General features: G+C 71.2%; 50 protein-coding genes and 3 pseudogenes (1 of these 53 only partly in view). 25 read left to right on the top strand and 28 right to left on the bottom strand.

Going from position 1 to position 56439, the window contains the following annotated elements; genetic code table 11:
• Nucleotides 1–281: the start of a hypothetical protein gene (locus ABFX46_RS39735; protein ID WP_346049173.1), read on the bottom strand. 655 nt of this gene lie to the left of the window's left edge; the window shows 281 of its 936 coding nt (coding positions 1–281); the start codon lies at nucleotides 279–281; its stop codon lies beyond the left edge, outside the window.
• 317 nt (nucleotides 282–598) lie between these two features.
• Between ABFX46_RS39735 and ABFX46_RS39730 the strand changes: the two genes are divergently transcribed.
• Nucleotides 599–2650: a SpoIIE family protein phosphatase gene (locus ABFX46_RS39730; protein WP_346049171.1), complete on the top strand. Its 2052-nt coding sequence runs from the start codon at nucleotides 599–601 to the stop codon at nucleotides 2648–2650.
• A gap of 239 nt (nucleotides 2651–2889) precedes the next feature.
• Complete coding sequence (locus ABFX46_RS39725) at nucleotides 2890–3402, top strand: hypothetical protein (protein ID WP_346049169.1); 513 nt, start codon at nucleotides 2890–2892, stop codon at nucleotides 3400–3402.
• A gap of 60 nt (nucleotides 3403–3462) precedes the next feature.
• On the opposite strand, the gene ABFX46_RS39720 is transcribed toward ABFX46_RS39725, so the two are convergent.
• Nucleotides 3463–4770: a diacylglycerol/lipid kinase family protein gene (locus ABFX46_RS39720; RefSeq protein ID WP_346049168.1), complete on the bottom strand. Its 1308-nt coding sequence runs from the start codon at nucleotides 4768–4770 to the stop codon at nucleotides 3463–3465.
• A gap of 272 nt (nucleotides 4771–5042) precedes the next feature.
• On the opposite strand from ABFX46_RS39720, the gene ABFX46_RS39715 reads away from it, so the two are divergent.
• Complete coding sequence (locus tag ABFX46_RS39715; RefSeq protein WP_346049167.1) at nucleotides 5043–7697, top strand: winged helix-turn-helix domain-containing protein; 2655 nt, start codon at nucleotides 5043–5045, stop codon at nucleotides 7695–7697.
• A gap of 22 nt (nucleotides 7698–7719) precedes the next feature.
• Here the strand turns inward: ABFX46_RS39715 and ABFX46_RS39710 are convergent, their stop codons facing one another.
• Nucleotides 7720–7974, bottom strand: a complete 255-nt coding sequence (locus tag ABFX46_RS39710) for a hypothetical protein (RefSeq protein WP_346049166.1) — start codon at nucleotides 7972–7974, stop codon at nucleotides 7720–7722.
• Nucleotides 7975–8039: 65 nt separating this feature from the next.
• Nucleotides 8040–8651, bottom strand: coding sequence for an HdeD family acid-resistance protein (locus ABFX46_RS39705; protein ID WP_346049165.1), 612 nt, complete (start codon nucleotides 8649–8651; stop codon nucleotides 8040–8042).
• Between the two features lie 214 nt (nucleotides 8652–8865).
• Between ABFX46_RS39705 and ABFX46_RS39700 the strand changes: the two genes are divergently transcribed.
• Complete coding sequence (locus ABFX46_RS39700) at nucleotides 8866–9318, top strand: DUF7144 family membrane protein (protein ID WP_346049164.1); 453 nt, start codon at nucleotides 8866–8868, stop codon at nucleotides 9316–9318.
• Nucleotides 9319–9458: 140 nt separating this feature from the next.
• A complete protein-coding gene (locus ABFX46_RS39695) occupies nucleotides 9459–10328 on the top strand; it encodes a hypothetical protein (RefSeq protein ID WP_346049163.1) in 870 nt (289 codons plus the stop codon).
• A 109-nt stretch (nucleotides 10329–10437) separates the two neighbouring features.
• Here ABFX46_RS39695 and ABFX46_RS39690 read toward each other — a convergent pair whose 3' ends face one another.
• Both ABFX46_RS39690 and ABFX46_RS39685 read right to left on the bottom strand, forming a co-directional pair.
• Complete coding sequence (locus tag ABFX46_RS39690) at nucleotides 10438–12129, bottom strand: MFS transporter (protein ID WP_346049162.1); 1692 nt, start codon at nucleotides 12127–12129, stop codon at nucleotides 10438–10440.
• Entirely contained in the window at nucleotides 12126–13526 is a 1401-nt protein-coding gene (locus ABFX46_RS39685; protein ID WP_346049161.1) for a DUF2252 domain-containing protein, read from the bottom strand. Before ABFX46_RS39685 ends, ABFX46_RS39690 begins: the two co-directional genes overlap by 4 nt.
• A 116-nt stretch (nucleotides 13527–13642) precedes the next feature.
• Here ABFX46_RS39685 and ABFX46_RS43675 point away from each other — a divergent pair.
• Nucleotides 13643–13858 (top strand): annotated as a pseudogene (locus tag ABFX46_RS43675) (hypothetical protein); the annotation flags it as partial.
• On the opposite strand, the gene ABFX46_RS39680 reads toward ABFX46_RS43675, so the two are convergent.
• Nucleotides 13795–14313 (bottom strand): hypothetical protein, encoded by a 519-nt coding sequence (locus ABFX46_RS39680; RefSeq protein ID WP_346049160.1) that lies wholly within the window; start codon nucleotides 14311–14313, stop codon nucleotides 13795–13797. The pseudogene ABFX46_RS43675 and the gene ABFX46_RS39680 overlap by 64 nt on opposite strands.
• Nucleotides 14314–14411: 98 nt before the next feature.
• On the bottom strand, nucleotides 14412–14990 hold the full coding sequence (locus ABFX46_RS39675; RefSeq protein ID WP_346049159.1) for a TetR/AcrR family transcriptional regulator: 579 nt from the start codon (nucleotides 14988–14990) through the stop codon (nucleotides 14412–14414).
• Between the two features lie 83 nt (nucleotides 14991–15073).
• Here ABFX46_RS39675 and ABFX46_RS39670 point away from each other — a divergent pair, with 83 nt between their 5' ends.
• Complete coding sequence (locus ABFX46_RS39670) at nucleotides 15074–15859, top strand: alpha/beta fold hydrolase (RefSeq protein ID WP_346049158.1); 786 nt, start codon at nucleotides 15074–15076, stop codon at nucleotides 15857–15859.
• Between the two features lie 120 nt (nucleotides 15860–15979).
• On the opposite strand, the gene nhaA is transcribed toward ABFX46_RS39670, so the two are convergent.
• Entirely contained in the window at nucleotides 15980–17215 is a 1236-nt protein-coding gene (nhaA, locus tag ABFX46_RS39665; protein ID WP_346049157.1) for a Na+/H+ antiporter NhaA, read from the bottom strand.
• A 304-nt stretch (nucleotides 17216–17519) separates the two neighbouring features.
• On the opposite strand from nhaA, the gene ABFX46_RS39660 reads away from it, so the two are divergent.
• The 3 genes from ABFX46_RS39660 (at nucleotide 17520) to ABFX46_RS39650 (ending at nucleotide 20862) form a co-directional block, all read left to right on the top strand.
• The gene (locus ABFX46_RS39660) at nucleotides 17520–18194 is read left to right on the top strand and encodes a TetR/AcrR family transcriptional regulator (RefSeq protein ID WP_346049156.1); all 675 of its coding nucleotides are present in this window, start codon (nucleotides 17520–17522) and stop codon (nucleotides 18192–18194) included.
• 89 nt (nucleotides 18195–18283) lie between these two features.
• Nucleotides 18284–19213: an ABC transporter ATP-binding protein gene (locus ABFX46_RS39655; protein WP_346049155.1), complete on the top strand. Its 930-nt coding sequence runs from the start codon at nucleotides 18284–18286 to the stop codon at nucleotides 19211–19213.
• Nucleotides 19210–20862: an ABC transporter permease gene (locus ABFX46_RS39650; protein WP_346049154.1), complete on the top strand. Its 1653-nt coding sequence runs from the start codon at nucleotides 19210–19212 to the stop codon at nucleotides 20860–20862. The genes ABFX46_RS39655 and ABFX46_RS39650 overlap by 4 nt, the downstream gene beginning before the upstream one ends.
• 97 nt (nucleotides 20863–20959) lie before the next feature.
• Here ABFX46_RS39650 and ABFX46_RS39645 read toward each other — a convergent pair whose 3' ends face one another.
• The 4 genes from ABFX46_RS39645 to ABFX46_RS39630 form a co-directional block, all read right to left on the bottom strand.
• A complete protein-coding gene (locus ABFX46_RS39645; RefSeq protein ID WP_346049153.1) occupies nucleotides 20960–22246 on the bottom strand; it encodes a cation:proton antiporter in 1287 nt (428 codons plus the stop codon).
• Between the two features lie 65 nt (nucleotides 22247–22311).
• Entirely contained in the window at nucleotides 22312–22458 is a 147-nt protein-coding gene (locus ABFX46_RS39640; protein ID WP_346049152.1) for a hypothetical protein, read from the bottom strand.
• A 66-nt stretch (nucleotides 22459–22524) separates the two neighbouring features.
• Nucleotides 22525–22809, bottom strand: a complete 285-nt coding sequence (locus tag ABFX46_RS39635) for a MerR family transcriptional regulator (RefSeq protein ID WP_346049185.1) — start codon at nucleotides 22807–22809, stop codon at nucleotides 22525–22527.
• A gap of 815 nt (nucleotides 22810–23624) precedes the next feature.
• On the bottom strand, nucleotides 23625–24194 hold the full coding sequence (locus ABFX46_RS39630) for a TetR/AcrR family transcriptional regulator (RefSeq protein WP_346049151.1): 570 nt from the start codon (nucleotides 24192–24194) through the stop codon (nucleotides 23625–23627).
• Nucleotides 24195–24285: 91 nt separating this feature from the next.
• Here ABFX46_RS39630 and ABFX46_RS39625 point away from each other — a divergent pair, with 91 nt between their 5' ends.
• A complete protein-coding gene (locus ABFX46_RS39625; RefSeq protein WP_346049150.1) occupies nucleotides 24286–25776 on the top strand; it encodes an MDR family MFS transporter in 1491 nt (496 codons plus the stop codon).
• 224 nt (nucleotides 25777–26000) lie between these two features.
• Here the strand turns inward: ABFX46_RS39625 and ABFX46_RS39620 are convergent, their stop codons facing one another.
• Nucleotides 26001–26411 (bottom strand): hypothetical protein, encoded by a 411-nt coding sequence (locus ABFX46_RS39620; protein WP_346049149.1) that lies wholly within the window; start codon nucleotides 26409–26411, stop codon nucleotides 26001–26003.
• A gap of 493 nt (nucleotides 26412–26904) precedes the next feature.
• On the opposite strand from ABFX46_RS39620, the gene ABFX46_RS39615 reads away from it, so the two are divergent.
• Nucleotides 26905–28443, top strand: coding sequence for a Re/Si-specific NAD(P)(+) transhydrogenase subunit alpha (locus tag ABFX46_RS39615; protein ID WP_346049148.1), 1539 nt, complete (start codon nucleotides 26905–26907; stop codon nucleotides 28441–28443).
• 3 nt (nucleotides 28444–28446) lie between these two features.
• Complete coding sequence (gene pntB / locus ABFX46_RS39610; protein WP_346049147.1) at nucleotides 28447–29886, top strand: Re/Si-specific NAD(P)(+) transhydrogenase subunit beta; 1440 nt, start codon at nucleotides 28447–28449, stop codon at nucleotides 29884–29886.
• Between the two features lie 153 nt (nucleotides 29887–30039).
• Here the strand turns inward: pntB and ABFX46_RS39605 are convergent, their stop codons facing one another.
• Nucleotides 30040–30381: a DoxX family protein gene (locus ABFX46_RS39605; RefSeq protein WP_346049146.1), complete on the bottom strand. Its 342-nt coding sequence runs from the start codon at nucleotides 30379–30381 to the stop codon at nucleotides 30040–30042.
• Between the two features lie 138 nt (nucleotides 30382–30519).
• On the opposite strand from ABFX46_RS39605, the gene ABFX46_RS39600 reads away from it, so the two are divergent.
• Together ABFX46_RS39600 and ABFX46_RS39595 are read left to right on the top strand one after the other, a co-directional pair.
• Nucleotides 30520–31461 (top strand): LysR family transcriptional regulator, encoded by a 942-nt coding sequence (locus ABFX46_RS39600; RefSeq protein ID WP_346049145.1) that lies wholly within the window; start codon nucleotides 30520–30522, stop codon nucleotides 31459–31461.
• 257 nt (nucleotides 31462–31718) lie between these two features.
• Nucleotides 31719–32375, top strand: coding sequence for a maleylpyruvate isomerase family mycothiol-dependent enzyme (locus ABFX46_RS39595; RefSeq protein WP_346049144.1), 657 nt, complete (start codon nucleotides 31719–31721; stop codon nucleotides 32373–32375).
• Nucleotides 32376–32513: 138 nt separating this feature from the next.
• Here the strand turns inward: ABFX46_RS39595 and ABFX46_RS39590 are convergent, their stop codons facing one another.
• Together ABFX46_RS39590 and ABFX46_RS39585 are read right to left on the bottom strand one after the other, a co-directional pair.
• Nucleotides 32514–34856, bottom strand: coding sequence for an ATP-binding protein (locus ABFX46_RS39590; RefSeq protein ID WP_346049143.1), 2343 nt, complete (start codon nucleotides 34854–34856; stop codon nucleotides 32514–32516).
• 603 nt (nucleotides 34857–35459) lie between these two features.
• Nucleotides 35460–36116, bottom strand: a complete 657-nt coding sequence (locus ABFX46_RS39585) for a trimeric intracellular cation channel family protein (protein WP_346049142.1) — start codon at nucleotides 36114–36116, stop codon at nucleotides 35460–35462.
• Between ABFX46_RS39585 and ABFX46_RS43670 the strand changes: the two genes are divergently transcribed.
• The 3 genes and pseudogenes from ABFX46_RS43670 to ABFX46_RS39575 all read left to right on the top strand — a co-directional run bounded on the left by ABFX46_RS43670 (nucleotide 36049) and on the right by ABFX46_RS39575 (nucleotide 36982).
• Nucleotides 36049–36372: a hypothetical protein gene (locus ABFX46_RS43670; protein WP_428831366.1), complete on the top strand. Its 324-nt coding sequence runs from the start codon at nucleotides 36049–36051 to the stop codon at nucleotides 36370–36372. The two genes, ABFX46_RS39585 and ABFX46_RS43670, sit on opposite strands and share 68 nt — an antisense overlap.
• Nucleotides 36261–36746, top strand: a pseudogene (locus tag ABFX46_RS39580) (amidohydrolase family protein); the annotation flags it as partial. The gene ABFX46_RS43670 and the pseudogene ABFX46_RS39580, both read left to right, overlap by 112 nt.
• Complete coding sequence (locus ABFX46_RS39575) at nucleotides 36641–36982, top strand: amidohydrolase family protein (RefSeq protein ID WP_346049183.1); 342 nt, start codon at nucleotides 36641–36643, stop codon at nucleotides 36980–36982. The pseudogene ABFX46_RS39580 and the gene ABFX46_RS39575, both read left to right, overlap by 106 nt.
• Here ABFX46_RS39575 and ABFX46_RS39570 read toward each other — a convergent pair.
• Entirely contained in the window at nucleotides 36921–37562 is a 642-nt protein-coding gene (locus tag ABFX46_RS39570; RefSeq protein ID WP_346049140.1) for a TetR/AcrR family transcriptional regulator, read from the bottom strand. The two genes, ABFX46_RS39575 and ABFX46_RS39570, sit on opposite strands and share 62 nt — an antisense overlap.
• Nucleotides 37563–37628: 66 nt before the next feature.
• On the opposite strand from ABFX46_RS39570, the gene ABFX46_RS39565 reads away from it, so the two are divergent.
• From ABFX46_RS39565 to ABFX46_RS39555, 3 genes and pseudogenes are all read left to right on the top strand, one after another.
• The gene (locus ABFX46_RS39565) at nucleotides 37629–38108 is read left to right on the top strand and encodes a hypothetical protein (RefSeq protein ID WP_346049139.1); all 480 of its coding nucleotides are present in this window, start codon (nucleotides 37629–37631) and stop codon (nucleotides 38106–38108) included.
• A 15-nt stretch (nucleotides 38109–38123) separates the two neighbouring features.
• Nucleotides 38124–38657, top strand: a pseudogene (locus ABFX46_RS39560) (alpha/beta fold hydrolase); the annotation flags it as partial.
• 170 nt (nucleotides 38658–38827) lie between these two features.
• Nucleotides 38828–39388 carry a hypothetical protein gene (locus ABFX46_RS39555; protein WP_346049138.1) on the top strand — a complete coding sequence of 187 codons (561 nt, stop codon included), beginning with the start codon at nucleotides 38828–38830 and terminating at the stop codon, nucleotides 39386–39388.
• Nucleotides 39389–39478: 90 nt separating this feature from the next.
• Here the strand turns inward: ABFX46_RS39555 and ABFX46_RS39550 are convergent, their stop codons facing one another.
• Nucleotides 39479–40048 (bottom strand): TIGR03086 family metal-binding protein, encoded by a 570-nt coding sequence (locus ABFX46_RS39550; protein WP_346049137.1) that lies wholly within the window; start codon nucleotides 40046–40048, stop codon nucleotides 39479–39481.
• A 64-nt stretch (nucleotides 40049–40112) separates the two neighbouring features.
• Between ABFX46_RS39550 and ABFX46_RS39545 the strand changes: the two genes are divergently transcribed.
• Nucleotides 40113–40856 carry a DUF6597 domain-containing transcriptional factor gene (locus ABFX46_RS39545; RefSeq protein WP_346049136.1) on the top strand — a complete coding sequence of 248 codons (744 nt, stop codon included), beginning with the start codon at nucleotides 40113–40115 and terminating at the stop codon, nucleotides 40854–40856.
• Between the two features lie 106 nt (nucleotides 40857–40962).
• Here the strand turns inward: ABFX46_RS39545 and ABFX46_RS39540 are convergent, their stop codons facing one another.
• Nucleotides 40963–41487, bottom strand: a complete 525-nt coding sequence (locus tag ABFX46_RS39540; protein WP_346049135.1) for a MarR family winged helix-turn-helix transcriptional regulator — start codon at nucleotides 41485–41487, stop codon at nucleotides 40963–40965.
• Between the two features lie 243 nt (nucleotides 41488–41730).
• Here ABFX46_RS39540 and ABFX46_RS39535 point away from each other — a divergent pair, with 243 nt between their 5' ends.
• Complete coding sequence (locus ABFX46_RS39535; protein ID WP_346049134.1) at nucleotides 41731–42999, top strand: extracellular catalytic domain type 1 short-chain-length polyhydroxyalkanoate depolymerase; 1269 nt, start codon at nucleotides 41731–41733, stop codon at nucleotides 42997–42999.
• Nucleotides 43000–43104: 105 nt separating this feature from the next.
• Here ABFX46_RS39535 and ABFX46_RS39530 read toward each other — a convergent pair whose 3' ends face one another.
• From ABFX46_RS39530 to ABFX46_RS39500, 7 genes are all read right to left on the bottom strand, one after another.
• On the bottom strand, nucleotides 43105–44370 hold the full coding sequence (locus ABFX46_RS39530) for an extracellular catalytic domain type 1 short-chain-length polyhydroxyalkanoate depolymerase (RefSeq protein WP_346049133.1): 1266 nt from the start codon (nucleotides 44368–44370) through the stop codon (nucleotides 43105–43107).
• A gap of 103 nt (nucleotides 44371–44473) precedes the next feature.
• Complete coding sequence (locus tag ABFX46_RS39525) at nucleotides 44474–45856, bottom strand: glycoside hydrolase family 43 protein (RefSeq protein ID WP_346049132.1); 1383 nt, start codon at nucleotides 45854–45856, stop codon at nucleotides 44474–44476.
• Nucleotides 45857–46816: 960 nt separating this feature from the next.
• Nucleotides 46817–48274, bottom strand: a complete 1458-nt coding sequence (locus tag ABFX46_RS39520) for an arabinofuranosidase catalytic domain-containing protein (RefSeq protein ID WP_346049131.1) — start codon at nucleotides 48272–48274, stop codon at nucleotides 46817–46819.
• A gap of 246 nt (nucleotides 48275–48520) precedes the next feature.
• Nucleotides 48521–48841, bottom strand: coding sequence for a DNA glycosylase AlkZ-like family protein (locus ABFX46_RS39515; protein WP_346049130.1), 321 nt, complete (start codon nucleotides 48839–48841; stop codon nucleotides 48521–48523).
• Nucleotides 48842–48959: 118 nt separating this feature from the next.
• Nucleotides 48960–49883, bottom strand: coding sequence for an aminoglycoside phosphotransferase family protein (locus tag ABFX46_RS39510; RefSeq protein WP_346049129.1), 924 nt, complete (start codon nucleotides 49881–49883; stop codon nucleotides 48960–48962).
• Nucleotides 49884–50217: 334 nt separating this feature from the next.
• On the bottom strand, nucleotides 50218–51045 hold the full coding sequence (locus tag ABFX46_RS39505; protein WP_346049128.1) for a hypothetical protein: 828 nt from the start codon (nucleotides 51043–51045) through the stop codon (nucleotides 50218–50220).
• 2 nt (nucleotides 51046–51047) lie between these two features.
• On the bottom strand, nucleotides 51048–52352 hold the full coding sequence (locus ABFX46_RS39500) for a VWA domain-containing protein (protein WP_346049127.1): 1305 nt from the start codon (nucleotides 52350–52352) through the stop codon (nucleotides 51048–51050).
• A 330-nt stretch (nucleotides 52353–52682) separates the two neighbouring features.
• Here ABFX46_RS39500 and ABFX46_RS39495 point away from each other — a divergent pair, with 330 nt between their 5' ends.
• Entirely contained in the window at nucleotides 52683–54713 is a 2031-nt protein-coding gene (locus ABFX46_RS39495; RefSeq protein ID WP_346049126.1) for a SpoIIE family protein phosphatase, read from the top strand.
• A 338-nt stretch (nucleotides 54714–55051) separates the two neighbouring features.
• On the opposite strand, the gene ABFX46_RS39490 is transcribed toward ABFX46_RS39495, so the two are convergent.
• Nucleotides 55052–55522, bottom strand: a complete 471-nt coding sequence (locus tag ABFX46_RS39490) for a MarR family winged helix-turn-helix transcriptional regulator (RefSeq protein ID WP_346049125.1) — start codon at nucleotides 55520–55522, stop codon at nucleotides 55052–55054.
• Between the two features lie 65 nt (nucleotides 55523–55587).
• On the opposite strand from ABFX46_RS39490, the gene ABFX46_RS39485 reads away from it, so the two are divergent.
• On the top strand, nucleotides 55588–56262 hold the full coding sequence (locus tag ABFX46_RS39485; protein ID WP_346049124.1) for a class I SAM-dependent methyltransferase: 675 nt from the start codon (nucleotides 55588–55590) through the stop codon (nucleotides 56260–56262).
• Nucleotides 56263–56439: the final 177 nt, after the last annotated feature.

The raw sequence follows: 56439 nt of genomic DNA, 5'->3' as shown, positions 1-56439 counted from the left end.
GGCGCGGCGGTGAGCAGGTACCGCCACACCTGCCCGGCGGCCTCGGTGTCCTCCTCCTCGGCGCCGGCCTCGGTGCCGGCGATCAGGATCAGGGTCGAGGCCTGGCCGCGGTCGGTCGGCGGTACCGGCAGGCATTCCCATCCGTGCGCGTCCTGGAAGGCGTGCTCCAGTTCGGGCGGCGGGTTCCACAGCCGCCGCACGGCCAACTCGCTGCGCAGTTGGGCGTTCTCCCTGGTGAGCCTTTCGATTTGCTTGTGCAGGTCTTCAGTGTGGGGGTCCACGTCGTCTCCCCTTCTGCCACCGGCACGCCCCCGGTGCACACGCGTATCCCCCAGTCGCACGAAGGTATGCCCTTGCGGCCATGTCCGGCCGGTGGTGAATGGCGCCCGGAATATCGAACCCGTGAACGGGGCGGTTGCTCATCAAACTATGTGTCCGCTTGAGGTAGTGCCACGGAGGCCGGGAACGAGGCACTCGGTAGAGGCCCGCGACGCCGTGCCGCGATCGAGCGAGATGCCGGCGCGGGCGCGCGCGGGACGGGGACCGGGAAGACGGGACGACGGGGGGCTCGAGGATGGGTGGTGCGGGCGTACACGGCATGGGGTGGCTTGCGCTGGAGGCCTTCGATCCGGCGCCGGTCGCGGTGGCGCTGACGATCGGGCCGGATCACCGTCTGGTGTACACCAATCTCGCCTACCGGGCGTTCGTCGGCGACCGTCCGCTCGGGGAGCCGATCGGGGAGGCGTTCGGCGCCGCCGCCAAGCAGGACTACGGCGAACTGTTCGACCGCGTGCTGTCCACCGGTGAACCGGTGACCCTGGTGGAGGCGCCGGTGAAGCCGGCCGGCGCGGACGTCGAGGCCGAGGAGCGGTACTTCTCCTTCAGCCTCTCGCGGTTCACCCACGAGCGGCCCGGGGTGCTGGTGGTCGCGGTCGATGTCACCGAACAGGTCGCCGCGGTCGGACGGGCGGACCGGGCGACCGAGGAGCAGCGGCGGTCGCGGCGCCGGCTGGAGAGCCTGGTGTGGATGAACGCGCAGGTCGTGTGGATGACGGACGCGGACGGCAAGGTGATCGAATCGACCGGCGGGTGGGAGCACATCACCGGCCAGAGCCGGGAGGAGTTCCTCGGCGACGGCTGGATGGAGGCGCTGCACCCCGACGACCGCGAGCCGACGACGCGGTCGTGGGACGAGACGCGCCGGCACGTCCGCCCCTGGCATTACTTCTACCGGGTCCGCACGCGCGAGGGCGAGTACCGGCATTTCGAGGTGCGGTCCGCGCCGGTGATCGAGGACGGTGCCGTCGTCGAATGGATCGGCACCTGCTTCGACGTGGAGGAGGAGTGGCGGGACGGGCAGCGCCGCGACCTGCTCGCCCGCGCCGCCGCTGCCGCGGCCGAGCAGACCGAACTGACCGAGATGTTCGCCGCGCTCGTCGACGTGCTGGTTCCCGAACTCGCCGACGGGTGCGGCGTCCACCTGCTCCCCGACCTGGGCGACCGTCCCGCGGGCGCTCCGATCACCGTGCAGCGCGTCGCCACCGCCGCGCGCCGCGACCTGCGGCAGCAGCCGCCCGCAGGTGAGGAGCGGTTCGCCCCCGACAGCGGGTTCGCCCGCGCGCTGGAGCGGCGGCGCCCGCTGCAGCGCACCTTCCCGCCGGGACGGCCGCCGGCCGACCTGCTGCCCCGCAGCACCGCCGCGTGGCTGACCGAGTCCGGCGCCACCAGCGTCGTGCTGATGCCGGTCGCCGTCGACGGGGCCGTGGCCGCGGTGGTCACCGCCGCCAGGCGCGGTGACCGGGGCCCGATGAGCGCCGACGACATCGCCCTCCTGGAGCAGATCTTCGAACACGCCCACGACGCGCTGAGCGGCGCGGTCAAGTTCCACCGGACCCAGCAGGTCGCCCTGGCCCTGCAGCACAGCCTCCTCGCCGAGCCTCCGGAGCACGCCGACCTGCACATCGTCGCCAGATACACGGCCAGCCCCGCGGGGGCCGAGGTGGGAGGCGACTGGTACGACTCGTTCGTCCTTCCGGACGGCGCGACCGTGATGGCGATCGGTGACGTGGCGGGACACGACCTGGCCGCCGCCGTCGACATGAGCCGGCTGCGCAACATGCTCCGCGTGCTGACCGCCGACCGGCTCGCCCCGCCCGGCGAGATCCTGCGCCGCCTGAACAGTGCGATGGAGACCGTGGCGCCCGAGGCGACGGCGACCTGCGTCCTGGGCCGCGTCGAGGAGCCCGAACCGGGCCGGTGGCAGTTCAACTACGCCGTGGCCGGGCACCCGCCGCCGCTGCTGGTCACCGGCGACGGCGGCGGCCGCTTCCTCGAGGAGGCGGTCAACCCGCTGCTGGGCATGCCCTTCGGGACCTACCACAGCGCGACCGAACCGCTGCCGCCCGGCTCCACCCTGTTGCTGTACACCGACGGCCTGGTGGAGCATCCCGGCGAACACCTGGACAGGGGCCTGGACCGGCTTCGCCGCCACGCCTGCACACTCGCCCACCAGCCCCTGGAGCAGATGTGCGACGCGCTCGTGGCCGACCTGCCCGTCACCGGCACCGACGACATCGCCGTGATCGCCGTCCGGACTCCCGACACCGCCGCCTCCTCGACGGCCCCGGCGACGATTGAGCAGGACCCGTGATCTGCGTCATATTGATCGACCCACCATGAACGGCCCCGCCGCCTCGCGCGGCCCCTGCATCAGCGTGGCCCGCGACGCCGACGCCCACAGCCGCGTCCCGACCCGCACCCGCCGCCGGCACGCAGTTGATCTTCTTGCGTCCGTTCCCCTACAGTCTGGCGGGTGTCGCCTTCCGAGAGGGCGGCATTTTTGGCGGTGGGGACGCGCCAGCGGTGAGACTTCGTCACAGAGAGGCCGACATGCGACGCAATCTTCTCCCTGTCGCTGTGGTGGCCGGGGCCCTGTTCGTCCTTACCGGCTGCGGGAGTTCCGGTGACTCCGGAGCCGAGGACACATCTCCGTCGGCGTCGGCGCCGGCGGCAAGCGCGACGCCGCAGATCACGATCACCCCGGCGATGGCCTGCGAGGCGGTGGACGGCGTCTACACCACCCTGAGCTCGAACAGCCGAGCCGTGATCGCCAAGGGCGTCAGGGCCGAGGCCACCGGTGACGCCGCGACAGTGCGCGCGGCCTTGGCGGAGTTGAACCCGCTCTTCGTGAGCACCGGCAACACCTTCACCGACACGGCCTCGAAGGTGGCGGACCCGGACATGAAGGCGGCGTTGACCCAGCTCGCGGAGTCGGCCGAAAAGCAGGCCTCCTTCACCTCCTTCGCTCAATTCCGGTCGCTGGAGGCGATGACCGCCGCGCCCGAGAGCGTGCTCAAAGAGAAGTGCGCTCAAGCAGGCCGCCCACTCACGAACATGGAGTAGCCCCCGGAACACCGCGATCACCTCTGCGGTCTCACCTCGTCGTCTGCGGGCGGTGGACGGTCAGTCGCTGGAGGCGGTTCGTCTCGCGAAGGCCAGGTGGGAGAGCCTTCGCCAGTCCAGCGGGGTTCTGGGCGGTGGTGTCCTGCGGTGGTCGCGGGGCACCCGGACGCGAAGCGCGCCCGCTTGGATGCCGCAGACGACGGGCGTCGGCAAGATGAGCGCTTCGCCGTCGACACCGACCGGTATCTCGCCGCTCTCGGAGTCGATGACGACTTCGCTCGCCGTCAGCATGGCAAGGCCGCGGCCGCGCCGGCCGCGGAGCAGGCCGGCGGCCTGCGCGGCGCCGTCCACGGTGACGGCCAGGACGCCGAGGACGCCCGTGTCCAGCCGCTCGCGGCGGCCGAACCCGGAAGGGTCGCCGCCCTGGTAGGGGTTGTTGCTGACGAGGACGGCCTGCGGGGCCTCGATGAGCACGTCGCCGGCGCGGACGCTCAGGCGCGGTCCCCGGTGGTGGGTCAGCAGTTCGGGAAGTAGCCGGAGGCTGGTGCGGACCTTGCCGTCGCGGTACGCAGGGCTCTGCACGATCGCCGCGTAGGCCCCGAAGGAGGCATTGTTCACGAAGGCGCGGCCCGCGATGCGGCCGAGGTCGACGTGCAGCTCGACGCCGTCGGTGAGAGCGTCCAGGCAGGTCGAGGGATCGGCCCGGTCGAGGCCGAGGTCGAGGGCGAAGTGGTTGCGGGTTCCGGCTGAGACGACCATGAACGGCACGTCGCGGCGGGCTGCGACGGCGGCGACGAGTGCCTGCGTGCCGTCCCCTCCGGCGACGCCGAGGAGGTCGGCGCCGGCGGCCACGGCCTCGGTGGCGAGGGCGGCGACGTCCGTGGGGTGCGCGGGGTCGAGCAGGACGACGTCGGCGCCCAGTTCGCGTGCCTTCCCGGCCAGATGGAACCGCTCGACTTTGCCTCCGCCGGATCGTGGGTTCATGAGGACCACCGGGTGCCGCGCGGGCGGCGCGGGTGCGGGGACGGTCGCCGGGTTGCCGGCCGAGAGCGCGGCCCGTCCGGTCAGCACGGCGAGGGCCCAGAGGGCGGCGGAGAGCAGGACGGCCCACAGCAGCCCCAGCGCGATGTAGTACATCGCGGCGGCGATGGGTGCGGCGACGGCCAGGATGCCGGACAGGTACCGGATCGGGCCGCGATGTGCCAGGGCCCACCAGAGCGCGACCACGGTCACGGCCACGGCCAGCACCCCCGCCGCGAGCAGCGTGATGCTTCTGAGGCCGGCGGCGAGCAGCAGCGTCAGAACGGCCGAGGCCCCGGACGACAGGGACAGGCCGGCCGTCCACCTCCGGCCGGGACGGTGATTCACGAGCCCATGTCATCCTGCCGCCCGCCGCGGCGGCATCACCTCATCCGGGTGATGCCGCAGCGGCGACGGGAAGGGCCGCCGGGCCGTCCGGAGACCGTGTCCCCGGGGTGGGACGTCTCCGAGGGATCCGCGGCGATGCCCCGACCGCCTTTCCATATCTATGGGTTTGTCGTAGATAAGCGCAAAGATTCCGCTAGGTACCGTTATGTGCAAATTTGTTGCTTTTCCGTTCTTTTGTGAGGGCCCTTCGACGAGCAGAGGAGAGAGGCATCGTGAACGAAGCCCTGCCGCAGGATCCGGCGCCCGATCGCGAGCGTCCCAGGTCACCGTCGCCGGTCTCGGCGGCGAAGGTGCGGGTTCCCGGCCGCCGCAGCTGGTTCATCACCCGGCAACGCCTGACGGAGCGCATGGAGGAGGGCGCGCGGGGCCCGCTCACGGTCGTGACGGGGCCTCCAGGTGCGGGCAAGTCGGTCGCGGCGGCCTCCTGGGCGACGACGGGACGCCGGCCCGGGCCGGTCGCCTGGGTCTCCCTGGACGAGGCGGACCACCGTCCGGCCGCGTTCTGGAGTCTCGCAGCCGCGGCGCTGGAACACGTGGGAGTCGCCGATGTCCCCCGTCCCCCCGAGGACGGGCTCGACATCTTCTGCGCGCGGCTCACCTTCGCCTTGGCCGGCCGCGCGGCCCCGGTCGTCCTCGTGCTGGACGATTTCCATCCGCCGGCCGGCTCCGATCTCGCGCGCGACGTGGCCCGCGTCCTCAAAGGGGCCGGTCCGGTGCTGCGGCTGGTGCTGATCTCCCGGACCGACCCGCCCCTTCCCCTGCACCGCTACCGGCTGACCGGCGAACTCGTCGAGATCCGGAGCGCGGACCTGGCCTTCGACGACGCCGAGATCCGCACACTGCTCGCCCACCACGGGGTGTCGGCGACCTCGGCGTCGGTCAGCGCCCTGCGCGAGCGGACCGAGGGGTGGGCGGCCGGTCTGCGGCTGGCCGCCATGACGATGGAGGGCCATCCGGACCCCGACGGCTTCGCCGCCGCGTTCGCCGGGGACGACCACGCCGTCGTCGACTACCTCGTCGCGGAGGTGTTGAACGTGCAGCCTCCCGCGGTCCGCCGGCTGCTGCTCAGGCTCGGCGTCGTCGAGCGGTTCGACGCGGAACTGGCGGCGGAGCTCGCCGGACCGGACACGAATGAGCTGTTCGCGGACCTGGTGCGCGAGAACGCCTTCGTCCTGCCGGTGGCCCACGGGTGGTACCGCTTCCACTCGGTGCTCGGTGCGGCCCTGCACCTGACGCTGCGCCAAGAGCATCCGGCGGACGCGGCCAGGCTGCATCGGCGTGCGGCGGAGTGGTTCAGCCGCGCCGGGGCGCTCGAGGAGGCCGTCCAGCACGCGGTGCTGGCCGGAGACCCGGCCTACGCCTCCCGGCTCATCGTCGACGGCCTGGCGATCGGCCGCGTGCTCGGCCTGTCGGACCGCCGGGCGCTCCTTCCGCTCTTCGGCGGTCTCCCGGACGGTGCCCTTGCCGGAGCCGCCGGACCCGAACCGCACCTCGTGGCCGCCGCGGTCGCGCTGGACCGGGGAGACGACGCGGGCCGCGCGGCGCACCTGGCCCGGGCGGAGCGCCTTCTGGCCGGACTGCCCGGCGACCGGGCGATCCCGGCGCGGCTGGCGGCCGGGCTGGTCAGGCTCGTCGCCGACTGCCCGGAGCGGCGGGCGGAGCTTCGCGACCTCGTCCACGGCCTGGACCGGTCGCTGGACGCCCTCCCGCCCGGCTCGCGGCACGACCTTCCGGAGCTGGACGCACTGGTCGGCTACGCGCACGGCCTCCTGGAACTGCGCGCCGGCCGGCCCGGGCGGGCCGAGCGGCGGTTCGAGCGCGCCCTGCCCGCCGCGGAGACCGGTGGCGATCTCCAGCATCGCCGGTGCCTGGGCGGGCTGGCGCTGGCGGGGGCGCTCCAGGGCGGCTTCCGCCGAGCGGCCCGGCTGATGTCGGCGGCCGCGCGGTTGCCCGAGATCTCCACTGGTCCCGCCGGGCGGCGGGTCGCGGCGGTTCATCTGGCCTGCGCTTGGGTCGCACTGGAGGAGGCCCGCCTGGACGAGGCGCGGGACGAACTGGACAAGAGCCGGATGGCGATCGCCGACTCTCCCGACGCCCTCTTCTCCGCCTTGCACGGCCTGCTCACCGCGCGCCTGGACGTGGCCGCCGGCCGGCCCGACCGGGCGCTGGCCGTGCTGGACGCCATCGGCGGGGACGCCGCCGGCATGCCGTGGTTCCGGCGCAGGGTGCGGCTGGCCGAGGCCGAGGCGCACCTCGCGGACGACGCGCCGGCGGAGGCGCGGGACGCCGCCCGCGACGCCGGCGGCGCCGAGGGCGCGGTCGCGCTCGCCCGCGTCCATCTGCACGAGCGGCACCCGGCGGCGGCGTCCCGGGCGGTCCGTCCCGTGCTGATGGAGCCCTCCGCGCCGGCCGCCGTCCGGGTGGACGCCTGGCTGCTGGACGCCTGCCTGGCCTACCGGGAGGAGGACCGATCCCGGGGCCGCCGCTCGCTGGAGCGCGCGCTGCGGCTGGGCGAACGCGAGAAGATCGGGCTGCCTTTCGCCAGGGCGCGGCGCTGGCTGCTCCCCGTGCTGCACCGGGATCCGGAACTTCTGCAGCCGCACCGGCGGTTCCTCGGACAGCTCGGCCTGGGAGGGGTTCCCGCCCGCACGGACGCCGCCGCCCCCGCCGTCGTGGGGCCGCTGAGCGAGCGGGAACTGGAGGTGCTGGCCCTGCTCTCCAAGATGCTGACGACGGACGAGATAGCCACCGAGATGTACCTCTCGGTCAACACCGTCAAGACCCATCTGAGGAACATCTACCGCAAGCTCGCGGTGACGCGGCGGGGTGAGGCGGTCCGCCGCGCACGCCGGTACCGGCTGCTGTGACCCCGTCCTGGAGCGTGCCCGGTCAGGGCGGGGCGGGCGGCAGCCGACGGACCCCGACCAGCTCGAACCCCAGTGCCTGGACCCGGTCGAGGATTCCGTACAGGGCCGCCTGGTCGAGTTCCCGGCCGCACAGCACCGTCTCGCCGGGGTTGAGCGTGACGCTGAGCTCCTCGAAGGCGAGCCGGAGCGATTCACCGACCCGCCCCTTGATCCGTATCTCGTAGTCGCACGCCGCACGCGGTGGGCCGTGGCCCGATGTCGGCATGTCCGTCGGCACGTCGCCTCCTCTCGGCTCCGCCGGTCGCGGTCCCGCAGCTCGCAGCATCGCGGGGTCACCCGTGGTCATCCTGCGGACGCGGCCTGCCGGTCGGCGTGGCGGATCCACAGGGTGACGAGGACGCTGATGATCCCCCAGGTGATCAACCAGAGGCCGAGCAGCCAGGTCAGGGCGACCAGGGTGGCCTCGGGATAGGCCAGGACGGCGATCCCGGCGAGCATTGAGAGGCAGGCCGTGACCAGTTCGGGACCGCGTCCTCTCCGGTCCCTGTCCGAGAGCACGGCGACGGCTTCGATGATGCCGCCGAGCAACCAGAACATGCCGAAGAGCACGGCCAGTACGGCAACGGTCTGGAACAGGTGGCGCATGGCGAGGACGCCGATCGAGAGCGAGAGCACCCCGAGCACGGCCATGAGGGTGCGGGCGCCGGCGGTGAGGCCGCCGGTGACCGACTGCGCGATCCGGACGACCCCGTTGATGATGAGCTGGAGCCCGATGAGCACGGCCAGTACCCCGACGGTGATTCCGGGCCAGGCCACCACGACGACGCCCAGCAGGAACGAGATGCCGCCGAGAGTCAGGGCCATCGCCTGGTGCTCGGTCACCATGTGCGTGAGCGTCGTGCCCTGCCTGTGATCAGGGACGGTTCCACCCGTCCTCGGAGATGTCGTCGACATCGTCGCTCCTCCCGTGTCCCCGTACGACGTCTTCGGCCCCTGGACGGCTCGTCCGTCCTGGCTGGGCCGCTACAGGGATGACACCGTTCCCGCGGACCGCGCCGCATCCTCCGCGGCGGGTGAGCGAGGCGCTACCGGATCACCCGCGGAGGGTGAGCCCGCGGCACCGCCGCCGCGCGATTCTGCGAGTGATCGATGGAATGAGGAGGTTCACATGTCACAGCGGATTTCCACCCGGCCGGGCCCCGGGGTGGACACCGAGCCCGCCGGCGGCTGGGTCACCGGCTTCGCGGTCTTCGCCGGCGTGATGATGGTGCTGATCGGGTCGTTCCAGGCCCTGCAGGGGCTGGCCGCGATCCTGCGGGACCAGTTCTACGTCGTCACGCCCCGCTACGTGTACGACTTCGACGTGTCCGCATGGGGATGGACGCACCTGGCGCTCGGCATCCTCGTCGCCGTCGCGGGCCTCTTCGTCTTCACCGGCCATGTGTGGGCCCGGGCGATCGGAGTCGCCTTCGCCGTGGTCAACGCGATCTCCCAGTTCCTGTTCCTGCCCTACTACCCGGTGTGGTCGGTCGTCATGATCGCCTTGGACGTCACCGTGATCTGGGCGCTGTGCGCGTACGGCCGGCGCTCCGCCGGCCATGCGGGCCTCCCGCGACGGTGACGCTCCGCGGAGGACCGTCCGCCGCGCGGCCCGCGGCCCCCGGCCCGGAGCGCTGGCTCGCCTGCGATGGACCGGTGGTGCCGCTCTCCGGCTCCGGCCGGCTCCGGTGGCGGGGGAGCCGCGGGCCGCGGCGGCGGACGATGACGGTGACCTGGCTGGACGCCCGCGGTCCGGTGGACCTCGGCTCCTTCCGGGACGCGGTGGAGCGGGCCGAGCGGCGTGCGCGACCGGGCACGCGGGTCGAGCACGCGCTGTGGACGACCGGCGCCCGGCTGGATGACGCGTGGTGCCGGTTCCTCGCCGCGCGGGACTTCCTGGTCGGTCTCTCCGCGGACGGCACCGCCGCCGGCCGCCTGCTGCCCGAGACCGCCCGGCGGTTGCGCCTGCACGGCGTGGACTGCAATGTCCTCTACCGAGTGCACGCGGGCAACGCCGATGCTCCGGTCGACGTCTACCGATACTGCCGGGACGAGCTCGGGGTGCGGCACGTCCAGTTCATCCCGGTCGTGGAGCGGGCCGGCGAGAACCGCCGGGCCGCCGGGCGCGGGCGGGCGGGCGGTTCCGCCGTCTCGGCGCGGACCGTCCGTCCGGAGCAGTGGGCGGCCTTCCTCGTGGCGGTGTTCGACGAATGGGTGCGCCGGGACGTCGGACGCCAGCACGTCCAGGTATTCGAGGAGGCGCTGACCGCGTGGACGGCCGCCGCACGGCGGCCCCGCGCGTCCCGCGCCGGGTGGGAGCGCCTGCCGCTGTACTGCCGCTGCTGCCCGGTCCTGTTCGCGTGCGGGGGCGGACGCCCCGGCCACCGCTTCGTCGAGTCCCCCGACGGCGAGTCCGGCCTCGACTACCTGTGTGCGGGATACCGGGAGTTCTTCGACCACATCGACCAGCCGATGCAGGTCATGGCGGCCCTTCTCCGCAGCGGCCGCGACATCGCCGAGGTCATGGCCGTCATCGCGCGATACGAGCACGAGCGGCAAGCCGCCTCGGACGCTCGACGGCCTTCATCGTGACGGGGGCGCCCGTGGGCGGACGGCGAGTTGACGAGCGGCGAACGACGGCGGGGCTCGGCGACCGGGAGCGCGCGGACTACGCGGGGGCCGTTGTCACTGATGGCGCCGGTCACCGCCGCCGGCGGCGGTCGGCGGATCCGCCGCCGGGTGCCGCCGGCGTGCGCGGGAGATCGCGGGTGAACGCCAGCGAGCCCAGCACGAGCAGCGCGGTGGCCAGCAGCCCCGCCTTCAGCGACACGAGCTGCGCCTCCTCGTAGTCGTCGACGAGCGCGTCCGCGGTGGCGGTGCCGAGGCCCGCCTTCCGCGCGGCCGCCTGGATCTGGCCGGTGGCGACGAAGTCGACGCCGGTCCCGGCGGCCACGCCGACCTGCTCGGCGACCTGGGCGCTGACGCGCTGGTCCTGCTCGACCTTCGACACGAACGCGCCGGTCAGGCCGGCCAGGACGATCGCTCCGATGAGCGCGATGCCGAGCGAGGACCCGAGCTGCTGGCCGGTGTACTGCAGGCCGCCCGCCTCCGCCCGGCCGGACGTCCCGACGGAGGACTGCACCAGGTTCCCGAGCTGGGAGACCATCAGCCCCATGCCGGTGCCGAGCACCCCCATCGACAGCGCGAAGGCGGGGCCGGCCAGGTCCGGCCGCACGGCCGCCATCAGGGCCAGGACCGCCGCGCCGGTGAGCACCAGGCCGGTCCGGACGATCGCTCGCACCGACAGCCGGGACGACAGCCGGGATCCGGCCGCGGAGGCGACGAACATCATCACGGAGACGGGCAGCATCCTGACGCCCGTCTCCAGCGCGTTGAGGCCGAGGACGAGCTGCAGGTACAGCGGCATGACGAAGAAGACGCCCATGAGGATGAGGTTCTGGGCGAACAGGCCGATCAGCCCGGCCCGGAGCGGCGGCGACTTCAGCAGGCCGAGGTGCAGCAGGGGATCGCCGGCCGCGTGCTCGCGGTGCCGCTGCCAGGCCGTGAAGGCCCAGAGCAGCGTCCCGCCGAGCGCGATGACGAACGGCGTCGGCGAGAGGCCGAACGGCTCGACCGGAGCGTCCTTCGGCCGGACCCAGCCCCAGGTGCTGGACTGCAGGGTGCCGAGCACGACCGTCCCTACTCCGCAGGCCGACAGCGCGGTGCCGACGAGGTCGAGGCGGGGAGCCGGACGGCCGCGGGCGGACTCCGCCAGCAGCCGCGCCGCCAGGAGGACGAGCACGACCAGGACCACCTCGCCGACGAAGATCACCCGCCAGGTCAGCTCGGTCGTCGCCCAGCCGCCGAGGATCGGCCCCACCGCGATCCCGGCGCCCGCGACCCCGCCGATCGCGGCGTAGGCGGCCGTGCGCTCGTGCCCCGTGAAGTTGTCGGCGACCAGCGCGACCAGCGCGGGCAGGACCAGCGCGGCGCCGATGCCCTCCAGTACCGACCAGCCGAGCGCGAGAACGGCCAGGGTCGGGGCCGCCGCGGTCAGCGCCGATCCGCAGGCGTAGACGACCAGCCCGGTGACGAAGGCGCGGCGCCGGCCGATGATGTCGCCGATCTTGGCGCCGGTCAGCATGAACATCGCCATCACCAGGCAGTACAGGGTGATGACCGCCTGGATCGCGGGGACCGTCGTGTCGAAGTCGTCCACCAGCGTGCTGATCGAGACGTTCATGACCGACTGGTCGAGGACCATGACGAACTGCGCGGTCGCCAGTGCGAGCAGCGGCCCCCATCGCCGCGTCGCTGCGCCTCCGATACGCCGTGTTCCCGTCCCCGCCCGCTCGCGTTGCGCTCCCGGGCCTCCCCGCTGACGGCCCGTCATGCGGCTTCCGCGGGGACCCGGCCGGCGCGCACGGCCTCGGCGAGGGCCTCGCGGTCGCGTTCGTTCTGGTCGGCGTAGGCCTCGGCGAACACGGCGAGCGCCCGGTCGAAGGCGTCGCCGCGGCCGAGGTAGGCCCCGATGGCGATCGGGTCCCCGGAGCGGGCGTGCGCGCGTGCCAGCGAGGCGCCGCAGACCCGGCCGAAGGCCGTCATGATCTCGGGCGTCATGGTCTCCGGCCGGGCGATGCCCTTCCAGTCGCGCAGTTGGCGGACGTAGAAGTCGCGGCGCCGGCCGTCGATCCCCCGGACGGTCTCCCAGCCGAGGAAGATGTCGCTCGCGGCCTGCATCAGCCGCTGCCCGGTGACGACGCGCTCCCCCTGGCCGGCGTGGCCGGCCGCGCCGGTGTACGGGGCCAGGACCGATGCGCCGGCCTCCTTGGCCTGGAGCAGCAGCGGATCATCGTCGTCCCGCCCCAGCAGGAGGACGATCCAGCAGCGGGTGCCCACACTGCCGACGCCGACGACCTTGCGCGCCATGTCGGCCACGCGGTAGCGCCCGAGCAGAGCCCGGCGCTCGGCGGAGAGGCTGCGGCCGTAGTCCTCGATCAGCCGGTGCAGCATCTCCACCGTCCCGGCGCCCCCCTCCCCGGGAAGCAGGTCCCGGATCGGAGTGACCAGCGGCGGGTCGGGGACGATCCGCCGCACGCCCCCCTCCAGCCGGGTCAGCTTCGCGAAGGCCTGCAGGTTCGTGCGCGTGCGGGCCCGGTCGGCCGCCGCGGAGAACCGCCGGCGGGCGTCGCCGCTCAGCCGGTCCGCCCGGATCGAGCCGAGATCGTCGGCGCTGTCCTGCGCGTACCAGATGTCGAGGGTGCGCATGCGGGCGAACTCGCGCATCCGCTCCCGGTAGCTCCGCACGCACGCGCGCACGGCGGCGGCGCGCCGCCGGGCGGAGAACCCGTTGGCGCGGCCGGCGATGGCCAGGCTCGCGGCGAGCCGCTTGACGTCCCACTCCCAGGGGCCGGGGAGCGTCTCGTCGAAGTCGTTGATGTCGAAGATCAGGTGCCGCTCGGGGGAGGCGAGCAGCCGGAAGTTCAGCATGTGGGCGTCACCGCACAGCTGCACCGTGACCCCCGTGTGGGGCGAGGCGCCGAGATCCGAGGCCATGACCGCCGCGGCGCCCCGGTAGAAGCGGAACGGCGACTCCAGCATGCGGCCGTAGCGGAGGGGCACCAGTTCCGGGAGCCGCGACGCGGACTGCGCCTCCAGGATGCCGACCGGATCGCGCCGCTCGCCGCGCTCGAACCGCCCGTGGCTCGAACGGGGCACCCCGGCACGCGCCCGCTTCCCGTAGGCCGCCCGCTCGGCCGGAGTCCGGACGGCGGCACCGATGCTGGTCATGGACGCAACCCCTCTCGTCAGACGCACGAACGGCATCGTCGGCGATGCCGCGGGCGGGGCGCTTCACCCGCACGGGGTGAGTCACGTCCGAGACGGCCTGCGGCTGGGGCAAGGCCGGATGGTCGGTCTTCGTGATCGTGCTGCCGTTCCTCGGTGCCTTCGTGTACCTGGTCGCGCGCGGCCGGGACATGGGCGAACGCGACCTGCGAGCGATCCGGAAGCGCGATGAACAGTGCCCGCGGCCGGCGGGTCTTTCGCCGCGAGCCGCTCAACCTGTACCGAGGCTCGAATGCCGGTGCCGCTCCGCGAGCGACTTCAGGTTCAGCAGCTGACGCCGGGCCATGATCAGATCGCCGACGGACAGCCCGAGGGCCGCCCAGCGGTTGGTCTGCATGACGACCTTGAGCAGCAGGCGTGTCGTTCCATCGGCCTGCGGCACGAGGACGTAGGACATGAAGGCGCCCATGATGGCGCCCGTCATCTGCCTCCCCGGGTCGACCGAGACGATCCGACCCAGCCTGCGCCCGCCCGCGCAGGTGAACCTCTCTCCGACCCGAGGCGCGGGAAGGCCCACCAGTTCGCGTGGTGAGCGACGGCCGAGGTTGTCGATCCAGTCGTAGGCGTACGGCGCAAGCCGCACTTGCGCCACCCATGGCCACACCGCTCCGGCAGGCGCGGCGACAGTCACGCCCCGCCAGGCCCGCAGCGCGGGCGAGGCGACGAAATCGTCGCAAGGGTAGGAGCGCACGACCTCGTCCTCTCTGACGCCCCATCGGTCACCGATCATGCGTCCATCCCCCTTCAATGCTCCGCCGTCCATTGTCGGAGGGACCGATGGGCCGAGCACGGGCAGGCCCGTCCGCGGCGGGATGTGGGGCGGCCGGGTCAGGTGGGCCAGGCCGCCATCGCCAGGTCGACGATCCGGTCGAGTTCCTCCCGGGACGCCCCGTCGGATGCCTGGACGGACATGCCCTGCAGCGTGGCGGCGTAGAACGCGGCCATGGCCGCCGGGTCCGCGGTGGTCGGCAGCGCTCCGGCCCGCCGGTCCGCGGCGATCCGGTCGCGGAAGGCCCGCTTGCTCGCCTCCCGCCGGTCCCGGAGGTCCCGTTTCACCTCCGTGGACGAGCAGTTGGTCGCGGCACTGATGATCATGCAGCCGGGCGGCCGGGCGGGGTCGGTGTACTCCCGCGCGGCCTCGCGCAGCAGCCGCTCGATGCTCGCCCGCGCGGTCGGCTCCTCGGCCAGGGCCCGGGTGCCGAAGGAGCCGTAGGTCTCGGCATAGCGCCCGACCGCCTCGGTGAACACCCGGTGCTTGTCGCCGAAGGCCCCGTAGAGGCTGGGCGGGTTGATGCCCATCGCCTTGGTCAGCATCGAGATCGACGTCGCCTCGTACCCGTGGCGCCAGAACGTCATCAGCGCCTGCTCCAGGGCGGCGTCGTGGTCGAACGATCGCGGTCGGCTCACGCCTCCATTTTATATCGATCGCTAAGAAACCTGCTATGGTCGTCGCCGGTTGTAGCGATCACTACAAAACTCGGAGGTCGACCATGCCCAGCGCCGCCTACGCCCGCACCGTGCGCGGCCACGGCCCCGGCCTGCTCTTGGCGCACGGCGCGGGGGGCGGGGTCGCCGCCAACTTCGGCCCGATCCTGGACGACCTGGCCGCCACCCGCACCGTCGTCGCGATCGACTACCCCGGCTCCGGGGACACCCCGAAGGCGACCGCGCCGCTCTCCCTCGACGATCTGGCCGACCAGCTCGTCGCCGCCGGGCTCGCCGAGGGCCTGGACACCTTCGCCATCGCCGGCTACTCGCTCGGCACCGCGGTCGCCGCCCGCGCCGCCGCCCGCCACCCCGACCGGGTCACCGCCCTGGTGCTGACCGCCCCGTTCGCGCACCCCGACGCGTCGTTCCGCGCCGTCGCCGAGCGCTGGCGCGACCTCTACCTCGCCGGCGACCACGACGGCGTCGCCCGCCACATCGTCCCCCTCGCGCTCGGCCCCGGCGCCGTCGCCTCCGTCCCCGATCTCGAGGCCGTCATCGCCGACACCGCCCGGACCCTCCCGCCCGGCTCCGCCGACCACGCCGACCTCGTCGCCCGCGTCGACGTCCGCGCCGACCTGGCCGCGCTCACCGTCCCCACCCTGGTCATCTCCACCACCGATGACCGACTCGTCCCTCCGCACCTCCACCGCGAGGTCGCCGCCCTCTCCGGCGCCGAGCTCGCCGCACTCGGCACCGGGCACCTCCCCTTCGCCCAGCGCCCCGAGGAGTGGCGGAACCTCATCACCTCCTTCCTGTCCCAGGCCGCGCCGGTGGCCGCCGAGTCATGACGGCGGGCGAGCGGACCAGGTCCCCCGGCCGGGTGGCCGACACGCTGACCGCCGCGGGCGCGAGAGTGGCAAGGGCCGAGGCCAAGGAGCACGACCGCCGGGCCCCGCGGTCAAGGGTGCTCAGTCGCCGGCGGTGAGGGGCGGGGACGAGCGGTGGACGCGGCCGCGGCGGCGCAGCAGGATGATCGCGATCACCGAGGCCAGCAGGGAGGCGGCCAGGACGGCGGTCGAGGCGATCTGGGCGGTGGCGGCGTCGGGGGTGGCGAGCTGGGAGACCAGGAGGCTGACGGTGTAGCCGATGGCGCCCAGCACCGCGATCGGGACGACGTCGCCCCAGCCGACGCCGCTCGGGAGGGTGCCGATGCGCAGCCGGACGGCCAGCCAGGTGCCGCCGAAGATGCCGAGGAACTTGCCGGCGAGCAGGCCGAAGAAGACGCCGTGGGCGAGCGGGTCGGTCAGGGCGTCGCTGATCGCGCCGAGCGAGATGCCCGCGGCCGCGAGCGCGAAGAGCGGGACGATGAGCCCGGCCGAGAGCGGGTGGAGCCGGTGCTCCAGCCGTGAGCCGGCGCTCTCCTTCTCGTCGCCGATCGGGGCGACGGGGGTGAGCAGTCCGAGGGCGATGCCGGCGACGGTGGCGTGGACGCCGGTGCCGTGGACGCAGATCCACACCGCGGCGGCCAGCGGCACCATGACCCACGGTGTGGTGATGCGGCGCCGGTGCAGCCACCAGTACAGGGCGCAGAGCAGCACCGCGAGGACGAGGTAGGCCAGGTTGACGCCGGAGGTGAACAGGAGCGCGATGAGCGCGATGGCGCCCAGGTCGTCGATGACGGCCATCGACAGCAGCAGGACGCGCACGCCGGCGGGGAGGCCGGCGCCCGCGAGGGCGAGGACGCCGAGGGCGAACGCGATGTCGGTGGCGACGGGGATGGCCCAGGCGCCGCTGTCGGCGGCGGCTCCGCGCGACACGGCCAGCGCGACGGCGGCGGGCACGAGCATCCCGCCGCCGGCCGCGAACAGCGGCAGCGCCGCCGCCCGCCACCCGGCGAGCTCCCCGACCGTCAGCTCGCGCTTGACCTCGACCCCGGCGACGAAGAAGAAGATCGCCAGCAGGGCGTCCGACGCCCAGCCGGCCAGCGTCAGGTGCAGGTGCAGCCAGTCCGGGCCGAGCCCGACCTCCGCGCCCCAGACGTGCGCGTAGGCGCCGGGGGCCGCGTTCGCCCAGATCAGGGCCACCGCCGTGGCCAGGAGGAGGAGCCGTCCTCCGGTCGTCTCCTGGCGGAGGAAGTCGCCGAGGGTGGCGGCCGCGCCGCGGTCGTCGGTACGGCGGGACAGGCCGGGGGAGGTCGGGTGCACGGGTCTCCACTCTGCGGGGTCGTCGAACGGACCGCCGACCAGACTTCCCGGCACACCTGAAACACCAGACTATCTGCTCGCTGGTCCGCTTCTCGTCGCGGGGCCCCTCCCGAACCGGGCACCCGGGCGCCCCCGGGATGCGGCGATCACGGGCACCGGGCGCCCCCAGGGGCCGGTCGCCGAGGCTTTGCGAGAGTCATTGCGGGAGGTACCGAGCCGAGGGTGAAAACTTTCCGAGTTTTCTAGTGACCTGTTTTCCGTGGACCTCTTGCTGATCATTGAACGAGCGTTTAATGTGGCCCTCGTGCGAACGCGTGACATGCCTTCGGCGGACGGCGACCCCGGCGCGTCGGCCCGGATCCGGGACGCCGCGATCGACCGGTTCGGGAGGGACGGCTTCAGCGCCGGGCTGCGGTCCATCGCGGAAGACGCGGCGGTCTCCCCGGGCCTGGTCGTGCACTACTTCGGGTCCAAGCAGGGCCTGCGGCGCGCGTGCGACGCGCACGTGCGCGAGGTGATCGCGACGGAGAAGCGGGCCGCGACGACCGGCGGCAGCGCCGCACAGCTCCTTGCGCGGCTGGCCGACGTCGAGCGGTTCGCCCCCGTCGTCCTGTACGTGGTGCGATCGCTGCGCGAGGGCGGTGACCTGGCCGCCGAGCTGTTCGAGGACATGATCGAGGACTCGACGCACTACCTGGAGGCGGGCGTGGCGGCCGGGGTGATCCGGCCGAGCCGCGACCCGGCCGCGCGGGCGCGGGTGCTGGTCTACCAGGCGATGGGCTCCATGCTGATGTGGCTCACGCTGCACCCCGAGCACGCCGAGCCGGCGTCCTTCGGCAAGGCCCTGCGCGCCTACTTCGAGGAGGTGACCTTCCCCGTGCTGGAGATGTTCACCGAGGGGCTCTACACCGACCGGGCGCTCTTGGAGGAGTACCTCCTGTACGTCCCCGACCCGCCGCGCGACGGTTCGCAGGACTGACGCGCCACGCCATTTCCACCACCCCACCGGGTGGTCTGTCGACCCTGTTCGACGCTCCCTTTCCTCATGCTTTCAGCGAGGGCTGAACAATGACCCCTGCCATCGAGATCGACGACCTGCGCAAGTCCTTCGGGAACGTGACGGCGCTGGACGGGCTCGACCTGTCCGTCGAGGCCGGCCACGTCCACGGGTTCCTCGGGCCGAACGGCGCCGGAAAATCCACCACGATCCGGATCCTGCTCGGCGTGCTCCGCGCCGACGCCGGACGGGCCCGGCTCCTGGGCGGCGACCCCTGGAACGACGCCGTCGCGCTGCACCGCCGCCTGGCCTACGTCCCGGGGGACGTGGAGCTGTGGCCCAACCTGACCGGCGGCGAGGCCATCGACCTGTTCGCCCGGCTTCGCGGCGGCACCGACCCGGCCCGCCGCGACGAGCTGTGCGAGCGGTTCGACCTGGACCCCACCAAGAAGGGCCGCACCTACTCCAAGGGCAACCGGCAGAAGGTCGCGCTGGTGTCCGCGCTGGCCGGCGACGTCGACCTGCTGCTGCTCGACGAGCCGACCGCCGGACTCGACCCGCTCATGGAGGCCGTCTTCCAGGAGTGCATCCGCGAGGCCCGCGAGGCCGGGCGGACGGTCCTGCTGTCGAGCCACATCCTCGCCCAGGTGGAGGCCCTCGCCGACCGCGTCTCCATCATCCGCAGCGGCCGGATCGTGGAGACCGGCACGCTGACGGAGCTGCGGCACCTGACCCGCACCACCGTCACCGCGACCACCGACCGGGACACCGGTGCCCTCGCGGGCCTGCCCGGCGTCCACGACCTCCGCACCGAGAACGGGCAGATCCGCTTCGACGTCGACGGCGACCACCTGGCGGCCGCCGTCGCCCGCCTCGGCGAGCTGGACGTCCAGGCACTCACCGCGCACCCGCCGACGCTGGAGCAGCTGCTGCTGCGCCACTACGGCGCCGAGCTCGCCCGCACCGGCAACGGCGCGGCCGCCGCCGGGAGGACGTCATGACCGCGACGACCCTTCCCGCGCCCGCCCGGACCGCGTCCCGTGGAGCGCTGGCGGGAACGGGCACGCTGCTGCGGTTCATGCTGCGCCGAGACCGCGTCCGGTTCCCCGCCTGGACGCTCGGTGTGGCGCTGCTGATGGGCTACTTCACCAGCGCGCTGAAGTCCGTCTACACCACGACCGAGCAGCTGGAGTCGGTCAGCGCGTTCTCCACCAGCCCCGCCGGGGCGATATTCGGCGGCCCCGGCTACGGCTACGACGCGATCACCGTCGAACGGTTCCTGTCGGGCCAGTACGGGCTGTACATCATGCTCGGCGCCGCGCTGATGGCGCTGCTGACGGTCACCCGGCACACCCGCGCCGAGGAGCGCTCGGGGCGCGCCGAACTCGTCCGCGCGAACGTCGTCGGACGGTCCGCCCAGCTCACGGCCGCGCTGGTCCTCACCGCGCTGATGTGCGCCACCGTCGCCGTCCTGGTGACCGCGATCATGCTCGCCGCCGGGTACGCCGCCGCGGGGTCGGCCCTGTTCGGGGCGTCCGTCGGTGCCGTCGGCCTGGTGTTCGGCGGTATCGCCGCGACCGCCGTGCAGGTCTTCGCCTACCCCCGCGGCGCCTCCGGACTCACGGGAGCGGTCCTCGGCGCCGCGTTCGTCGTCCGGGGCATCGGTGACATGGCGGCCGTCCAGGGCGGCGGCGCCTCCTGGCTGTCGTGGCTGTCCCCGATCGGCTGGTCGCAGCAGACCGCGCCCTACGTGCTGGACCGGTGGTGGCCGCTGGTCCTGTCACTGATCTGCGCCGCCGCGACCGCCGCCGCCGGATACCGCCTGTCCGGCCGCCGTGACCTGGACGCGGGTCTCGTCCCGCCGCGCCCGGGCCCGCCCCGTGCCGCCGCCTGGCTCCACAGCGCGCCGGCCTTGGCCTTCCGCCTCCAGCGGGCCGCGATCACCGGCTGGAGCGTCGCGCTCCTGGTCGCCGGCGTGGCCTACGGCGCGTTCGCCCAGCCCATGGCCGACGGGCTGGACGACGCCCCGGACGACCTGATCGCCGTCATGGGCGGAGGCGGTGACCTGGTCGCCGGCTACCTCGGCGTCATGGGCCTGACCATGGCGTTCACGGTCGCCGTGTTCGCGATCCTGGCCGTGCAGTCGGTACGGGCCGAGGAGTCGGCCGGACGCACCGAGCCCGTCCTGGCCACCGCCGTCAGCCGTACCGGCTGGCTCGGCGGCAACCTCGCCGCCACCGCCCTCGCCGTCCCGTGGCTGCTGTTCCTCGCGGGCCTCGGCACCGGCGCGGCCGCCGCCATCGGCACCGGCGACGCCTCTCTCCTGTGGAAGACGATCCTGGGGCATATCGCCCACACGCCGGCCGTGTGGCTGCTCCTCGCCGCCGCCGGGCTGCTCTACGGCGCGCTGCCGCGCGCGGTGCCGGCCGTCTGGGCCGTCCTCGGCTACGGCGTCGTCGCCGGGTTCTTCGCGCCGATCCTCGACATCCCCGGCGGCGCGGTCGACGTCTCGCCGTTCGCGCACGTCGGCGAGTATCCGCGCGAAGACGTGAGCGTCGCGGCGGTCGGGGTTCTGGTGCTTCTGGCCGCCGTCCTCGCCGTGCTCGCGCTGCGCACCTTCGATCGCCGGGACCTCACGTCCAAGGCGTGACACCGCGCCCGTCCGCCCGGCCAGGGCGGACGGGCGCCGGGCGGTCACACCGGGATCGCTCCATGGGGGAGAGGCCCGCGGCCGAGGCGGCCCCTGCTCATTCCGGACGTTCCGCGCCATCGTCGCCGGAGCCGGCCGGTGGGTCGGCCGTGTCCGGCTCCGGCGCGGGGCGGCGGGTCTTCTGCAGGCGTGCCCGGGCCCGCCCGTGCCATGCCGGCACTTCGCGTTCGTCGTCGAAGCTGCGTGCGACGACGATGTCGGTGGAGGAGTGCGCGAGGATCGACAGCGCGATGGTGGCGCCGACCAGGTGGAAGATGTGGTCGCCGGCCGCGATCCCCGACTCCAGCACCAGCAGCCCGTAGACGACCGAGGCGAAGCCCTTGGGCCCGAACCACATCACCGCGGCTTGCTCCCGCATGGTCAGCCGCGACCGCAGGAACGACACCCAGATCGCGACCGGCCGGGCGACGACGAGCGCGAGGACGGCGAACGCCCAGCCCGTCCAGCCGACGTCGCCGAGGAACGCCGGGGACAGCAGCGCGCCGAACACCAGCAGCGCGGCGAGCTTGAGCAGTTCGGCGACCAGTTCGCCGAACTCCTCGAACGCCTCCCGGTGCTCGTGCCCGACGGTGGCGACGGTCACGCCGGCGGCGAACGCGGCCAGGAACAGGTTGCCGTGCGTGGCCTGCGCCGTCGCCAGCACCAGCAGGCCGATCGCGACGGCGTTCAGCGGCTCGTACTTGGGCGCGATCGCGAACCACCGGGTCCGCACCAGCATGATCGCGGCCCACGGGATCGCGACCCCGATGGCCAGCCCGCCGGCCAGTTCGCCCGCCAGCTCGCCGAAGTGCAGGTCCTCCTCGCCCTGCGCGATCGCCAGGAAGACCACCACGAAGGGCAGGACGAGCCCGTCGTTGACCCCCGACTCGACGTTCAGCAGATGGCGCAGCCTCGGCGGCACCTTCTCGTTGCCGACCAGCGCGGCGGCGAAAACCGGGTCGGTCGGGGTGAGAACCGCCGCGATGAGCAGCGACTCCACCCACCCCAGCCCCACGAGGCAGTGCGCGAAGAGCGCCGTGATCCCCAGGGTGAGGGGGAGGCCCCAGCCCAGGGCGCGTCCGGGCAGCCGCCAGGCGCTGCGCAGATCCTGCCAGCCCGCGTGCATGCCGTCGGTGAAGAGCACGGCGAACAGCGCCAGTTCGGCGAGCCGGGAGACGATCTCGTCCCCGGGCCGGAGGGAGACCAGGCCGGTGACACCGTCGCCGAGCAGGAACCCGCCGACCAGGAACAGCGCCGCCGTCGACAGCACGGTCCGGTGCGCGAGGTTCGACACCAGCACCGCGAGCAGCAGCATGGCGGCGAAGGCGAGCAGCAGATTCGTCATGTGGGTCTTTCCGGGATCGGCGACGGCACTGCCGACCAGACTTCCCGGCTCACCAGGTCACGACCCTAACGGGACCCGGCGCCGCTCGCTCGTCCCCGTCGTCCGGCGAAGCGCTCGGCCTTGGCGATGGTCCCGGCCACAAGGATCACATCGCCGTACTGCATGACCGGGTCGACGGTCGCGTAGGTGAACTGCTCACCGACCGAGTTCACACACCACCAGGAGGGTCTCTCCCAACGGAACCCAGAAGCGACACAGTGCTCAAGATTCGGTGGGCTCTACGCCGTGTCGCGGGGCTGTTGCTGGTCCGTGTGGTCCTTTCGGAGTTGGGCGTTGATGCGTTGGGCTTCGGCGAGCTGGTCTTCCAGGATGATGATGCGGCAGGCGGCTTCCAGCGGTGTTCCCTGGTCGATCAGGTCGCGGGCGCGTTGCGCCAGACGCAGTTGGTAGCGGGAGTAGCGGCGGTGTCCGCCGGGTGAGCGCTGCGGGACGATCAGGCGGGCGGTGTCCAGGCTGCGCAGGAACGCCGGGGTGACGTCCAGCATTTCGGCGGCGCGGCCCATGCTGTAGGCGGGATAGTCCTCGTCGTCGAATTTGCCCTCGAGCCCGCCGGGTTCCGCCGGGGGCCGCGCGTGATGCCGGTCTGGCTGGTTGCCGGCCTGGGCCGGCTGGGATGCTTTCACTAAACCTTCCGTACTGCCTTGGGTGGGCAGTGACGACGACAGGGGCCCCGGCGCCGTACTGCGGCGCCGGGGCCCAGAGGAACAACACCATCTACCGGCTCTGACGGGCCGGTCTTCCGCGTCGGCCGCCCGGATGCGGGCGGGGATGCGGGGATCGCGTATGCGTGACCGTAGACCACCGTCCAATCTGTGGAGCTGCGGTACCCGCGCGGCGTGACTGGAGCCTGCGACGGGCGATCCCGATGGCGTCGAACCCTCCTTTCTTCGACATCACTACCGGTACTGCGTGTTCTTCTGCGTACTGCGTTGTGCTGTGCACTGCTCCCGGCGACCCGTTGGCCGCCGGGCCGACCGGCTGCCGGGGCCCCTTCCACTGCGCTGGCCCCGGCACGCCCGGCCGGTGTCCTTCGTGCCTTCCGGCAGTTCGTCCTCTGCCGGTCCTCATGGACTCGTCTCTCTTCGATGACAGGAAGACTACCCGCTTCCCGGTCGAAAAACTACCGTGGCCGCTACAGAGTTTCGTAGATCACAGAGCCCGGTTCTCTGCATCGGTCGCGAGTGCTCTGGGGGGCGCAGGGGAGAGGCGGAGCGGCAGGACGGAGGAGGCGGGACATGGCGCAGACGGCCGTTTCGCCGGTCTCACGGCGCCTGTGATCCCCGGTCGGCCTTCTCTCGTCGTGAGCCGTTGCGGGCAGTCAGCGCACTAGGGGGAGGAAGATCGTGTCGACGATCTCCTCGAGGACGTGATCGGGCACGGGGGCGAAGGTCGAGAGGATCTCGTGGCGCAGCAGGACGAAGGGGAGGGTCTTGATCCGTTCGGTGAGGAGCTCCGGTTTGATCTCGCCGCGGTCGATGGAACGCTCGAAGAGCATGTCGAGCGCTGCCGCGCGTCCCGTCGCGACGGGATCGAACCAGCTGCTGGGGCTTCTTCCCGTCTCCCGGTAGTAGCCGGCCAGGTGTGCGTACATCACGGTGATGAGCTGCACGTGGGCGGTGGCGATCTGCCGCATGAGGGTGAGGAGGTCCTCCCGCAGGCTTCCGGTGTCGGGGACGGCGGGACGGGACTCCTTGAGGACGTGGACGATCGTGGCCTTGACGAGTTCGTCGCGATCGGACCAGCGGCGGTAGAGCACCGGCGGGCTGGTGCCCGCGCGCTTGACCACGCCGTCCATGGTGAATCTGGCGTAGCCGTTGTCCGTGAGTTCGTCCCATGCCGCATTGAGGAGTGCCTTCTCCAGTTCCGCCCCGCGCCGCCGCTGAGCCATCGTCCACCCTCACTTAGATAGATTTGCCTTTCTTAGGATACCGGCCTACTTTGATCCCGTTAAGAAAGAAGCTTCTATCTTAAGGTGGATCGTGAGCGCTTCCCGCCAGGCGGGGCATGTCTCCGCTGATCCCGGCCGCATGGACCCCGTCGTGCTGCGCATGGCGATCACCCTGATCGTCGGCGCTCTCGGTGTCGTCTTCGACACCACCATCATCAGCGTCGCCCTGGACGACCTGGCCGAAGGCTTCGATGCTCCGCTGACCACCGTCCAGTGGGTCGGCACCGGCTACATGCTGGCCGTCTTCATCACCATCCCGCTCGCCGGATGGGCGCAGTCACGGCTCGGTGGCCGCCGGCTGTGGGTCATCGCGCTCGGCGGGTTCCTGGCCGGCTCGATACTGAGCGCGCTGGCCCCGAACGCCGGCAGCCTCATCGCGTTCCGCCTCGTCCAGGGCCTCGCGGGCGGCCTCATGATGCCGCTGATGTACACCCTGCTCATGCAGGCCGCCAAGGGCCGCGACATCGGCAAGGTCATGGCCGTCATCACCGTGCCGACGGCACTCGGCCCAATCCTCGGGCCCGTCCTCGGCGGCCTCATCCTCTACGCGGCCGACTGGCGCTGGCTCTTCCTCATCAACATCCCCTTCTGCCTCGCCGGGATCTGGCTCGCCCGGCGCAACCTGCCCGACGACCGTCCCGCACTCGGCCGCTCCCGCGTCCGTCTGGACATGGTCGGCCTGCTCTTGCTCTGCCCGGGTTCGGCGACTCTGCTCTACGGCCTCTCCCGGGTGGACGGCACTTCCGCCTTCGCCAGTGCCCAGGTCCTCGTACCGCTGCTCGCCGGGCTCGCTCTGGTCGGGGGCTTCACCGTCTGGGCTCTCACTCGGGCGTCCGCTCCCTTGGTCGACGTGCGCATGTTCCGGCACCGCTCGGTGGCCTCCTCGTCCGCACTGCTCTTCCTCGGCGGGATCTCCCTGTTCGGCTCGATGATGCTGCTGCCGCTGTACTTCCAGCGGGTCCGCGGCGCGACCCCGCTCGGTGCCGGGCTGCTGCTCATCCCTCAAGGAGTCGGAGCGCTGGTCGCCCGCGGCCTGGCAGGCAAGCACATGGACCGGGTCGGCCCCCGCGTGGTGGCCCTCGCGGCCTTCACCTTCGTCGCCGCCTCCACCGTGCCGTTCGCCTTCGTCACCCCGGACACCAGCGAGGTCCTGCTCATGGCCGCGCTGCTCGTCCGCGGCATCGCCCTCGGTGCTGCCATGATCGCGCCCATGGGCGCCGCCTTCGTAGGACTGGAGCACGGGCAGATCCCGGACGCCAGCATGATCACCCGCGTCGCTCAGCAGCTCGGCGGTGCAGTGGGCGTCGCCATCCTGATCGTGATTCTCCAGCGGAACACCGGGGACGCCCACGATGCCGGCGCCCTGGCGGACGGCTTCGACCACGCCTTTTGGTGGTGCGTGGCGTTCACCGCCTGCGCTGTCCCACTCTGCTTGCTCCTGCCTGGGCTCTCCAAATCGGCGGCCTCTGCCGAGAAAAGCACACGGGAGAGCGACACGAGCACGGGCTCGACCGCGCGGTGATGAGCACGCCGCGCCGCCACTACGCGCATGCGACGGCAGGGCCCGCTACTGAGACCGCGCGCTCGCCTCCCAGGCGCGCAGGGACCACCGTCGGCCGGCGGTGTGGTCGACGACCTGCCTCGCGTGTCGCGCGGCCATGCGCCGGAGCCGGTCTCTCAGGTCGGTACCGGCCGAGGCGAGGGTGGCGGCCTGGGACCGGCCCGTGGTCCGGGTGAGGGCTTTCATCAGGACAGAAGGACGGCGATCACGACCACGAGCGCCAGCGCCAGGAGGGGCGCAAGAGCGAAAATCGTGAGTTGGAGCAGGCAGCCGCGCTGCTTCACCGTGCCGGGAGGTCCGATTGTGCCCGCGAGGTACAGGGCCGCGGGGCCGCGGTACTCCAGCTCAGACGGCTGCCCAGGCGTGAGGACTGTGGCGGCGACGCCGATCTGGCCGCTTCCCTGCGACACGGCGACGTGCACTGGCTTGTCCGCGGGGATCTCGAAGGCCGCTTTCCCCCAATGCTGGTGGTAGTGGGCGCCGTCAATGCCGACCGTGACGCCGGCCTTGGCAACGATCCCGCGGCGCGTGTGGAGTTGCAGAACCCGCGTAGGGCCGTTGTGGTTGCCGGCGTAGGGAATCGGCGGCTCGCTCATACCTGCCATCGCTATCACGGCTCCCTGCTGCCTAACCAGATCCTGGCGGAGGATGGCCGTGGGGGAGTGGAGTGGTGTCCGCGCGGGTTGCTGGACGCGGAACTCCTATGCGTCGCTGATGCCGGCCCGACCGGGCGGCGTGCCGGTGGTCGGGGCAGTGGCAGGGGGCTGGAGGGGCTGGCGGCGGACGTGGTCGGCACGGCGATCCGGATGCTGTCGGGAAGAGCCGGTGCCGGTCGCCCCTTCGGTCACTCCTGACCCGGGCTGCCGTGTTCCCACGGGACGGTACGCAAGTGCCCAACTTTCGCGTCCAAGACTGGCACACAGTACGTAGCGGAAGCGGTCCCGTTCGCGGCAGAATTAGCTTGATGCCGAGATACTTGGCGCCGTCGGCTCGTCCGCATCCGGACTGGCGGGCAGGCGCCCCCGGCAACCCGGCGCGATGGCCCGTACTGCGCTCACATCGCTGATGTGCGGGAGATAGGTGGTTGTCATGATCGTTGGAGTCCTCAAGGAGGATGCGCCCGGCGAGCGGCGGGTGGCGGTGACGCCGGACACCGTCACTCGACTGCAGAAGCTCGGGTACGAGGTGATCGTCGAGTCCGGTGCCGGAGCGGGCGCCGGCTTCCCCGATGACCGGTATGAGGCCGCGGGCGCCGCCATCGGCGACGCTGAGGCCGCGGACGTGGTGCTGGGCGTCGCCCCGCCCTCGTCCGACCGGCTGGACGCCCTGCGACCGGGTGCCACGCTGATCGGCCTCCTGAGCCCCCGGTTCAAACCGGACCTGGTGGAGGACCTCGCCGGGCGTCCCCTCACGGCGCTGTCCCTGGACGCGGTGCCGCGGATCTCCCGGGCGCAGTCGTTCGACGTGCTCTCCTCGATGGCCAATATCGCCGGGTACCGGGCGGTGATCGAGGCCGCGCACGAGTTCGGGCGGTTCTTCACGGGTCAGGTGACCGCGGCGGGCAAGGTGCCGCCGGCGAGAGTGCTCGTCGCGGGGGCCGGTGTCGCCGGGCTCGCGGCGATCGGCGCGGCCGGCAGCCTGGGCGCGGTCGTCCGGGCCACCGACCCGCGGCCGGAGGTCGCCGACCAGGTGCGCTCGCTCGGCGGCGACTACCTCGCCGTCGCCGAGCCCGAGTCCGAGCCGGACGACGCCCCGGGCACCGGCTACGCCAAGGAGATGTCGGACGACTACAACGTCCGCGCCGCCGCGCTGTACGCCGAACAGTGCCGTGACGTCGACATCGTCATCACCACCGCGCTCATCCCCGGGAAGCCCGCGCCGAAGCTGATCACCGCCGAGATGGTGGCGACGATGCGGCCGGGCTCGGTGATCGTCGACATGGCCGCGGCCAACGGCGGCAACGTCGAGGGGACGGTCCCCGGCGAGCGGGTGGTCACCGCGAACGGCGTGATCATTCTCGGCTACACCGACCTGGCCGGACGGCTGCCCGCGCAGGCGTCCCAGATGTACGGCACCAACCTGGTCAACCTGATACAGCTGATGACCCCGCAGCGGGACGGCGAACTCGTCCTGGACTTCGACGACGTCGTGCAACGCTCGATGACCGTCGTCCGGGAGGGCGAGCTCACCTGGCCGCCGCCCCCGGTCGCGGTGTCGGCGGCACCGGCGGCCGTCCAGCCGGTGCGGCCGGAGGCCGAGGGGGACGAGCCGGCCCGCAGCACGAACCCGGTTCTGCGCCGGCTCGGAGTCGCCGTCGCGGCAGCCGCGATGTTCGGCCTGATCGCGCTCTCGCCGGCGGCGCTGCAAGTGCATCTGACCGTGTTCGCGCTGGCCATCGTGATCGGCTACTACGTGATCGGGAACGTGCACCACGCGCTGCACACCCCGCTGATGTCGGTGACCAACGCGATCTCCGGGATCATCGTGGTCGGGGCCCTGGTGCAGATCGGCACGGGAAGCGCTGCGATCACCGTCCTCTCACTCGCGGCGATCCTGCTCGCGAGCATCAACGTCTTCGGCGGATTCGCGGTCACCCGCCGCATGCTCGCCATGTTCATCAGGAGCTAGGCAATGACGGTCGCAACCGCGGCGACCGCGGCGTACATCGTCGCGGCGCTGTTCTTCATCCGCGCGCTGGCCGGGCTCTCGCGGCACGAATCCGCGCGCCTGGGCAACACCTACGGCATGCTCGGGATGGCCGTGGCGCTCGTCGCCACCATCGCCCTCACCATCGACGACGGCATCGGCCTCCCCGCGTTCGGGCTGCTCGTGGCCGCGGTCGCGGTCGGCGCGCTGATCGGCCTCCAGCGGGCCAGGTCGGTGGAGATGACCGCGATGCCCGAGCTCATCGCGCTCCTGCACAGCTTCGTCGGGCTGGCCGCGGTCCTGGTCGGCTGGAGCGGCTACCTGCACGTCGAGCACCGCCCCGAGGGGACGGAGGCGGCGGCGCTCGCCCGCGAGGGCATGCTCGGCATCCACAGCGCCGAGGTCTTCATCGGCGTCCTCGTCGGCGGCGTCACCTTCACCGGCTCGATCGTGGCCTACGGCAAGCTGTCGGGCAGGCTGAAGTCCGCGCCGCTGATGCTGCCGGGCAAGAACCTGCTCAACGCCGCGGCGCTCGTCGTGTTCGCCGCGCTCACCGTCGCCTTCGTCATCGAGCCCCGGCCATGGCAGCTCGTCGCGGTCACCGCGGTGGCGCTGCTGCTCGGCTGGCACCTGGTCGCGTCCATCGGCGGCGGCGACATGCCGGTGGTGGTCTCCATGCTGAACAGCTACTCCGGCTGGGCGGCCGCCGCGTCCGGGTTCCTGCTCGGCAACGACCTCCTGATCATCGTCGGCGCGCTGGTGGGCTCCTCGGGCGCCTACCTGTCGGCCATCATGTGCAAGGCGATGAACCGCTCGTTCCTCTCGGTCATCGCCGGCGGATTCGGCCTCGAGGCGCCCGCCGCGTCCGGTGCCGAGCACGGACGGCACCGGGAGATCACCGCCGCGGAGGCCGCCGAAGCGCTCACCGCGGCCTCCTCGGTGATCATCGTTCCCGGCTACGGCATGGCCGTCGCCCAGGCCCAGGCCCCCGTCGCCGCGCTGACCGCGCGGCTGCGCGGCCTCGGCGCCCAGGTCAGGTTCGGCATCCACCCGGTCGCCGGCCGCCTTCCCGGCCACATGAACGTGCTGCTCGCCGAGGCCAAGGTGCCCTACGACCTGGTGCTGGAGATGGACGAGATCAACGACGACTTCGGCGCCACCGACGTGGTCCTGGTGATCGGCGCCAACGACATCGTCAACCCGGCCGCCGAAGAGGACCCGGCGAGCCCCATCGCCGGCATGCCCGTCCTGGAGGTCTGGAACGCCCGGCAGGTCATCGTTTTCAAACGCTCCATGGCCACCGGATACGCCGGCGTCCAGAACCCGCTCTTCTTCCGCGACAACACCCACATGCTCTTCGGCGACGCCAAGGAGCAGGTCGACGGCATCCTCCGTGCCCTCGAACACCTCACCCCGGTCGGCTGAACCGAGACCGCCACACGACCCTGATCGGTGACCACGGTCAACCCTGGGGGTATCAAGTCAGCCACCCGGTATGGCGGCACAGCGTCCCGCACACGATGAGTACAAGTCGAGAACGCGGAACGTCCTCCCGGACGGGGCGTTTGCGGCGGCGGGTTAGGAGGTCACGACCAGGGTCGCCACGACCGGGGCCAGGTAGAGCACCGGGAACGGCAGGGTCTTGTACGAGCGTGCGCGCAGCACGGTGGCGATGGCGCCGAGGAAATAGGCGGTCAGGCCGAGCGCCGCGGCGATCCCGACCGCCGGGACAGCAAGACCGGCCAGCAGGCCGATCGCGCCGGCGAGTTTGGCGGCGGCCAGCCAGGTCCACCAGGTGCGGGGGACTCCGTAGGCGATGAGGGGCTGGACGACGAAGTCGGCGCGCCGCAGCAGGGAGATGCCGGAGAAGCCGACCCAGGCGGCGGTGAGGGCGGTGACGGTGATCAGGGTGGTGGACATCGGCGTCTCCTCAAGGCCAGATGGAAAGGACATTCACTTCTTCGACTCTCTCGGACCGCCGGATGTGACAGCCTCAGCGAAAAAGTCCGAGCTCGGTGATCAACGGGACTTCGTACACTGATCGATAACCCTGCTGTTATGGATCGGAACGAGGCGCGCGTGGAGCTGCGGGACATCGAGATCTTCCTTGCGCTGGCCGAGGAACTGCACTTCGGCCGCACCGCCGAGCGGCTGCACATCTCCCAGGCCCGCGTCAGCCAGGCGATCAAGAAGCAGGAGCGCCGCATCGGCGCCCCGCTGTTCGACCGCACCAGCCGCAGGGTGCGCATCACCCCCGCCGGAGAACACCTGTACCGGGAGCTCAGCGCCGGCTACCGCCAGATCATGGACGGGATCGAAGCGGTGTCCGCCGCCGCCCGCGGCACCTCGGGGACGCTGACCCTGGGCGCCATGGGCCCGCAGACCTGGATGATCCAGGAGGCCGTGGAGCTGTTCCAGACGCGCCACCCGGCCGCCCGGATCCGCCACCGCGACATCAACCCGATCGATCCCCTCTCCCTGCTCCGCTCCGGCGAGATCGACCTCGGACTGCTGTGGCTGCCGATCCGCGAACCCGATCTCACCGTCGGGCCGGTCACGCACACCTCCGCGCTCGTGCTCATGGTCGCCGACACCCACCCCTTCGCCGGACGCGAATCGGTATGCCTGGAGGACTTCGGCGACTGCACCTTCATCTCACCCAAGTCCGCAGTCCCGGCGTACGTCGAGGAGGTCTTCCAGCCCTCTCACACCCCTGCCGGACGCCCCATCCGGCGCGGGCCGCAAATCGAGAACTGGCACGACCAGTTGACGGCGGTGAGTTCGGGCCAGGCCGTCGCCGCGACCGTGGCCGAGGCCGCCCGCTTCTACCCCTGGCCCAACCTGGCCTACGTCCCCGTCCGCGACGCCCCGCCCTGCCGATGGGCTCTCGTCTGGCGCACCGCCAACACGGCCCCGCTCCTCCAAGCCTTCGCCCAGACCGTCCGCGACCTCGACACACCCAACGCGCAGGACTCAGCTGTGACAGACGGCCATCGGTGAGCGACTTAAGACGACAGAGCATGCGGTAGGAGTGGGCGTGCGGCTCCCGGCGGAGCGGCGCCACCAGGCGAGTGAACGCGGCGTCGTCCCCGTCGCATGCCAACGCCAGGTCGCCGGCCCCTGATGCGGAGTCCGTAGACGGCCCGGAAACAGGTTGGCTCCCAAGAGATGATTCTGCCGCAGGGCGAAAGTCTCCTTTGCCGACCGGACTCACCCGTCCGCCGGACGGCGTGCACCACGACAGGAGAACGTCTGACATGACAGGGTCGGCACCGAAGACACACCCCGGCCGCGCAACGGGGGTCTGGCCGTTGGTCCACGCCGAGCGGGCGGCCCTGGCTGCTGACCTGGCGGAACTGACCGACGAGCAGTGGGCGGCGCCGTCGCTGTGCGCCGGGCTGACGGTGCGTGAGGTGCTGGCGCACATCACCGCGGGGGCGAGCCTGACCCCTGTGCGCTGGCTGGCGGGTGTGATCCGCTGCCGGTTCGACTTCGACAGGCAGGTGGCCATGCGGTTGAGCGAGCAGATGGGCGCGACTCCGGCCGAGACGCTCGACCGATTCCGCCGCGTCGTCACCAGCACCACCAAACCACCCCTCCCGGCCACGGCGATGCTGGGTGAGACGATCGTGCACGGTGAGGACATCCGGCGGCCGCTGGGCATTCGCCGTGCGTACCCGATCGAGACGCTGACCCGGGTCGCCGAGAACTACCAGGGCTCCGACCTCGTCGTCCTCGCCAAGGGCCGCATCCGCGGCCTGCGGCTCGTCGCCGTGGACGGACCTTTCAGCACGGGCTCGGGGCCGCTGGTGTCCGGTACCACCCTGGCCCTGACCATGGCGATGACGGGACGCGCCGCCTATTGCGACGAACTCGGGGGCGATGGTGTCGCGATCCTGCGCGACCGCTGCTGACCAGCGCGCCCGTGCCGCACAGGCCGTGGCGGACGAGCGCGCCGCAGCACCAGCTCCCCGCCGGCGGCGCGCTGGTGCTGCGGCGCCCTCCTCGGCGCGGATGGTCGCGGTCAGGAGAGCGCGGTCACGGGAGCGCGGTCACGAGAGGGGGATCTCCTGTGCGGTGATCCAGGCGGCGATCTGGGCGCGCGAGGAGTAGCCGAGCTTGGCGAGGATGTGTTCGACGTGCGAGTCGGCGGTGCGCTTGGCGATCGTGAGTCGTTCGGCGATATCGCGGTTTGATAATCCCTCAGCGACTAGAGACGCTACCTGTAGTTCACGCTCGGTCAGCGGATGGCTGTCGCTGCCCGACTTGTTCGCAGGCTTGCCGGAGGCGGCGGCCGGTGACTCGCCGAGCGCGTCTTCGATCGCGCGCGGCAGGGGCAACTGCTCGCCGTCATTGAAGGCGGCGCGGTACCGCTCCTGTCCGAGGGCGTTCACCGCTTGGTCGATGTGGATTTCCCTCAGCACCGCGTGGTGAGGACCGAACCAAGACGTGTGGGTCGATTCGCGCAGCCGGTCGGATGCTCCGAGGAGCATCGCGGCGCGCACGAATTCGCCGCGGCTGCACAGGCAGCCGGCGATCCCTTCCAGGCCCAGCGTCACGCCCAAGCCATCGTTGAGGTCGCGCTTGATCCGGAGTGACCGGCGGAGTCGCCGCATGGCCTCGTCGAGGTCGCCGGTGAGCCACAGGGCGAGCCCGGATACGAGCATTCCGTAGGAGCGGGCCCAGAGTTCTCCGCGCTCCTCACCGAGTCGGACGGCTCGGTCCGCGTGTGCGATGGCCGCATCCAGATCGTTCTTGAACAGGTACGCGAGTGCCTGGAAGACCCGGGTGAGCAGGATGAACAGATCGTCGCCCGTCTCGCCGTACTGTTCGCCCGCGGTGCCCAGGAGGTGGAGCGACGCGTCGAAGTCACCGGCGAATAGCGCCACGACGCCCTTCCCGGCCAGGGCGCCCGCGACGCCGTCCCGGTCGCCCTCCGCCCGCGCCTGCGCCAGCGCCCGTTCCAGCAGTTCGCCCGAGACATCGAGATCGTTTTGGAGCGTCATCGTCAGCGCGGCGATCGTGAGGAACTCCGACCAGCCCGGTCCGGTGGTGTCGCGTTCCTCCAGGAGCCGGTCCATCCAGTGCCGGCTCTCGCCGAGAATGCCGTTCAGCGCCCAGAACCGGCCGAGCGCTCCCATGGCCTCCCGGATCGCTTCCTCGTCGGCCGTCGGCAGAACCTGTCCGAGCACCGCGCGGATGTTGTCGCGCTCGCACCCGAACCATTCGAGCCAGCGAACCTGCGCCGCGCTGGACAACTCGGCACGGGCCCGGCGCAACAACTCCGCGTACCAGTCGAAGCAGCGATGCCGCAGCCGGCTCTCCTCGTCCGCCCCGCGTGCGGCAAGACGATCGGCACCGTACCTGCGCAGAGTGTCCAGCATCCGGTAGCGGACGCGGCCCCCGCGATCGGCGCGCTGGACGACCGACTTCTCGAGCAGGCCCGTCAGCACCTCGACGATCTGCTCGGCGGCCAGGCCGTCCCCCGAGCACACCTGCTCGGCGGCGTCGAGATCGAAGTCGGTGGCGAACACCGACAACCGCGCCCACAGCAGCCGCTCCTCGGCTGAGCAGAGTTCATGGCTCCAGTCGACCGTCGCGCGCAGCGTCTGATGGCGTTGCAGGCTGGTGCGCCTGCCGCGGACCTGGAAAAGGTGACTGCCGAGGCGGCTCAGCATCTGGTCGAGGGAGAAGGTTCGCAACTGCACGGCCGCGAGTTCGATGGCCAGCGGGATGCCGTCGAGGCGGTCGCACAACTGAATGACGACTTCGCGGTCGGCATGGGCGAGCGTCCACCCCTGGACGGTCGCGGCGGCGCGCTCGGTGAACAGCTTGACCGAGTCGCATTCCTCACTGCTCGGGGCACCGGGACCACCTGGGCCGGGCCCCGGACGGTCCAGGGGCGCGACCGGGAAGGTGTACTCGCCCATGACGTCGAGAGGCTGGCGGCTGGTCGCCAGGATGCGCAGCCCGTGGGCCGCCCGCAGCATCGCCTCGGTCAGCATCGCGCACTCGTCCACCAAGTGCTCGCAGGTGTCGAGCACGAGCAGCAGCCGCACGTCGGCGAGATGGTCGGCGAGGCGGATGATCGCGGGGTCGCTGCCCCGTTCGGTCACCCCGAGCGCGTCGCAGATCGTCTGCGCGAGCAGGGAGGGTTCCGTGAGCCCCGAGAGGGCGACGAACGCCACCCCGTCGGCGAAGGCGGCCTGGGCCAGCCCGGCGGTGCGCACGGCGAGCCTGGACTTGCCGACTCCACCGGGCCCCGTCAACGTGACCAGCCTGTGGTCATCGATGAGGTGTCGTACCTGCTCCAGTTCCGTCTTCCTGCCGATGAAACTGGTGAGTTCCGCGGGCAGTCGTCCTGTCTGCCGCTCAAGTGCCGCGGTCAGCGACAAGGCCGCCTCCAGTCAGCTACGCCGTGAGTCCGGCTACCAGGGGGACTCTTGGAGTGTAGTCAAAAAGACACGGACGGCTACGGTGTTCGTGAACGGCTCGAGAATCGGTACACGGATCGGTTCATCTACCGATGCGCTCCTCCGAGGGTCCCCGCCACGATGAATCCATGCCGGACAGGGCCGTGCGGCGCCGAGACCGACGGGTGGGGCCGTCTCGGCCGGAGACGGCGGTAACGCGCCGACTCGCGAGTCCGCGACGTGCCCTCGACGGCCACCCCGCCTGGCGACCCCGCCTGGCGACCCCGTCAGGCGCGCCGGGCCGGCGGTCGGAGATCAGAGGGGGACTCTCCGACCGCCGCTTGGTGTGGGTGCCGTACAGGACGGGACGGCCCTACGCCGGAGATGGGGGAGTTGCGTGATCGTTGACCTGTACAGCTGGGACGTGAGAAGCGGCAACGGGATGTGCGCCGGCCCCGGCGGAGTCAGCAGCGACCGAAACCGTGCCATGGATGCCTTAGCCGAGGCGCTCCGGAACGAACCACCCGGCGCACACGGCTCGATGTGGATGGTCCACCTCAGACTGGGACGGCATCCCGAATACACCTACGACGGCCTCCTCGCCACAGGCCTCCATGACCCGCGATCCGGTGCGGTCACCGTCGACGATCCCACCTGACGCCCGAAGGCCGAGAGCGGCGTTGAGGCGATCGAGCGTGGCTGGAGTTCCAGGCCGTAGGGCAGGCTCCAGCCGCGCCAGTTGGCCACCAGCCGGAGCGCGAAACCTGTGAGCACGGCGATGGCGGTACCCAAGCCGGGCGGCGCGTGCAGTGCGGAGCACACCACCACGATCGCGGCGACGACGATCGCCACCGAGGCGAACAGGCGGTTGCCGGCGAACACGGCCGGGACCTGCAGGAGCATCAGGTCGCGGGTAATGCCGCCGCCGACCGCGGTTATCGTCCCCAGCAGTAGGGCGGGCAGCCAGCCCAGCCCGACCTCGAGCGCCTTCTGGGCGCCCACGGTCGCCCAGGGGCTGAGTGCGGCTGCGTCCAGCAGGGTGAACACCCGGTCCCAGCCGCCCTGGGAGACGTTGACCAGGAATGCCGTACCGAGACCCGCCAGTGCCGGTGATGGCTTCATGGACTGCCACACCCACGTCACGATCACGCCCGACATCATCTCGGCGTTCACCATGTCGCCGACGGCGATGGCACTGCGGTCACCGGCGATCCTGCGGACCCTGCTGATGAACGGGTTCACCACGGTACGGGACCTGATGTGCGCCCACGTCGGATACGGCATCGTAGATCTGCGCGACGCCGTCCAGGCGGGTCTGGTCGTAGGCCCGCGCATGCTGGTGGCCCCGCACTTGATCTCAGCGCGGGGCGGGCACGGCGACGTCAGTTCCGAACTGGCCGACCAGTACCAGGGGACTCCGCCGGTACTGGCGCGACCGGCGGCTTCTCCAGCCCCGGCGACGACCCGGGGCAGACCACCTACTCCGAGGAGGAGATGACCGCGCTGGTCGCGGCGGCGGCCGACCTCGGCGTCCCGGCCACGCCGCACTGCTACGGCGACGAGGGCGCCAAGCGGGCCGTCCGGGCGGGCGTCCGCAGCATCGAGCACGCCAACCTGGCCTCGTCCGAGACGCTGAAGATGATCGAGGACGCGGGCACCTTCCTCGTCCCGACCCAGTACACGATCGTCGACGACGCCCGCAACGCCTTCAACCAGGACCACTGGACCGGGGCCCCGGCTTCAAGCCGCGCAAGTTCCAGAAGGACATCCTCGACAGCGCCGAGCGGCTCGCCGGCAGCGGGGTCGACATCGCCTTCGGCACGGACGCCGGCATGTTCCCGCACGGCGACAACTGGCGCGAGTTCCCGATGATGACCTCCAACGGCATCACCGCCGTCCGCGCGCTGAAGGCCGCCACCAGCGTCGCCGCCGACCTCCTGGGACTGGACGACCTCGGCGTCATCGCCGAAGGCAAGACCGCCGACATCATCGCCATGCCCGGCGACCCCTTCACCGACATCGAGGTCCCCGGACGAGTCGACCTCGTCATGAAACAGGGCACCCTCTACAAACGCCCCGATGATGCAGACGGCGACAGGTCAGCATGAGCATGATCTGCTCGGCCGCGGCTCGGGTGTCATACGTCGGGTCCTCGAGGAACTCCGCGACGACGGCGTCGATCATCCCGCCGACCAGGACCGCCTGGGTCCGTAGCCTGCCCGCGTCTGCGGGGCGGCCGTCCGCCTTGGCGGCCTCGCCCAGGAGGGCGGCGAGCGGGGCCCAGCGTTCCCGCCCCGGCGGCCGCGCCCGGTCGCCGCTGCCGGCTGCGGCCAGGCCGGCCTGCACGATCGTGCGGGCGTGCTCGGGACGGTCCGTCAGGTAGCCGATCATGGCCCGCACGTAGGCTCCGGGAGCCTCTCGGGGCGAGGCTTCCTCGACCTGTTCGGCCACGTGCGTGACCAGGGCCGTCATCACGTGCTGGTAGGCCGCGGCCAGGACGGCGTCCTTGGTCGTGAAGTGGTAGACCACGGTGCCCTTGGTCACTCCTGCAGCCTGCGCGATCCTGGACAAGGAGGCCGCGGCGTGCCCGTGCTCGGCCACCAGGGTGATGGTCGTGGCGATGATCTGGGCGCGCCGCTCCCGCTCGATCCGGGTAAGGCCGTCGGGCCCCGACGCGCGCGCTGGCATGGGACAAGGCTACTGTGGATCCTAGAAATTGACCGAACGGTCAAAGAAAAATCGGGCAGGGGGACCATGGAGGAGGACGTCCGGGATGCGACGCCCGAGGACGCTGTCCGCAAGGCCGCGCGCAAGCGCCGTCGCCGCCGGGGGTGGGGCATCACCGCCGGGGTGCTGCTGGCGACGGTGGTAGCCGGGGCGTTCGCGCTGCGCACACCGAGCCCTGTGGGGCACTGGAACTCGAAGGCCGGATACGAGGCGTTCATGGCCGACTACAAGCGGGCCTGGGAGGCGATGCCCGCCCCGGAGAAGAAACTGGACGTGCGCACCGGCTTCGGGTTCGTCCGGGTCTACCGGTTCGAGGCCACTGCCGACGTCCCGGCGAAGCACCCGTTCGTGCTGCTGCCGGGCCGGTCCTCGCCCAGCCCGATCTGGGCGGACAACATGCCCTCCCTGCTGGAGCTCGGAGATGTGTACGTACTCGACCTGCTGGGCGAGCCCGGCCTGAGCGTGCAGACGGTCCCCATCGAGGATTTCGCCGACAACGCCGCCTAGCTCGACCAGGCCCTCGCCGAGCTGCCCGAGGAGAAGTTCAACCTGCTGGGGCTGTCCATCGGCGGGTGGACGGCCGCGAACATGGCCACCCGCCACCCCGAGCGGGTGGCCGGCCTGCTGCTGATCGATCCGGCCTACACCTTCGGCAAGATCCCCGCCGAGACGGCGGTGCGCGCGATCCCGGCCTCGGTGCCGTGGCTGCCCAAGTCCTGGCGCGACTCCTTCGCCTCCTACACCGCCGGGGGCGCACCAGTGGAGGACGAACCGGTGGCCCGCATGATCGAGACCGCGATGAGCGCCTACTCGATCAAGCTGCCCCAACCGACCCTGATCCCGGAGCGGGCCCTGAAGGGCCTCAACATGCCGGTCCTGGTGGTTCTGGCCGGCAAGTCGGTCATGCACGACACCGCGAAGGCCGAGAAGGTCGCCGAGCGCGTCCTGCGGGACGGAACCGTGGTCGTCTACCCGCACGCCTCGCATGCGGTGGGCTCCGAAGAGGCCGACGACATCGCCAAGGTGATCAAGGATTTCCTCGCCGCTCAAAAATGAACCTCATGCGCCGACCCGCCGCGACCCGCGCTCGTTAGGGGCCTACGCTCGGCGCGGCGTCCACGTGGTGACGACCCGGCCCGGTGGTCACCCCGATCAGCAGCTCGCCGAAAGCGGCAACGCCGCTTCGGCTTCGCATCCGTCCCCACTCCTGAGGGCAGAATGGGGGAGTGGCCCCGGTCCGGAAGTGGGCGCGCGACAGGCGGCGGGTCGCGCGCTGGGCGGGATTCGTCGCACTGGCGTTGTACTTCGTCACCGTGACGGTCGTGGGCGAATGGCGGCTGGCGGTCGCCGGAGTGGCGGCTCTGTGCGCAGGCGCCCTGTGCGGCATGATCGCCTACGCTGAGGGAGTGCAGGCTTGGGAACTGATGAGGGCCTTTCCCGGAGGACTCGTCAGAGCCGAGTACAGCGAGACCATCAAAATTCATCGGCCGGTAGGGGGACGGAATCCTGAAGCCCCTTTTCAACAGCGCTATATCTACGTCAACGCCGAGGGGCGGACGCTGACCGGCACGCACGGTTGCTCCTATGCGAACTCCACGGCGCGTCCACTGCGCCGTTTTTGGGTGGCGAAAGGCAGGCACCCTGGGCTGCGGCCGTTCTGGCAGACGCTGCTGTCTCCCGCGCATCTGATTCTTGCTGTCCCCGCCTCCCTGGCCACCATCGCTTTTGTCCTGGCCGCCGTTCCCGGCGCGCTGATCGCCGCGATCATCGGCGTCCCTCTGGGCTGACCGGCGGGCGCCTTTCCCTGCCCGCCGGTCCTTCCGCTTTCGCCGATGGGCACTGCCCAGGTCCTCACTCCGCGGGTCGCCGGTCGGTGACTATGTCCAGGCGGGATCACGGCCGGTCAGGCCGAGGATGCGGTCCAAGGCGGGTGCGTCGGCCGGCACGGCGACTTCCGGGCCGTACATGCCCATCTCCCGTCCCTGCTCCACGCCGGCGAGCACCGTGTCGTGCAGATGCGTCAGCAGGTCGGCGGGCAGTTCCAGCCGCTGCCCGGTCGCGACGGCCAGGTCCCAGCCGTGCAGGGCCAGCTCGCCGGTGATCATGTCGCCCAGGACGGGTGCGGGCAGGGGGTGCGGTGTGCCCATGCTCGTCTCGCCCTCCCATGCGCTCGGCGGCGCCCATGACAACGTGATGTCGTCCAGCAGGGCGAGCAGGCGGCCGCGCCAGTCGCCGGCCGTCAGGTCCACCTCGGTCTCGGTGCCCGGCGGTGGCGGAACGGACTCCTTGCGGCCGCCGCCGGCGAGCGACGGGCCCCAGAACAGGAGGTGGTTGATCAGTGCCCGCACGTCGTACTCCGTGCATGGAGTCTTGTCGGCGAGTTGGTCGTCGGTGATGGCGCGAGCGACCGCGGCCATGGCCTCGGCGGCGTTGGACAGATGTGACATGCGGGCGAGGCTAGGCGGCCCAGGCCGGAAGGGTATTGGACAAAGGCGACATACACTCGGCCGTGTGGAGCGGGACGTTCGTGAGCTGCGAGGTGCGTGGACCAGGTATCAGCGCCACACGTTCCACCGCCCGTCGCCGGCGCTCGCGCCATGGGTGGAGCGGTACTGGGAGGCCCACTGGGACTACGCCGAGCCCTACCGGCAGAAGATCGTGCCGTACCCGAACGTGCACCTGTCGTTCGGCGGCGGCCGCGCGGACGTCAACGGCGTGTGCAGCGGCTACCAGATCAAGGTCCTCCAGGGCCGCGATCATGTCTTCGGCGTCGCGTTCCGGCCGGGCTGCTTCCGCCCTTTCCTCGGCGCCTCCGTCTCGACGATCACCGACCGCGTCGTCCCGGCGACCGAGGTGTTCGGCCCGGACCTCCCCACCACGCTCGACGTGCCGGCCGTGGACGCGTTCCTGCTGAGGCACCTGCCGGACGACGACCCCCGGGTGCGCGAGGCGGTGGCCGCCGTCGAACTGATCGCCGAGGACAGGTCCGTGACCAGGGTCGAACGCCTCGCCGACGAGCTGGGGCTGAGCATGCGGGCGCTGCAACGGCTGTTCGCGGAGTACGTCGGGATCGTGCCCAAGTGGGTGATCCGCCGCTACCGCCTGCACGAGGTGACCGCGCGCATGGCCGCCGGCGGGGCGATCGACTGGGCCGCGCTGGCGGCGGACCTCGGCTACGCCGACCAGGGCCACTTCATCCGCGACTTCAAGGGCATGTTCGGCGAGCAACCGACCCGGTACGCGCAGCGGTATTGATCCGCATCGTGTCCCGCCGATCTTCGGCTCCGACATCAGATCCGTGTGGCAAGCAGGCTGCGGGCGTTTCATTGGGCCGGCCGTGCGGCTGAGGGGGCTCGGTGCGTCAGCTGTCGGGGTCGCCGGGTTCGTGAAGGGGAGGACGGCGGTCCAGGTGGTAGGTGCTCGTGTCGGACCGCAGGGCGTGTGCGCACCGTAGGAGGTTCTCGGCCAGCGACTTGCGGTCGACGGCGTCGATCTCGGCGAACATGACCGCTTCGATGTCGTCCAGTGCGCGGTCACAGCGCCGCAGGACGTCCAGGCCCCTGCCGGTGACCCGGGCGCGCAGCACGCGGCCGCCGTCCGGATGCGGATCGCGGCGGATCAGCCCGCGCCGTTCCAGGTCGCGGATGACCAGATTCATCGCCTGCGGCGTGACGAAGGCGATGCGGGCCAGCTCCGCCGACGACGGCCCGTCGCGAAGACGCAGCTCGCTGAGCGCCATGTACTCGGTCGTGGTGAGGCCGTGCCGGGCCAGCGCATCGTCGAGACGGGCCCGGATACGTCGCTCCAACCGGAACACCAGGTAGCTCACGCGCGGCTGCGGCGCACCGGACGGCCGGGCCGGTGGGGGAGTGCGGCGGTCGCTCACCGGAAGACCATACCTCCGGAGCCTCCGGGAACTGCCGGCCGTGAAAGTTTTCATGAACACGTCGCAAGGATCTTCATATCAATGCCCTTGATACCAGCGGGAACTCGTTGGCCGTGATCCCATCCGCTGATTGCACGTGATATGGCGTTGACGCTGATCGGCGCTCCACATATATTCCGGCAATTGATGCCGGTCCGATGAAAATCGCGGCACCAGCTCCCAGGCCCGAATGAAGGAGGGCGGATGAATCGACTGACGACCATGCTGGCCGGTGCGTGCGCGGCGATGCTCTGTGCGGTCATGGCGGCCGTGCTGCCGGTACCGCACGCGGCGGCGGCCGGCCTGACGCAGGTCACCGGCTTCGGCGACAACCCGGGCAACCTGCAGATGTACGCTTACGTGCCCGACACGGCGCAGACGTCGCCGGCGATCGTGATGGCGCTGCACCCGTGCGGCGGCTCGGGGCCCGGCTTCTATTCCTCCAGCGAGTTCGCGTCCCTGGCCGACCGGTACGGATTCGTCGTGATCTTCCCGTCGGCGTCGAACAAGAAGTTCAACTGCTTCGACAACTGGTCCGACGCGTCGAAGGTGCGCGGCGGGCGTACCGACCCCGTCTCGCTCATGTCAATGATCACTTATGCGGAGCAGCATTACGGCGGTGATCCGGATCGGGTGTTCGTGACGGGCAGTTCCTCGGGCGGCATGATGACCAACGCGATGGCCGCCCTGTACCCGGAGGTGGTCAAGGCGGGCGCGGCGTTCATGGGCGTCCCCTTCGCATGTTTCCCCGACGAGGGCGCCTACCAGCCCGGCGGCAACGCCTCGCCGTGCGTAGGCAAGACCGCGCAGCAGTGGGGCGACCTGGTGCGCCAGGCGAACCCCGGCTACCACGGCCCCTGGCCGCGGATGCAGCTCTGGCACGGCACCGCCGACAACGTCGTCTCCTACGCCGAGTTGGCCGAGGAGATCAAGCAGTGGACCAACGTGCACGGCCTGAGCACCACGCCCACCTCTACCGACACCCCGCGGTCCGGCTGGACCCGGCAGCGCTTCGCCGGTTCGTCCGGCACCGCCCCGGTCGAGGCGATCACCGTCTCCGGTGCCGGGCACAGCCTGCCGATGAGCGGCATGGCGCAGTACGCCGTCGAGTTCTTCGGCCTCGCCTCCGGCGGCCCCACGACGCCCCCGCCGTCCGACTCCACCTGCCAGGTCGGCTACACCGCCAACACCTGGAACAACGGCTTCACCGCGCAGATCAGCATCACCAGCACGACCACCGTCAACGGCTGGACCCTGACCTGGGCCTGGCCGGGAAACCAGCACGTGACCAGCGCCTGGAACGCCGACGTGACCCAGACCGGTGCCCAGGCCACCGCCCGTAACGCCCCCTACAACGCCACGATCGCCGCCGGAGCCGCCACGTCCTTCGGGCTTCAGGCCACCTACAGCGGAACGAACACCGCACCGACCGAGTTCAGCCTCAACGGCACCGAATGCACAACAAGTCCGTAGTGAGCGCGGCCGCCGCCTCGCCGCGTACGAACGGGCCCTGCCGCAGGGCAGGGCCCGGGGACGGCCGGGTACCGCGAGATGCGGTGCCCGGCCGTGCCGACTGTTTCAATTCGAGGCGGTCACCGTGCAGGTGCTGCCGTTGAGAGTGAACGCGGCGGGCGCAGCGGAATCGCCCGTCTGCGTGGCCTGGAACCCGATGTTGGTGGAGGCCCCCGGCGCGAGCGAGCCGTTGTAGCTCATGTTGGTCGCCGTGACGCGGCCGCTGCTCGGGCTGAAGGTCGCGTTCCACCCGGAGGTGATGGTCTGCCCCGACGGCAGGGTGAACACCAGGGACCATCCGCTGATCGTCGTGTCGCCCGTGTTGGTGACCGCGATGTCCTCGGTCATGCCGCCGGACCAGGCGTTGACCTTGGGGGTGACGCGGCAGGAGGCCGGATCAGTGGGCGGGGGAGTGGTGTCGTTGCCGCCGTCCAGGCCGAAGAAGCGGATCGCGTAGGCGGCCATTCCGGCGTGCGGAAGGTCGTGGCCGGCCCCGGCGACGGTGAACGCCTCGACCTGCGCGGTGCCGGACGAGCCGGCGAACTGCCGCCGGGTCCACCCGGACTGCGGGGTGTCGGTGGACGTGGGGGTCTGGCTGAGGCCCAGCACGTCCGTCCACTGGTCGACCTCCTCCTGCAGGTTCGAGTAGTTCAGGACGTTGTCGTTGGTACCGTGCCAGGCCTGCACGCGCGGCCGGGGACCGGTGTAGCCCGGGTAGGCGGCCCGGACGAGGTCGCCCCATTGCCGCGGCGTCTTGTCGCCGCATCCGCTGGGCCCGAAGCATCCGTAGGGGACGCCCGAGAACGGCGCGCCGGCTTTGAACACGTCCGGGTTCACCGCGAGCAGGTTGTTGGTCTCCATCGCACCGGACGAGAAGCCGGTGGCGAACACCCGCTGGGGATCGCCGCCGTAGTGCTGCTCCACGTAGGTCACCATGGACACGATCGACACCGGGTCACTGCCGCCTCCATGGTGCAGCGCCGCGTCCGACCACACGTCGAAGCAGTTCGAGAGGCCGTTGTAGCTGTGCAGGGCCTGCGGATAGATGACGATGAAGCCGTACCGGTCGGCCAGCGATGCGAACTCGGTGCCCCGGTAGAAGTCGGTGGCCCGGCCGTTGCAGCCGTGCATCGCCACCAGGATGCCCGGGCTTGCCCGCACGCTGTCGGGGACATAGACGTACATCTGCAGGTTTCCGGGGTTGGCCCCGAAGTCGGACACCTGGGTCAGTGCCGCCGCCGAAGCCCGCGGTGCGGGTGCCGTGACCGCGCACAGCGCCGCGGCGACGATCGCGACGGCGATGCCGGCGAGCAGTCGAGTGATCCGTCTCAATGCACACTCCTTTCCGAATGCCAGTCCATTTGTCGGTTGGTGGAGTTCGTTCGCTTGCGGGGCCGTCAATTCCCGGCCGCGGGTGCCGGCGGGCCCGATACCGCTAAGAGGCGGCATTGAATTGCCACCAATTCACATTGAACAGGTAACCGCTGCCGCCGGTGAACCTGAGGTACAGATCATGGGTTCCCGTCGCGCCGTTCACCGAGCAGGACACGCTTGTCCACGCCTGCCATCCACCGGTGACCGGCACCTGGCAACTGCCCACGACCCTTCCGGTGGAGCCGTCCAGGCGCAGCTCGATGGTGCCGCCGCTGCCGGCCGAGGCGACCCGCGCGGTGAAGGACGCGGCACCGGAGCCGAAGGCGGCGCCCTTGACCTTGATCCAGTCCCCGTTCTCGATCCACCCGACGTTCATTCCGCCTTCGCTGGACGGCTCGGTTTCGATGCCGGACTCCCAGGCGATCGTTTCGGCCTCCTGGCGGACGTACGGATTCAACGTCCCCGCCTGCGGTGCCCCCGCGGCGGTCATATTGATCGTCGGGAAGCTGCCGTCGGCGTTGTAGTTGAACTTCTCCACGGCGACCGAACGGGTGAAACCGCCGCCGCCCGGCAATGCGCCGTTGTGGTAGAAGAAGTACGAGCCCCCGTTGAAGTCGATGACGCCGGGGTGGTTGGTGAAGCTGCCGCCCTGCGTGGGCATGATCGTTCCGCGGTAGGTCCATGGGCCGGTGGGGCCGGGCGCCGTCGAATAGGCGATGAACTCGGAGCAGCATTTCGCCGCGAAAACGAGGTAGTAGAGGCCGTTGCGCTTATAGACCCAGGGCCCCTCTTCGAAGAGGGTCGGACGGTTCGGATCGCCGGTGCGGGTGCCGAATCCCGCGGTGGTGAGCGGGATCCGCGTCGGGCCGCCCGAGTAGGACGTCATGTCGGCGTTGAGCTTCAGGTACCACAGATTCGGGTTTCCCCAGTAGAGATAGGCCTGCCCGTCGTCGTCGATGAAGACGGTGGGGTCGATCTCGTTGTTCTCGACCAGGGGATGCCCGAGAGCGTCTCTGAAAGGTCCGGTGGGGCTGTCGGAGACCGCCACCCCGATCGCGTATCTGCCGGTCGCCCGGTTCGTGACCGGCACATACCAGTAGAACTTGCCGTTTCTGAAGACGACCTGTCCCGCCCACGCGTTCGCGCTCGCCCAGCTGAACGTGGCGAGGCTCAAGGGGGAGCCGTGATCGGTCCAGTTCACCATGTCGGCCGACGACCAGACCCTCCAGTCCTTCATGGTGAACCAGGTCGAGCCGTCTTCGTCGTGTCCGGTGTAGAGGTAGACGCGGCCGTTGTACACGAGCGGAGCCGGGTCGGCGGTGTAGACGTGCTGGACGATCGGGTTGTCCGCTCTGGCCGTGGCTGAAAAGAGCGCTGTGACACAGAACATACCGACTAACGCGGCGATGGCGCGCCTCGCCGGGCGATGGAGTAGGAGTTTCACGATGCTCTCTCTCGGGGTGGCGGGAATGGTAGTGAGCGTAGGTAGTCCAACATTTATCGCGCTGAGCCGGTCAGGTCCTGAATGTTTTCGCTAACATCATTGGATGCTCTGTAATTCGGCTGCGTGGTGCGGTTCGGTGCCCCACCTCCCCGTAGTCGAGATGCCTTTTGAGAGCGCTACCATTCTTGGTTTGCTGAGACGATAGAACGATGCGCCGCGGCTCGAAAGCGTTGTTTCACGACTTTCATGAGTTCGGCGGTCGGTGATCGACTCAAAGGGAGGCGCCCCCGAAGATCCGCTTCACTTCTGTATCAAGCCTCTTGACACGACCGGCGGTCGATCGGTCGATCGGTTGCTCGGGGAGCGCCGCGCGGCGATCACCGGCCTTCCGCGGAACCCGGCCGCGGACCGACCCTCGCGCAGGCCGCCAGGCCCGCCGGCGTGCCACCGGCGACTGCCTTCCGCAGCGTGACCTGCTGCTTCGCCCAGCGCACGAAAGTAGACACGGTCTGCCAGGGCGGGAAACCGGCGGGCAACCGCCACCACGCGCCACACCGACCGAAATCAACCTTTCAAACACGTGCTGAATTACGGACGACGCCACTCGCCGCCCTCGGGCGACACGTCCTCCAGTGCGGACGAATGGTCGCTGCGTTTCCGTCCTGCTCCTCATTTCAGGTCGTTCGTGTCAAGAGTCTTCCGTGGTCGAGCGGAATCACTCGCGGCGACTGGTAAGGGCGCCGGATAATTCTCCTGTGCCTTTGTTTGCGTCAACATGTGACACCGGCTCGTGTGTCCTATGACAGCCGTCCGGCGAGTATCCGCCCGCCGTCCGCAGAGGGCGCCACCGCCGTGCGCGAGTCGGGGAACCGTCAGCCCCCGGGCCCCACGCGATCACGGCGGTGGCGGTCTCACGCCCCGGCCTCGATCAGACCGGGATCTCCAGCCGCGTCCGCAGCGCTACGGCAGATGCCACTGCTGGTTGCTTCCGCCGTTGCAGGTCCACAGGACGAGCTGGGTCCCGTTGGCGGTGTTGTGCTGGGGGTCGTCCAGGCATTTGCCGGAGGCCGGGTTGACGAGCCGGCCGTTGCTCGCCTGCCATTGCTGGTTGGCGCCGGAGTTGCAGGGCCACCATTCGACGAGGGCTCCGTCGCTGTAGTTCGCGTTGGTGATGTCCAGGCAGCCGCCGTCGATGGTGATGGTGCCGTTGCTGTTGACCGTCCAGTTCTGCGCGGCGGCGTAGCCGTTGCAGTCCCACATCTGCACCTTGTTGCCGGGGGTCGCGGCGGCGTTGTTGTTGTCCACGCACTTGGCGCTGTTGACGCCGGACGTGATCGGCCCGGTCCGCGAGCCCCCGGTGCCGGTGGCGTAGCCCGCGGCGACGATGTTGGCCTGGACGGCGTTCTCCGTGGCGGCCGATGGATAGCCCGAGGTCATGACGCCTTCGTAGAAGGTGCCCGCCGAGCCGATGCTGTTGTCGCCGCCGGTGCCGAGGATGATGGCGCCCTCCTTGCGCATCGGGTTGTAGCCCGGGACGTTGGGCCGCGGCCCGTCGTAGTAGGTCGAAAGGCCTCCCGACTGGGCGTTGCCGGCCCGGATCGCCCAGTGGTTCGGCTCGCCCTTGATGATGGCGGTGAGGAACCGGTGGTCGACGGTCGGGTCGTTGGCGTTGTATCCCGCGTTGACCCCGGAGAAGAGGCCGTTCTCGAGGTCGGCCATGACCCACGGGCCCGGGCCGGTGCCGTAGCCCCAGACCTTGATGTTGCCGAAGTAGATGGCCTCCATCGTGCCGTTTCCGTTGTCCCGGCTGTTGGTCTCGGCGTTGCCGTAGTCGAAGCAGCAGCCGCCGTTGTAGTGGGTGCCGTCGAAGATGGCGTACATGCCCTCCGGCTGGTCGCCGGTGGCGACCCCGTTGGTGCGGTTGTTGCGGTATCCGGTGCCGGGTGCCACGTACACGCCGTAGGCCTTGTTGCCGTTGATCGTGATCGGCGCCGCCTTCGCGTCCGCCAGGTTGTCGTATCCGCCCGGAGCCGGGCCGGGGAATCCGCCCGGGGGCGCCTGAGTGAGATGGTTGCCCCGGCCGGACTGGTCGTAGATGACGGTGATGAGGCAGTTCGTGTTGGCGCAGAACGAGTCCTGGGCGGCGGCGTCGGCGTAGCCGCCCGCACTCAGCACGCCGATGTCGCGCGTGGCGTTGTCCGAGGAGCGCCGCACCTGGTACAGCGGCCCGTTGTACGCGCCGTACAGGGCCCGGGTCGTGCTGTGCGCGGCCACGCAGGGCGTGCCGCCCGCGGCGTAGATGTCGCAGGGCTGCGTCGTCGCCGCCGAGGCTCCGGTGACGGCGAAGCCGGTCAGTTCACCCGCGACGAGGGCGAGCGCGCCGACCGCGACGAGCAGGGCCTTTCTCCAGAAGGTCATGAGGAGCGGGTACCTTTCTCGGTCGATCGGGAAGTGTTAGCGCTAACATTTCGCCGTGCTCCAGGGCGGGATCGATCGCCGGTGGTTAGGCGGAGTAAATAACGCGAGAGGTGCACCGTCAAGGCCCATTCGAGCGTTACGCCGGCCGTGGAGGAAACGTCGCAGTTCAGCCGCCATGTTTCCGTACTCCGTGGGGCCGGTGGCGGAACTCCGACACCACCTGAGGAGGTTGTGCCTGCCGAAATTTCATCCGCCCAGGTAAGACATGCGGGGGTGGGCTCCAGCATGGGGCTTGATCAGTCGCAGGCGGGGCCGGAGCCGATCGAGCACCTCCGCGAGCCGGGTCAGGCCGCACCAAGTCGGCATGGCGCGTGCGGTCGCCCGGCCGAACGCGGCCAGGTAGCGCAGGGCCAGTTGGTCGATCGTGCGCTCGGTGCGCAGCGGCGCGTCCGCCCACGACTCCAGCGGCGCGTGGACGGTCCGACCGCCGGCGCCCCACACCCCGTGCGGCGGAGCCTGGACGACCGGCAGGGGGTTGCGCACCGCGTAAGCGAGCGGTCCGGCCACCACTGGGCCGGCAGCCGGCCGAGCTCGCCGGGGGCGGGGCTACTCGGGGGGCTGGTGATCTGGCCGGTGGACGCCGCGGCCGAGGGCGGGCCTGGTGGCCCGCCCTCGACCCCAAGCATTACCAGCGGTGCCGCAAAAGGGTGGTGGCGATGGCGATCTGGACGGGTTCCAGCGCCGTCTTGCCGTCTTCGATGTCCCACAGGGCGTTCTGCAGGACGCGGCCGAGCGTCCAGCCGGTCGCCCGCTTGCGGTCTAGGCCGAGGACCTCTGTCAGCAGGTCGAAGCGGCGGAGGACTGCGCGAGCCACGTCACCGGTGGCCTCCACGTCGTCCCAGCGATTGTCCAAGGCCGGCAGCAGTTCGAATCCGGGGTCGCCGGACAGCGGTTCGGGGTCGATCGCCAGCCAGGGTTCCCGTTCTCCGGCGAGGATGTTGTCGTAGTGCAGGTCCCAGTGCAGCAGGCAGGCGCAGGGTTCGCCGACCAGTCCGGCCACGGCGTCCGCGCAGATGCGCATGAGCCGCTGCTGGGCAGGGTCGCGCAGGATCGCCACCGCCCGCTCGACCTGGTCGAGCATGGCCCAGGCGATGTCGGACAGCCGCCGCAGCCCCTCCGGTGCGGGCACCGAGGTCAGCCGCGCCATCAGCTCCGCCAGGACCTGCACAGCCGTGTCGGGGGCGACTGAGGACAGGGGCCGGGCCGCATCCAGCCGTTCCAGCAGCTGGGTCGCGCTGTCGGCGTCATGATCGAGCAGGCGCACGATCCCGTTGCCGTCCCACGCCCTCAGAGCGGTGGCGGTGCCGGCGGTCTCCTCTCGGAGCTGCTGAAGCTTCAGCACGGCCGGGGTCCCATCGGCCCGCAGCACGGGCAGGACCAGTGAGGCCATGCCGTATGCGGCCGCGCCGTCGAGCCGCAGGTCCCAGCGGGCCAAGAACTCGCCGCCCAGCCGAGGCAACCGGGTGATCCACGCCCGTTGCCCGGCACCATGCGCGCCGTAGGACGCGGCGAACGCCTCCGGGACATCGATGGAGATCGACTTGGTCACGGAAATGGGTCTCCTTCGTCAGATCAGGGTCAGTGCGATCAGGGAAGGAGAGCGTGGGGGCGCCCGAGTACCGGGCAGGCGTCAAAGCATGCCTCAACCCTACTCGTAATGATCATGGGTCACCGCAGTCCGCGGCCCACGACCCCGACCCGCGCCTCGGTCCGTGACCACCGCCCCACCGAATCGTCGCCTTCCCTGCCGTGCGGTCCGAACTTTCGCGTGCCGGTTGGACGGACCTGGAGGTTCATGTCGGCGCGGTCGGCGTCCGGGTCCGTCGGCAACTGGACGGCTCCGCGGCCGGGCGGTGTTCTGCGGTGCCCGGCCGCGGGCCGGTTCAGCGGAGGGCGGAGAACCAGCGGTGCGGGTGGCGGGTGAGGCTGTATCCCGCCACGGCCGCCGCGGCGGCGAGGAGACCGCCGCCGATCGTCCACCACCAGCGGCTGGACGGCCAGGAGAACCAGCCCTTGACGCGCTCGGCCGGCTTCGGCGCGGAACTGGCCGCGGCCGGGGACCCGGACGGCGACGCGGGTGCCGCCGCGTCCGGGGCCAGGGTGGCCCCCGGGTTGACGGGCGGGGACAGCGGCGCCTTCAGGTCCGCGCCCGCCGGTTGCGCGTCGCCGTCCGTCGCGGTGATCCGCACGTCCGCCCGGATCGGCAGGCCGAGGTCCTGCTCGGGCAGGGCGCTCGCCGACAGCCGCAGGTAGTAGGTGCCCGGTAGCGGATCGTCGGACCACGGCTCGGCCCACGCGCGGACCCGCCGCAGCGTGCAGCGGAGGTCGACCCGTGCGGCGTCGGCGCCGGCCGTCGCGTTCTGCGGGCCGGCCGTGCACGCCTGGCGGCGGCGCAGCCCGTCGAAGACGTCGGCCGTGTACGTCGCGGCGCCGTGGCGGTTCCCGGCCGGCGGCAGTGCGACGGTCACGGTGGCCCGGCCGGTCTGCCCGGCGGCGAGCGCGAACGACCAGTACAGGTGGTCGCCGGTCGAGGCGGACACCCGGACCGGCTGGCCCGGTCGCACGGTGGTCGCCGTGAGGAAGGACGTCCCGGCGGTGCCGATCGTCGGGGGCGGGGAGGGCTCGTCCGCGGCGGCCCGTCCGGCGGACGGCGGCAGGACGACGGCCGTCAGCACGGCGGCCGGCAGGACGAGCAGGGGGGCGGTGCGCACGGTCAGTTCTCCTTCCAGACGGCGACCCGCCAGCGGGCGAGCCATCCCATGACGAGACCGGCGACCAGGCCGGTCCCGGTGAGCACCGCGAGCAGCAGCCAGCCGCGGCCCAGGTCGGGCCCGCCCGGCGCGTCCGAGGACGGCACCAGGTCGACGGTCAGCTCCAGCGGCATGCCGGGCGCCGTCCGCACGTAGGCGGGGGAGGAGAAGGAGTTGCTGACGACCAGGCAGACCGGCCGCGGCTCGGACGAACGGTCGGACCCGTCGTCGGACGTGGGCGACGGCTCCGCCTTGACCTGCCGTTCCGCCCAGCGCAGGCCGGTGGACCTCACGTCGGTGCGCCCACTGCCCGCGTCGGTGCCGCGGACGAGTTCCTGGCCGTCCGCCGACACCGCGCGCAGCAGCACGCCGTGGTCGGGGTTCAGCCTCCGGTCGAGCGAGAGGCTGATGGAGGCGCGCAGCTCCTGCCCGGGAGCCACCGGCACCCGGTACCAGCGGTGCTCGCTGAACCGCTCCCGGTCGGTGTACACGCCGGGCGTCAGCAGCGGCGCGTCGGCGCACTGCGCGCCCCCGGCCACCTGCTGCGGGGTCTGCCGGTAGGTCGCCCCGGCCCGCTGGACGAGCTGGTTGAGCCGGCCGGTCAGCTCCTCTTGGTGCTGGACGGCCGTGTAGGTGCCGCCGGTCGCGTCGGCGATGCAGGTGAGCTGCCGGCGGACCTTCTCGTCCAGCGTGAGCCCGAGGGTGTCCACGACCAGGTGCGTCCCCTGGGCGGCCAGCTTGCGGGCCACCTCGCAGGGGTCGGGCGGCGAGCAGGTGTCCTCGCCGTCGGTGATGAGGACGATCCGCCGTGTCGTCTCCCCGGTGCCGAGGTCGCGGGCCGCCGCGCGGAGCGCCAGCCCGATCGGCGTCCAGCCGGTGGGGCGCAGCGTCGCGATCGCCGCCTTCGCCTGCACCTTGTCCATCGGACCGACCGGGAAGAGCTGCCGGGTGTCCCGGCAGCCGACGGCCTTGGGGCTGCCGGGGAACCGGTACTGCGACCCGAGCACCCGGATGCCCAGTTGCGTCTCGGCGGGCAGGGCGTCCACCACGTCGTTCAACGCCTGCTGAGCGGCCGCCATCCGGCTGCGCCCGTCGATGTCGCGGGCGCGCATCGAACCGCTGACGTCGAGCACCAGCTCGACCTTGGGAGGCTCCGCGGGACCCTCGGCACCGCCGTCATCGGCGGTGCCGGGGGGCGCGCCGAAGAACGTCAGGGCGGCCAGCAGACCGAGCAGACCGCCGCCCGCGAACCATCGTCTGGTGATCATCGAAGGATCCTAGTGACGCCCCGCGGCCCCGATGGCCAAGATCGCCGTACTCCCGGCAGAGAGCAACGATCCGGTGCGGGCACCGCAGACAGTGCAGGCCACTGCGGCCGTGCACGATGAACATGACGAGGCAAGGCGCAGGGGGCGTGGGGCCGGATCGGGGCGATGCCGCCCGCGAGGACGTACCGCCCCTGTTCACCCGGTACCTGCTGTCTCGGAGCGGCGTGAGAAGCGTGCGCGTCAACCGGACAGAGAGCCTCAGATGTGCAGATATGGCATGAGAGGCATGGGTAATGCTGGATACATGGGTGGAGGTAGGTGGAGGGCGTGATGGAAGACAGCCGCGGGCGCGGGATGGGCTGGCTGGCGCTGGAGGCATTCGATCCGGCGCCGATCGCGGTCGCCCTGACGATCGGGCCTGAGCACCGGCTGGTCTACAGCAATCTCGCCTACCGTACGTTCGTCGGTGACCGTCCGCTCGGGGCGCCTGTCGGGGAGGCGTTCGGTGACCGCTTCCAACGCGACTACGGCGACCTGTTCGACCATGTGCTGGCCACCGGCGAGCCGGTCAACGTGCTCGAGGCGCCGGTGAGACCGGAGGCCGCCGGCGGTCAGGAACGGGTGTTCTCCTTCAACCTGTCGCAGTTCGTCCACGAGCGTCCCGGTGTGCTGGTGATCGCGGTCGATGTCACCGAGCAGGTCGCCGCGACCCGGCGGGCGGACCGGTCGGCCGAGGAGGAGCGGCGCTGGCGCCGCCGGTTCGAGAGCCTGGTGTGGCTGGCCGCGCAGATCGTGTGGGTGGCGGATCCGGCGGGCCGCGTGATCGACTCCAGCGGCATCTGGGAGCGGGTGACGGGCCAGCGCAGGGCGGACTACACCGGCCAGGGCTGGTCGAACGCGCTGCATCCCGACGACCGCCGGGCGACGCTGCGGTCGTGGAAGAGGGCGGTCCGGCGGGCCCGCCCCTGGCACCACACCTACCGGGTCCGGACGCGGGACGGCCAGTACCGGCACTTCGAACTGCATGCCGCGCCGGTGCACGAGGACGGCGCCGTGGTCGAGTGGATCGGCACCGCCACCGACGTGGAGCGGCAATGGCAGGAGCGGCGGCGCAGGGAACTGCTCGACCGCGCCGCCGCCGCGGCCGCGGCGCGGACCGAGCTGACGGAGATATTCGCCGCGCTCGCCGAGGTGCTCGTCCCCGCGGTCGCCGACGGGTGCGGCGTACGGCTGCTGCCCGACGTGGTCGACCGTCCCGCGGGCGCCCCGATCATCGCCCACCGCATCGCCAGCGCGTCGGCGGCCGGCGTCCGCCGGCAGGCGGCCACCGGCGAGGAGCGCTTCTCACCCAGCAGCGAGTTCGCCCGCGCGATCAAACAAGGGCGTGTGCTGCACCGCACCTTCCCGCCCGGACAGCCGCCCGCCGATCTGCTGCCCCCGAGCACCGTCACCTGGCTGACGGAGGCCAAGGCCACCAGCGTGGTGTTGATGCCGGTCGCCGTCGACGGGATCGTGGCGGCGGTGGTCACCGCCGCGCGGCACGGCGACCGTGCCCACCTGGGACCGGATGACATCACCCTGATGCGGCAGATCTTCGGCAACGCGCACGATGCGCTCAGCAGCGCCGCCCAGTACCGCCGCACCCAGCAGCTGGCCCTCGCCCTCCAGCACAGCCTGCTCGCCGACCCTCCCGAACTCGCCGACCTCGAGCTGGTCGCCCGGTATCTGGCCAGTCCGGCGGCGGCGGAGGTGGGAGGCGACTGGTACGACTCGTTCGTTCTGCCCGACGGCGCGACCGTACTGGCCATCGGGGACGTGGCCGGGCACGACCTGGCCGCCGCCGTGGAGATGAGCCGGCTGCGCAACATGCTGCGCGTACTGACCGCGGAACACCTCGCCCCGCCCGGCGACATCCTGCGCCGCCTCAACGCCGCCATGGCGACGGTGGCCCCTGAGGCCATGGCGACCTGCGTCCTCTCCCGCGTCGAGCAGCCCGCGCCCGGCCGATGGCAGTTCAACTACGCCGCCGCCGGACATCCGCCACCGCTGCTGATCACCGCCGACGGCGGCGGCCGGTTCCTGGAGGAGGGCGGCAACCCGCTGCTCGGCATCCCGTTCGACGAGCCGTACCACGACGCGACCGAGCCGCTGCCGCCCGGCTCCACCCTGCTGCTCTACACCGACGGCCTCATCGAGCATCCCGGCGAGCACCTGGGCACGGGCCTGGACCGGCTCCGCCGGCACGCGTCCAGGCTTGCGTCCCGTCCCTTGGAGGACTTCTGCGACGGCCTCCTGGACGACATGCCCACCACCGGCGCCGACGACATCGCCATGATCGCCATGCGGGTCAGGACCAGATGACTCGGGATCATGGCGCGTAGGGCACAGAAGCCGGTGCTCAGGACCTCGTGCCTACCCAAGACCAAGGGTCTCGCCCTCACTGGCCGGTGCTGCGTGTGCGGCGACGCCGGGCCGCAGGTCGGCTCTCACCTCGGCGCATGCGCCTGACTCCTCACAGCGCCAGCAGCTCAGTGATCTCCTTCGGCGGCAACCCCCAGGTGCTTGGCCGCGTCGATGAAAGCCAGACGCTCACGGCGTCCTCGCCGTAGAGCCGGTATTCGGCCGTGGACCGTCCGGCGGGTAGCACCGTCAACCTTCGACCCGGCTCAAAGGTCAAGCCGTCACCATCGTCGGCCGGGTCAGCACGTCTCCTGGTTGAGCCGCAGCAGCAGATGGTCCACCGTGGCGACGAACCCCTCCAGGTCGGACGCCGCGATCCCGTCGAACAGCCGAGCCGCTCCCTCGTCGTATTCGCCGCGCAGGCCGTCCATGGTCGTGGTGCCCTTGCCGGTGAGGGCGACGAGCGTGGCCCGCCGGTCGTCCGGGTGACGGCCGCGCGTGACGAAACCGTCGGCCTCCAGGGCGTCCACCAGCCCGGTCACGTTCCGCGGTGAGACCCCGATCGCATCGGCCAGCGCTCGCTGTGTCATCGGCCCCCGCTCGTTCAGGTTCCACAGGACCGTCGCCCGCGCACGCGACAACCCCCGCGCGGCCATCCCGGCCTCCATGTACTGGTGCGTCACCACCGCCAGCGAGAACAGCTTCTCCAGCGCCGCGCCCGCCTCCGTACTCGAAAGTGCGGAACTATCTTCATTGTGAAGTGACTTCACTATGTCGTAACCTCCGGAATGAGGGTAGCGCCTCGCGCCCTTGCGGACAGAAGGAGACGACAGCGATGAGCCGCACGACCGACCGGACGAACCCCAAGGTGAAGAGACGAGGGCGCCCGCTGTTCGCCCGGTTCTACGCCCGCGTCGCCCCGGCCATGGACGACGGCGGCGTCACCGAACACCGCCGCGCCCTGCTGGCCGGCACCGCCGGACGCGTCCTCGAAGTCGGCGCCGGCACCGGAGCGAACTTTCCCTACTACCCGGCCGAGGTCACCGAAGTGATCGCCGTCGAACCCGAACCGCACCTACGACACCTGGCCGAAACCGCCGCCGCGGCCGCCTCCGTCCCGGTCACCGTCATCGACGGCATTGCCGAGCATCTGGCCGTACCCGACCGCGATGTCGACGCCGTGGTCGCCTGCCTGATGCTGTGCTCGGTCCGCGACCGCGATGCCGCCCTCGCCGAGATGCTTCGCGTGCTGCGGCCCGGTGGACGGCTCCACTTCTTCGAGCACGTCCGCGCCGAAGCGCCTGCGCTGCGCCGCACCCAGCGCGTCCTGGACGCCACCGTGTGGCCACGGCTCAACGGCGGCTGCCACCTCGCCACCGACACCGCCGCCGCCATCCCACGCGCCGGATTCACCAACATCCGCTCGCGGAAGTTGAACTGGCCCGAGACCCGGCCGACGCTCCCGTTCGCCCCGCACATTCTCGGCACCGCCGACCGTCCCGCCCGTTAAGAGGAAGCATGACCACCGCCGCCCCCACCGCGCCCGGCACCGCCGGACTTCTGTCAACGACGGCCGAATTCTGACCCCCTGGCGACGTCTGAAAGTTGACCCCCTTGATGTTGTCGGTCGTTACTGCTCGTCGTTGGTGGTGTTGGCCGCGGGGACGCGGCCCAGGTCGCGGTTCTT

This window comes from Actinomadura chokoriensis, from assembly GCF_039529475.1.
Taxonomy (GTDB): Bacteria; Actinomycetota; Actinomycetes; order Streptosporangiales; family Streptosporangiaceae; genus Spirillospora; species Spirillospora bangladeshensis.
Note: the sequence above shows the minus strand (reverse complement) of the source record. Positions and strands in the feature narration are given on the sequence as shown.

What these genes read in the sequence shown, in the direction of transcription:
- ABFX46_RS39730 (WP_346049171.1), top strand. Translation starts at nt 599, where the DNA reads ATGGGGTGGCTTGCGCTGGAGGCCTTCGATCCGGCGCCGGTCGCGGTG.
- ABFX46_RS39725 (WP_346049169.1), top strand. Translation starts at nt 2,890, where the DNA reads ATGCGACGCAATCTTCTCCCTGTCGCTGTGGTGGCCGGGGCCCTGTTC.
- ABFX46_RS39705 (WP_346049165.1), bottom strand. Translation starts at nt 8,651, where the DNA reads ATGTCGACGACATCTCCGAGGACGGGTGGAACCGTCCCTGATCACAGG.
- ABFX46_RS39700 (WP_346049164.1), top strand. Translation starts at nt 8,866, where the DNA reads ATGTCACAGCGGATTTCCACCCGGCCGGGCCCCGGGGTGGACACCGAG.
- ABFX46_RS39695 (WP_346049163.1), top strand. Translation starts at nt 9,459, where the DNA reads ATGACGGTGACCTGGCTGGACGCCCGCGGTCCGGTGGACCTCGGCTCC.
- ABFX46_RS39690 (WP_346049162.1), bottom strand. Translation starts at nt 12,129, where the DNA reads ATGACGGGCCGTCAGCGGGGAGGCCCGGGAGCGCAACGCGAGCGGGCG.
- ABFX46_RS39685 (WP_346049161.1), bottom strand. Translation starts at nt 13,526, where the DNA reads ATGACCAGCATCGGTGCCGCCGTCCGGACTCCGGCCGAGCGGGCGGCC.
- ABFX46_RS39680 (WP_346049160.1), bottom strand. Translation starts at nt 14,313, where the DNA reads ATGATCGGTGACCGATGGGGCGTCAGAGAGGACGAGGTCGTGCGCTCC.
- ABFX46_RS39670 (WP_346049158.1), top strand. Translation starts at nt 15,074, where the DNA reads ATGCCCAGCGCCGCCTACGCCCGCACCGTGCGCGGCCACGGCCCCGGC.
- ABFX46_RS39655 (WP_346049155.1), top strand. Translation starts at nt 18,284, where the DNA reads ATGACCCCTGCCATCGAGATCGACGACCTGCGCAAGTCCTTCGGGAAC.
- ABFX46_RS39650 (WP_346049154.1), top strand. Translation starts at nt 19,210, where the DNA reads ATGACCGCGACGACCCTTCCCGCGCCCGCCCGGACCGCGTCCCGTGGA.
- ABFX46_RS39645 (WP_346049153.1), bottom strand. Translation starts at nt 22,246, where the DNA reads ATGACGAATCTGCTGCTCGCCTTCGCCGCCATGCTGCTGCTCGCGGTG.
- ABFX46_RS39635 (WP_346049185.1), bottom strand. Translation starts at nt 22,809, where the DNA reads ATGGGCCGCGCCGCCGAAATGCTGGACGTCACCCCGGCGTTCCTGCGC.
- ABFX46_RS39630 (WP_346049151.1), bottom strand. Translation starts at nt 24,194, where the DNA reads ATGGCTCAGCGGCGGCGCGGGGCGGAACTGGAGAAGGCACTCCTCAAT.
- ABFX46_RS39620 (WP_346049149.1), bottom strand. Translation starts at nt 26,411, where the DNA reads ATGAGCGAGCCGCCGATTCCCTACGCCGGCAACCACAACGGCCCTACG.
- ABFX46_RS39615 (WP_346049148.1), top strand. Translation starts at nt 26,905, where the DNA reads ATGATCGTTGGAGTCCTCAAGGAGGATGCGCCCGGCGAGCGGCGGGTG.
- pntB (WP_346049147.1), top strand. Translation starts at nt 28,447, where the DNA reads ATGACGGTCGCAACCGCGGCGACCGCGGCGTACATCGTCGCGGCGCTG.
- ABFX46_RS39605 (WP_346049146.1), bottom strand. Translation starts at nt 30,381, where the DNA reads ATGTCCACCACCCTGATCACCGTCACCGCCCTCACCGCCGCCTGGGTC.
- ABFX46_RS39600 (WP_346049145.1), top strand. Translation starts at nt 30,520, where the DNA reads ATGGATCGGAACGAGGCGCGCGTGGAGCTGCGGGACATCGAGATCTTC.
- ABFX46_RS39595 (WP_346049144.1), top strand. Translation starts at nt 31,719, where the DNA reads ATGACAGGGTCGGCACCGAAGACACACCCCGGCCGCGCAACGGGGGTC.
- ABFX46_RS43670 (WP_428831366.1), top strand. Translation starts at nt 36,049, where the DNA reads ATGTCGCCGACGGCGATGGCACTGCGGTCACCGGCGATCCTGCGGACC.
- ABFX46_RS39570 (WP_346049140.1), bottom strand. Translation starts at nt 37,562, where the DNA reads ATGCCAGCGCGCGCGTCGGGGCCCGACGGCCTTACCCGGATCGAGCGG.
- ABFX46_RS39565 (WP_346049139.1), top strand. Translation starts at nt 37,629, where the DNA reads ATGGAGGAGGACGTCCGGGATGCGACGCCCGAGGACGCTGTCCGCAAG.
- ABFX46_RS39550 (WP_346049137.1), bottom strand. Translation starts at nt 40,048, where the DNA reads ATGTCACATCTGTCCAACGCCGCCGAGGCCATGGCCGCGGTCGCTCGC.
- ABFX46_RS39535 (WP_346049134.1), top strand. Translation starts at nt 41,731, where the DNA reads ATGAATCGACTGACGACCATGCTGGCCGGTGCGTGCGCGGCGATGCTC.
- ABFX46_RS39520 (WP_346049131.1), bottom strand. Translation starts at nt 48,274, where the DNA reads ATGACCTTCTGGAGAAAGGCCCTGCTCGTCGCGGTCGGCGCGCTCGCC.
- ABFX46_RS39500 (WP_346049127.1), bottom strand. Translation starts at nt 52,352, where the DNA reads ATGATCACCAGACGATGGTTCGCGGGCGGCGGTCTGCTCGGTCTGCTG.
- ABFX46_RS39495 (WP_346049126.1), top strand. Translation starts at nt 52,683, where the DNA reads ATGGAAGACAGCCGCGGGCGCGGGATGGGCTGGCTGGCGCTGGAGGCA.
- ABFX46_RS39485 (WP_346049124.1), top strand. Translation starts at nt 55,588, where the DNA reads ATGAGCCGCACGACCGACCGGACGAACCCCAAGGTGAAGAGACGAGGG.